Below are 57042 nucleotides of genomic sequence, written 5' to 3'. Positions count from 1 at the left end.
GGGTGATGACCGGGGCGCGCAGATAGACCCGGCACGATGTCAGCCAGTCGCGTGGCTCGCGTTGCATGCAACCTCCAGACAGGGTCCGCCGTGTCGTCGGCGGACGTGGTGACGCGAAAAATGCTACTCTAGCCGATCGTGTCGCGTCTGGCGCGGGGGATCTGGCTGCCACGCTTTTCCCTGCCCGGGCGCGCTACGGGATTGTGATCGCGATCAGGAAGACGAGCATGACCACGGAGTCGATGAAGGATGGCGATGCGCTGCCGCGCTGGTACGTGATCCAGTGCAAGGGCGGTGAATCGTTTCGCGCCAGCGAACATCTGGACAACCAGGGCTACGAGGTGTTCCACCCGGTGCTGGAAGTGCAACGGCGCCGCCGCGGCAAGCTGGTCTGGGTGGCCGAGCCGCTGTTTCCCCACTATCTGTTCATTCGCCTCGACCGTCTCGCCAGCAACTGGCGCCCGATTCGTTCCACCCGCGGCGTACTGCGGCTGGTCGGCTTCGGCCACGAACCGGTTGCGGTGCAGGATGCGCTGGTCGCGACCCTGCGTGATCGGGTCGCCGCCGATACCAGTCGCGAGGGTGCCAACGTCTATTACCGGCGTGGCGACCTGGTGGAGATCACCGACGGGCCGTTTCGCGCCCTGCAGGCGGTGTTCGACGCGCAGAAGGGCGAGGAGCGAGCCATCGTGCTGCTCAACCTGTTGCAGCAGACCCAGCGCCTGGAGCTGCCGGTGGAGGCGCTGCGCAAGCACGTCCCTTAGGCGCTGCGCAGGCGCGTACCTCAGGCGTTGTTCGAGCACGCACCCTGGGTACTGCCACGGCACTTTCCGCGCTCGCGGACCTCTTGTGCCGACTCAGAGCGGTCACCCCCGTCGGGTGCGTGAGGTTGCCACGCGTTGCAGCCGAGATTTACCCATTTCAGGAACGACCCATGACGTCAATCACCATTATCCCCGGGCGTGTCGCCACGCTGCACTACCGCTTGTGCGATGCCGACGGCCGCACCCTCGACGACTCCCGCGCGCGCCAGCAGCCGCTGAGCTATCTGCATGGCCATGGCAACCTGTTCTCGGCGCTCGAGGCACAGCTGGCAGGCGCTGCGCCCGGCGCGCAGATGCGCGTGACGCTGAGCCCCGTCGAGAGCTATGGCGAGCGTGACGAAGCGCTGGTCAGCGAGACGGCGCGCAGCGCCTTTCCCGCCGACCAGCCGCTGCATGCGGGCGCGCGCTTCCAGGCCCAGGGGCCGGAAGGGCCGCATACGGTGACGGTGATCGCCGCCGACGCGGGCAGTGTCACCGTGGATGCCAACCATCCGCTGGCCGGGCACACCCTCAGCTATGAGATCGAGATCCTCGAGGTGCGCGAGGCCACCCGTGCCGAGCGGGTCAAGGGCCATCCGCTACCGCCGGGGACTTCGCATACCGAGGTCGAGGATCGCAAGCAAGTCTGAGCGGCCGCCGGTCGCACGGGGCTCAACGCTTCACCCACCAGTAGTGATACCAGGCTGCCATCACCTGTTCCGGATAGGTGGTGCGGCCCAGGCTGCCGTTGTACCTGGCCAGGGCGCGGGTCCAGTCGCCATTCTCCCGAGACAGATAGTGGGCGAGGATGGTGCAGCCGTAGCGCAGATTGGTGGCGACATCCTCCAGGTCGTCCTGGGGACGGCCGATCTCGGCTTTCCAGAACGGCATCACCTGCATCAGTCCACGCGCGCCGACGGGCGAGCGGGCCGCGGGGCGAAAGCGGCTTTCCACGTCGATCAGCGCCAGCACCAGCTCCGGCGGCAGGGCGGCGCGGCGCGCCTCGGCGTGAATCCGCTGCAGCAGGCTCAAGCGCGCCTGACGATCGGGGTAGGCTTGGGGTTGGCGCCGGGCGAGGCGCGACTGCATGTCGAGCAGCCAGACCTGGGCATCGAAGCGATCGCCGCCGTCGGGCTCCGCGGCCATCGCCTGCGCCAGCGCCTCGATCAGTGCGGGCGAGGGTGCGGTGTCGGCGGCCAGAGCGCTGATCGAGTCGGACTGCGGTTGAGGCGTGGCCGCGGGATTTGCCGTGACCGGGAGAAAGGCCCCGGCCGCCAGCAGCAGGGCTGCCAGCGCGCCGGCGAGCGCTCGCCCGGTCAGGTGATGATCAGCCCAGGCGCTCGGCGAGGAACGCATCGAGATCCTCGACAGCGACCATGGTGACCTCGCTGTCGCGGCGCCCCTTGTACTCCAGTTCGCCGTTGTCCAGACCGCGATCGCCGATCACCAGGCGATGGGGGATCCCCATCAGCTCCTGATCGGCGAACTTGACCCCGGGGCGCAGATCGCGGTCGTCGAGCAGCACATCGATGCCGGCGGCGGTGAGACGTGTGTAGAGCGTCTCGGCGGTATCGCGCACGCGCTCGGACTTGTGCGCGTTCATCGGCACGATCGCCAGTTGGAAGGGAGCGATGGCGTCGGGCCAGATGATCCCGCCGGCGTCGTGATTCTGCTCGATGGCAGCGGCGACCACGCGGGTGATGCCGATACCGTAGCAGCCCATGTAGAGGGTGGCGGGCTGGCCGTTGTCGCCGAGCACGGTGGCATTCATCGCCTGCGAGTACTTCTGGCCCAGCTGGAAGACGTGGCCGACCTCGATGCCGCGGGTGATGGCGAGGGTGCCCTGGCCGTCCGGCGAGGGGTCGCCCTCGACCACGTTGCGCAGATCGGCGACCTCGGGCAGCGGCAGATCGCGCTCCCAGTTGATCCCGAACAGGTGCTGATCGTCGATGTTGGCGCCGGCGCCGAAATCGCTCATCAGCGCCACGCTGCGGTCGACGATCAGCGGCATCGGCAGCCCCACCGGGCCCAGCGAACCGGGGCCGGCGCCCACCGCAGCGCGAATCTCGCTCTCTTCGGCCATGGTCAGCGGCGCCTTGACCTGGGGCAGGTGCTCCGCCTTGATCTCGTTGAGCTGATGATCGCCGCGTACCATCAGGGCGACCAACCCGCCCTCGGCCCCGTGCACGATCAGCGTCTTGACCGTCTTCTCGATCGGCAGGTCGAACCCTTCGACCAGCGCCGCAATGGTGCGCACGCCGGGGGTGGGCACCTGGCGCAGCGTCTCCTGTGGCGCTGCGCGCTCGGCGCCGGCCGGGGGCAGCGCTTCGGCTTTCTCGATGTTGGCAGCGTAGTCGGAACCGGTGGAGAAGATCACCGCGTCTTCGCCGGAGTCAGCGAGCACATGGAACTCGTGGGAGCCGGTGCCGCCGATCGAACCGTTGTCGGCGAGCACGGCGCGGAAATCGAGTCCCAGGCGGGTGAAGATGCGCACGTAGGCGTCGTACATCTTCTCGTAGGAGCGCGCCAGACCGGCCTCGTCGACGTCGAAGGAGTAGGCATCCTTCATGATGAATTCGCGCGAGCGCATGACGCCGAAGCGCGGGCGGATCTCGTCGCGGAACTTGGTCTGGATCTGATAGAAGTTGGTCGGCAACTGCTTGTAGCTCGACAGCTCGCGCCGGACCAGATCGGTGATCACCTCTTCATGGGTCGGACCGACGCAGTAGTCGCGCTGATGACGATCCTTGAGGCGCAAAAGTTCCGGGCCGTACTGCTCCCAGCGCCCCGACTCCTGCCACAGCTCGGCCGGCTGCACCGCCGGCATCAGCACTTCCTGGGCGCCGGCCCGGTCCATCTCTTCGCGCACGATGCGTTCGACCTTGCGCAGGGTACGCAGGCCCACCGGCAGCCAGGTATAGAGCCCCGAGGTCAGACGGCGGATCATGCCGGCACGCAGCATCAGCTGATGGCTGACGATTTCCGCATCCGCCGGCGTTTCCTTGAGGGTCGAGATCTGTAGTTGGCTGGCGCGCATGGCGTGTTCGTTCCTGTATTCAGCAGCGATGTCCGGGATCGGCGGCGAGCCGACTGCGGCCCGGAGATGAGTCGATCGTGAGCCGGCCAGTATAGAGATGGCAGCCGCCCACGGGGAGGGGGCCAGTCAAAATCCCCGCGATCATGGATGATAAAGTCGGCGCGGGGGAGCGGTTCTCGGCGCCGGCCTGGTGACAGCTCGACCTGTCCTGGCGTGAGTTTTTTTCTATAGTGAATTCAGGGCCGCGACCGATATCGTCCGTCCGGGCGAGCGGTGGCATTCACGGAAGCCGTCGTCGGCGGCCCGCGGCGGTGGAGAGGCGCGTCATGATCAATCATGTCTGGGGACTTCTCACGCATCCCAACCGCGAGTGGCAGGAGATCAGCAGCGAGAACGAGACCGTTTCCCACCTCTACGGACACCACGTGCTGATACTGGCGGCGGTGCCGGTGGTGTGCTCGTTCATCGGCACCACGCTGGTGGGGTGGCACTTCGGCACCTCGGAGACCGGCCTGGCGGAGCGCGTGCAGGTGGCGCCCTCCACCGCCATTCTGCTCGCGATCATCTTCTATGGACTGATTCTGGCCGCGGTCTGGCTGATGGGTAACGTGGTGCACTGGCTGGCGCGGCGCTATCCGTCGCGGCCGAGTCTCAATCGCTGCGTGGTGTTCGCCGGCTACATGGCGACACCCATGTTCCTGAGCGGCATCGTCTCCCTCTATCCCATCGTCTGGCTCTGCCTGCTCGCGGGGATCATCGGGCTCTGCTACACCGCCTATCTACTGTTCGCCGGGCTGCCCTCGTTCCTCGGCATCGACCGCGGCGAGGGTATTCGCGCCTCCAGCGCGGCCCTGGCGATCGGCATCCTGGTGCTCGAAGCGCTGCTGGCGCTGACCGTGCTGCTGTGGAGCTACGGCGCCTCGCTGGTGTGATCGGAGCGCGGCCGGATGGCCGTCGTGGCCGCGCCTGGCACCCGAGGCTTCCCGACGCCCGCCATCCCTGGCGGGTGTTTTCGTGGTGCCGGGCGGTGGACGTCGGGCACGCGTTACATTAGGTTAACGCTCGACCTCTATCGCGGGACCCAACGATGTCACTGATCACCCCCAGGCGCGCCGTCGCCATCGCGCTCGTTACCAGCCTGACGCTCTCCCTCGCCGGCTGCGGCACGCTGTTCTATCCCGAACGCAAGGGCCAACTGCCCGGGCGCATCGATCCCGGCGTGGCGATCGCCGACGGCATCGGGCTGTTGTTCTTCATCGTGCCCGGGGTGATCGCCTATGCCGTCGACTTCTCCAACAACACCATCTACCTGCCCAGCGAGGCGGGCGCGGGTGTCGATGCCACCCACCTCGACGGTCCCGTCGATTCGGCCCGGGTCGATGCGCTACTGGCCTCGCGCGGGCTGCCCCGCGGCTGGCAGGAGGAGGTGGTGCGGGTCGAACGGCCGCGTGACCTGGGTCAGGCGCTGGCCTGGATCGAGTCGTCACGGGTCGATCTCGCCGCGCGCTGAGCCTCGGCGGCGGGACCCGCTCGCCGCGCTGGCGGTGTCGAGCTCAAGCTCTGCTAAGCTCTCAGGCAGGGGCGCGGCGGCGCCCTGACGCCGCCACCGCCACGATGTGGGGTGGCGGGTAGTCGCCAACCGGGCTGGCCGCCGCGCTCGACGCCGTTTTGAGAGAGAGCGCATGCGCACCTTCGAGTGTCACTGCTGTCAGCCGCCGAGTCGGCTCTTCTTCGACAATACCCGCTGTACCGTGTGCCATGCCGAGGTCGGCTGGTGTCCGGTGTGCCGTAGCGTGACTGCGCTGATCCCGCAGGGGGCGGATTATCGCTGCGCCAACCCCGTGTGCGGTGTGACCCTGGTCAAGTGCTTCAACAATGCCCACCACGGCGTCTGCAACCGCCTTCTGACACCGTGGGAAGCGGCCCGCTACCAAGGCCTGTGCGACTGCTGTCGCCACAACACGGTCATTCCCGACCTCTCCATCGATGGTCACCGCGAGCGCTGGGCGGCGCTGGAAGCGGCCAAGCGGCGGCTGTTCTACACCCTGGATCTGATGGGTCTGCCGCATCCGGCACCGCAGGACGCGTCAGCGCTGCCGCTGCGCTTCGCCTTCATGGCCGATGCCCTGCCGGACCAGGGGCAATGGCGCGCCACCGACAGTGGCGAGACGGTGTATACCGGGCACGCAGAAGGGTTGATCACGATCAACCTCAAGGAGGCCGACGACGTCGAGCGCGAGCGCCTGCGGATCGATCTCGATGAACCCCAGCGCACCCTGATCGGTCACTTCCGCCATGAGATCGGCCACTACTACTGGGATCTGCTGATCAAGGGACGCGAGGAGGCGGCGAGTCGGGCGGTGTTCGGCGATCACGACACGCCCACCTATGCCGAGGCGCTGGCGCGCTACTATGCCGAGGGCCCTGCCGCCAACTGGTCCGAGCGCTATGTATCGGCCTACGCCACCATGCACCCGTGGGAGGATTTCGCCGAGACTTTCTCGCTCTACGAGGACATCGTCTCGGTGCTGGATACCGCCGGCGATCTGGGGCTGCCCCGGGTGGCACCGGACAGTGGTATCGATGCCATGATTCTGGTCTTCCAGCGGGTCGGCGTCGGGCTCAACGAGCTCAACCGGGAAATGGGGTTGCTCGACGTGGTACCGGTGATCATCACGCCGGCGATCCGCGACAAGCTGGCCTATGTCCATGACCTGGTGACCCGCGCAGCGGCCACGCCGCCGCGCGGGTGAGGGTGGCGCTCAATCGTCGTCGTCGCCGAGGGTACGTTCCTGGGCGCTGGCAGTCTTGACCGGACGCACCACGAAGTAGGCGCCAGCGATCGCTTCATGCAGGTTGTTGAAACCGATCTGGAACTCGTCGATGAGCTGGTGCAGCTGCTCCGGGGCGCGAGCCAGGGTCTGGACGTCGGCCTCGGCGACCTCGGCGCGCACCAGCGTCGCCACCGCCAGCGGCCGGTCGTGGTTGGGCAGGGTCTGCAACTCCCAACTGACCTCCTCGAGGCTGCGCAGCACCGAGCGCGGCAGATCGTGATCCTGGAGCAGGAAGCGCAGCACATCGGGCCCGCGCACCCGCAGTCTCACCGCCTGGCGGTACATCTGGTAGGCGGTGAGCGACTTGAGCACGCTCATCCACTGCAGGTGCTCGAACGGGATCAGCTCTTCCGGGCTGCGTGGCAGCAGGTTGTCCGAGCGGACGTCAAGGATGCGCGTGGTCATGTCGGCGCGCTCCAGGTGCCGTCCCAGCGAGAGGAAGGTGCGCGCCTCGGTGTGGCTCAGGGTGCCTTCGATCAGCCCTGTCAGGGTCTGGCAGGCGCGTACCACGCTCTTGAGGAAGGGGTCGCGATGGCGCGGTTTCAGCCCGGTCTGAGTCTGCTCCTGAATCTCCAGATAGCACTGGTTGAGCTCCTCCCAGATCTCCCTCGGTACCACGTCACGGGTGGTGCGCAGATTTTCACGGGCATTGGCCAGCGAGGAGAGGATCGAGCCGGAGTGCTCCCGCGACAGGCACAGGAAGTCGATCACGTTGCGCTCGCTGCGCTCGGTGTAGAGCGCATCGAAGGTCTCTTCGCTGCCGGTGATGTCGATCAGGGTCGACCAGCTCAGCGCGGCGCGTGCCGGCATGTCCAGCAGCAGGTTGCTGTTGACGCTGATCAGTCGCGCGGTGTCCTCCGCGCGTTCGACGTAACGGGCCATCCAGTACAGGTTTTCGGCGACGCGTGACAGCATGGCTCAATCCTCCTCGGTGTCGACGATCCAGGTGTCCTTGCTGCCCCCGCCCTGGGAGGAGTTGACCACCAGCGAATCCTTGACCAGCGCCACCCGGGTCAGTCCGCCCATGGTGACATGGGTCTCCGGTCCCGAGAGGATGAACGGACGTAGATCGACGTGGCGCGGCTCGGGAGCGCCGTCGAACAGGGTCGGTGTGGTAGACAGCGCCAGCGTCGGCTGCGCCATGTAGTTGCGTGGGTCGGCCTCGATGCGCTCGGCGAAGGCGGCGCGTTCTGCCGCGGTCGCGCGTGGGCCGATCAGCATGCCGTAGCCGCCGGACTCGTTGGCCGGCTTGACCACCAGCTCGTCGAGGTGGTCGAGCACGTAGCGGCGGTCGTCGTCGAACATGCACAGGTAGCTGGGCACGTTGGGTAGCGTCGCCTCCTGGTCGAGGTAGTAGCGAATCAGCTTGGGCACGAACGCGTAGACCACCTTGTCGTCGGCGACGCCGGCACCGGGGGCATTGGCCAGTGCCACCTTGCCGGCACGCCAGGCCCGCATCAGTCCCGGCGTGCCGAGCATCGAGTCGGGGTGAAAGGCTTCCGGGTCGAGGAACAGATCGTCGATACGACGATAGATCACGTCGACCCGCTTGAGCCCATCGACGGTGTGCATGTAGACCACGTCATCGTCGTCGACGATCAGGTCGGAGCCCTGGACCAGCTCCACCCCCATCTGCTGCGCCAGGTAGGCGTGCTCGTAGTAGGCGGAGTTGTAGATGCCAGGCGTCAGCACCACGATCTGGGGCTCGTCGCCGGGACGCGGCGAGAGGCTGGCTAGGGTGTCGTAGAGCTGCGCCGGGTAGTCATCCACCGGCAGGATGCGCCCGGTCTGGAACAGCTCCGGCAGCACGCGCTTGGTCACGTTGCGGTTCTCGAGCATGTAGGAGACGCCGGAGGGGACACGCAGGTTGTCCTCGAGGACGTAGACCGTGCCGTCGCCGTCACGCACCAGATCGGAACCGCAGATGTGGGCCCAGATGCCATGGGGCGGATCGATGCCGCGGCACTGGGGGCGGAAATTGACTGACTGGGCCAGGATCTCACCGGGCAGGATGCCGTCCTTGATCACCTTCTGATCGTGGTAGAGGTCATCGATGAACAGGTTGAGAGCGTCGACGCGCTGTTTCAGGCCCGCCTCGATGCCGCGCCATTCGCTGGCGGGGATGATTCGCGGGACGATGTCGAACGGCCAGGCGCGGTCGATGGTGCTGCCTTCGGAGTAGACGGTGAAGGTGATCCCCATGGTGCGGATCGCCACCTCGGCGGCCAGCTTGCGCTCGTTGAGTTCGCTCGGGGTGAAGCTCTGCAGCATGTCGCACAGCGGCGCCGCGGCTGGCCGTGGTGCACCCCCGGCGGCGATCAGTTCGTCGTAGAAGTCTCTGCCGGGGTACTGCTGCCAATCCACATTGCCCATCGCTCAAGCTCCTGCCGGCGAATCGGTCTGGCCGGTCGTCGTGTTGTTGTGTCGTCGTCTCAGCATAGTGAGCGCTGGACCAAACTGTCACCTGTGATGTGCGGCGGCGGCCGCTGAGCTGTCGTGCCACCGTGGGCCGGGGGCGGCGTGCAGCGCCTTGGTGACAGTAGGGCGGTTGACCGGGCTGCAGGGAATGCGCCGGCGGCCGATAAGGCGATCAGAGGTGACGCCGGCAGGTGGTGGGATTAAGCTGGCGCCAGTGCATGCGGCGGTAGTTGACGCGCATCACCGTCGGCCTGGTGTAGCGGGCCGACGTCCCACGTGAGACTGGTCGGGCCGCCCCCGGGTGGTTCGCATGGTCCGGCAGGAGGCCGGACTCGACGCTGGCCGGATGTGCCCGAGCAAAGGTAGCAAGGCAGCGATGGCTGAGATCGATACCCTCACCAGGCCCTGGCTGGGCGACTATGAGACAGAGTCGGGCTTTGATCTGTTGGTGACCTCACGCGGTTCGCTGCGGCGCCGCTGGCAGCCGCTGCTGACGGCGCTGGAACGTCTCGATCCTGACACCCTGGCCCAGCGGGTCGAGGAGATTCAGCGCCTGCTGCACGAGAACGGCGTCACCTACGGGCGCTCGGCCGATGACCCCGAGAGCTTGCGCCAGTGGCGGCTCGACCCGCTACCGCTGGTGATCACGCCGACCGAGTGGCAGGGCCTGGAAGGCGCGCTACTCCAGCGTATGCGCCTGCTCGACGCGCTGTTGGCAGATATCTATGGCCCCCGGCGCATGCTCGAGGAGGGCGTGTTGCCCGCCGATGCGCTGTTCGCCAATCCGGGGTTTCTGCTCGCCTGCGACCGTCTCTACGGCAAGCGCGGGCCGGCGCTGTCACTGCTGGCGGTGGATCTGAGCCGCGACAGCGAGGGTCGCTGGTGCGTGCTCGCCGATCATCTGCAGACACCGACCGGCATGGGCTTCGCGCTGGAGAATCGGATTGCCATGGCGCGCGCCTTCCCCGGTGTCTATCGCAACGCCCCGCTGCGTCGCCTGGCGGGCTTCCTCGAGCGTCAGCACCACGCCCTCGGCGCACTCTCGCCGCTGACGCTGGACCAGCCGCGGATCGCGCTGCTGGCGCCGGGCTCGGCACACGCCAGCCATTTCGAACACGCCTACCTGGCCAACTATCTCAACCTGGCGCTGGTCGAGGGGAGCGACCTGGTGGTGCGCGATGCGCGGGTATGGATGCGCACCCTGGGCGGGCTGGAGCCGGTGGACGTGCTGCTCAAGCAGATCGGCGACGCCTGGAGCGATCCGCTGGAGCTGGAGGCCGACTCGCTGATCGGCGTGCCCGGGCTGCTGGCGGCGATCCGTGGCGGCGGTGTCGGAGTGGCCAACCCACCGGGTGTCGGCGTGCTCGAGAACCCGCTGATCGCGGCCTATCTGCCGCGTCTGTGCGAGCGCCTGCTGGGCGAGCCGTTGGCGATGGCGGGGCCCGAGTCGCACTGGTGTGGCGAGACGGCGGGGCTGGCCTGGGCGCTCGCCGACTTCGAGCGTCTGCGCTTTCAGCGCGTCGACGCCGGCCACGCGATCAGCGAACCCAAAACATTATCGCCGGCAGCGCGAGCGGCACTGCGCGAGGCGCTGGTGGCGAACCCCGAGCACTATGTGGCGTCGCGTCCGCTGGAGGGCGCCACGGCGCCGTTCATGACTCATGTCGGCGGTTCGCTGACGCCGGCGACCTTCAATCTGCGCTGCTTCGTGCAGGCGCGCTATGACGACCACCGCCATCCGGCGGGTTTCGAAGCGATGCCGGGCGGGGTGGCGTGGCAGGGGCTGCCCGGGGCGGAGATGGCGACGAGCCAGTGCGTCAAGGACGTGTGGGTCAGCGCGACCTCGCCGCAGCCCCACGTCAGCCGCCTGCGGCGTGCATCGCAGCCGTTCGTGGTCACCCGGGACGGCGCCGATCTGCCCAGCCGGGTGGCCGAGAGCCTGTTCTGGCTGGGGCGCTACGGCGAGCGCCTGGATGGCCACGCGCGGCTGCTGCGCGAAGCGATCTATCGCCTGATGGAACAGGATCAGGAGAGCCTCGCCGACCCGGCTCTGGACGATCTGCTCCGGCTGCTGGGTCTCGAGCGGGGACTGGTCGATCCTGTCCAGAGCCGCTTCCAGCACGACCGCGAGCAGCTCCTGTCGCTATTCAAGGAGAGCCATCCAGAGGCGCTGCCCAACCTGCTGGCGCGGCTGGTGGCCAATGGCCGGGCGGTGCGCGACCATCTCGGCGACGACGCCTGGCGGGTATTCAACCAGTTGCATCAGGAGGGGGTGCGCCTGCCGCAGGCGGGCATCCATGAAGGACGGCGCGCGGTGGAAGCGCTGATCACCCAGTCGGCGGCGTTCTTCGGCTTCTGTAACGAGACCATGCCGCACCATTACGGCTGGCGTTTTCTCGACATCGGGCGCTTCATCGAGCGCGCCATGCTGACCTTGCGACTGCTGCGGGTGGCGCTGATCGAGGCCCCCCAGGCCGCGCCGGAGGCCGACGGTGCCCCACTGGCCGGCGATGGCCTATGGGAAGTGGTGCTGGCGACCACCGACAACGCGAGCGCCTACCGTCGGCGCTATCGTAGCGAGCTCTATCCGGCGGCGATTCTCGATCTGCTGCTGTTCGATGAGGGCAATCCGCGCTCGATCGGCTATATGTTCAAACGCCTGGAGCGTCAGATCGCGCATCTGCCCCAGCCGCAGGATACGCCCTATCGCAGCGACGAGGCGCGGCTATTGATTCGCGCGCGCGCCGCGCTGCATCTGGCGGATCTCGACGCATTGGCCGAGAGTGCTCTGCTGCCGCAGGCGAGGCAGGCCCTGTCGATCCTGCTGGATGCACTGGCCGAGCCGCTGGCGGCGCTGTCCCAGGCGATCGAGCACAGCCACTTCAGCCATGCCGAGGCACCACGTCAGCTGATTCCGATGCAGGCGCCCTGAGGGCACGACGCCGCGCACACTGCCTGGAGAAGCGTCTCATGGCGTCTGGATCTTGGGTTGTCTAGCTCTTGGGTTGTCTAGAGAGGAGCCGCGGGTGTCGCTAGAGAGAGAAACGGACTTCATGCGCTATCGCGTCAGCCACAGTACCCGCTACGACTATGCCGCGCCGGTCTCGCTGTGCCACAACGAGGCGCGCCTGACGCCGCGGCGCTTGACCTGGCAGCTCCCCGAGCCGACCCGCTTGACGGTGACGCCGGTGCCGGCCGTGCTGCAGACGCGGCGCGATGTGTTCGGCAACGAGGTCAACTACTTCAGTGTTCAAGAGATACATCAGAGCCTGAAGGTGACCGCCGAGACCTGCCTTTCCACTGGCCCGCGGCCACAGCCACCTGCGGTCGGTGCCTGGGAAGCGGTACGTGCGACCAGCCGCGAGCGGGTGGCGTGTCGGCCCTACCAGCTCGATTCGCCATTCGTTGCCCGCCACGCGGCGCTGCGCGATTTCGCTGCCATCAGCTTCACACCGGGGCGGCCACTGCTCGAGGCGGCCGCCGAACTCAATCAGCGTATCTTCGAAGGCTTCCTCTACGATCCCGGCTACACCACGCTGGCGACACCGGTGCTCGATGTGCTCGAGGCGCGCCGCGGCGTGTGCCAGGACTTCGCTCATCTGATGGTCGGCTGTCTGCGCTCGCTGGGGCTCGCCGCGCGCTATGTCAGCGGCTATCTCGAAACGCGACCGCCGCCGGGTCAGCCGCGGCTGGTGGGTGCGGACGCCTCCCACGCCTGGAGCGCGCTCTATCTGCCGAGCTGGGGCTGGCTGGAGTTCGATCCGACCAACGGCACACTGCCCGGCGAGCGGCATCTGATCACCGGCTGGGGCCGCGACTACGGCGACGTGCCGCCGCTGAAAGGGGTGATGAGCGGCGGTGGCTCGCATGCGCTGGAGGTGGCGGTGGACGTGGAGCCGCTGGCCGTCGACCCCGCCTAGGATCGTGAGTGGCGGCCAAAGCCGGCGACTCCCAGTGCCAGCATCCCTGCGACCAGCCCCCAGAAGGCGGCGCCGATGCCGAACAGGCTCACGCCGGAACCGGTGACCAGAAAGGTGATCAGGGCCGGCTCACGCTGGGCCTCCTCGCGCAGTGCCCGGTGCAGGCTGGTGGCGATGGTCGGCAGCAGCGCCAGGCCTGCCAGGGCCACGACCAGTTCCCGCGGCAGGGCGTCGAACAGACTGCCGATCGAGCCGCCGCACACCGCCGCGAGCAGATAGAACAGCCCCGCCCAGACCGCGGCCGGGTAGCGTCGCGCCGGATCGGCGTGGACATCGCTGCCCATGCAGATCGCCGCGGTGATGGCGGCGAGGCATACACTGAAGGCCCCGAAGGGCGCCAGCAGCAGCGTGGCCAGGCCGGTCCAGATCATCAGCGGCGAGATCGGGGTGTCATAGCCTGCGGCGCGCAGCGTGGCGACGCCGGGAGCGTTCTGCGAGGCCATGCTGACCACGAACAGGGGCAGGCCGATGCCGAGCAGGCTGGCAAGGCTGAAATGGGGCATGATCGGCAGCGGCAGCGCGAACGACCAGCGCGCCGCCTCGGTATCGATCTTGCCCAGTGCGGCGGCACATCCGAGACCCAGCACCAGCACCAGCAGGATGGCGTAGCGGGGCAGCCAGCGCTTGGCGATCAGGTAGGTCGCCAGCATCACCAGTACCAGGGTGAACTCGTGGCCCAGCGAGACGAACGCATCGAGGCCGAAGCGCAGTAGCACGCCTGCCAGCATCGCCGCCGCGATCGACTGCGGAATCACCCGCATCAGCCGCGCGAACCAGCCGGTGATGCCGCAGATCAGCACCAGCAGGGCGCAGAACATGAAGACCCCGATCGCTTCGTTGAGCGAGCTGCCGGGCAGACTCACCGCGAGTAGCGCGGCCCCGGGTGTCGACCAGGCGGTGAGAATCGGCTGCCGATAGCGCAGCGAAAGTCCGATCGAGGTCATGCCCATCGCCAGACCCAGGGCGCTCAGCCAGGCCCCGATCTGACCCGGCGAGGCACCCGCGGCGGCGGCGGCCTGGAAGATGATGATCGCGGAGCTGCTATAGCCGACAAGCACGGCGACGAAACCGGCGGTGACGTGGGCGGGGCTGCTGTCGCGCCAGAAGGTTGAGTTGGGCATGGCGAAGATCTCGAAAATGATCCGTGCGTTATAACGCACGGATCTCGCGGAGGCAATGTGCGCTATAACGCACATTGCCTCTGGCGCGCGTATTGCGGAAGATAGTCGTGCAAACCGCCATGTGACGGAAGAGGAGTTGCCATGGAAGCCGATCTCGCGGCGCTGGGTCAGCGACTCAAGGCGCGTCGCCAGGCTTGCCGGATGAGCCTGGATGGCGTCTCCCGGGAGACCGGTGTGAGCAAGGCGATGCTGGGGCAGATCGAACGCGGAGAGTCGGTCCCCACGGTCGCCACGCTATGGAAGATCGCCAGTGGCTTGCGCGTGCCCATGAGCTACTTTCTGGCGCCGGGGCTGACCCCGGCCAGCCGATCATCGACCCCCTGGCATCACGATGCTTCAGGCATGACCGTGCTGCCGCTGTTTGCCTTTGATCCCGGTCTGGGGTTCGAGATGTTCGTCATCGATCTTCCTCAGGGCACGTTCAGCGAGTCGCCGGCCCATGCGCCGGGGATCGTCGAGCACGTGGTGGTGATCGAGGGCGCGATGGAGCTGGCGATCGAGGGGCAGTGGCACCGTCTGGAAACCGGCGATGCCATGCGCTTCGCCGCCGACCGACCCCATGCCTATCGCAATCTCGATGCGGCTAGGGCGCGAATCCACGATCTGATCCACTATCCGGCGGGCATGTGAGCGTTGCCAGGTGCGTCTCCTTCAATGCCTCGGGGCGGTACTTGGCGAGCAGTGCCCAGACGATCGCTGCGCTCTCTGCGTCGGGTTCGCCACGGTAGTCAGAGGGCCGAAAGTGCATCTGGAAGGCGCGCAAGACCGCCTGGGTCCGCGTATCTTGCGCGCCGCTGGCGGGCAGCGCATAACCGTAGGCGCCGAGCGCGCGCTGCAACTGCGTGAGCGTCGGCGGGCAACGGGCGAAACGTTGTCGATAGCGGGTGACGCTGGCGGCATCCGGCCAGGCACCGATGCCGGCGGCATGGAGACGCTGCCAAGGAAAGGCCGGACCCGGGTCGATCTTGCGCTCGGGGGCGATATCGGCGTGGCCGACGATCGCCGTGGGCGGCAGCCGATAGCGTCGGACGATATCACCGACGAGTGCGATGACCGCCGCAATCTGCGCTTCGGAGTAGGGCTCCCAGTCACCTGACGAGGCGTCATGGCTCGGGCCTCGGTTGACGATCTCGATACCGATCGATGAGTCGTTGAGCTGAGTGCGGTCCTCCCAGGCACTGACGCCGGCGTGCCAGGCGCGTTTCTCCTCATCGACCAACTGCCACACCAGCGGTTCGCCACCACGCTGGTCGGGTGTGCGCGCCACCACATAGTGGGCGCTTACCTTGGGGCCCATCAGCGTGCGCAGTGCGCGTGGCGCCTCGGAGTCGGTGTAGTGCAGCACCACATAGCGCACGCGCTCGTTGAACGCGCTCGACTGCTGGCGGCGATCGGCGACATAGCCGTCGCGCTGCGCCAGGCCGGATCCGGCACAGCCGGCGATGACAGTGAGTAACGTGACGAGAATCAACAGTCGCCAGGCGCGTGCGGTCGGAGTCTTACATCCCAGATATATCACGGTGTGTCATTTCCAAGCCTAGAAGTTACCAGGGACAGCTCCCGGATTGCCGACGTCTGGCAGTATCGGCCATGAGCCGCTTCAGCGCGTGGCAGGCGTTAGCATAGCGGCCTCGGCAACGCTCTGCGCCACGCACGGCGCCTATTTTGCCAGCGGCAAAAGAATACGTACCAAACGGTCCGTTTGATCGATTCAGCCGGTATCAGAAAGTTCATTATACGACGTGCCCGGAGTTGGGTTATCCCGCGGCGCGGCGGGTATCCAAGAAACGCCTTATTAACCACTGGTAAGCAAAAAAAATATCATTGCAAAAGGGTTGCATATTACGATTTTAGCGCAATAATGTGAGGGCCAATCAATCTGCAACGGAACTCAGAATGTCTCTTCTCAGTGACTACGTCAAAAAGGAACAGCTCCTTAAGCAGTTAGAAGAAGAGCTGAAACGTATGGAAGGCGACCAGCGCCTCAAGGCCGAGCTCGAATTCAAGGAGAAGCTCGAGGCCCTGATGGCGGAGTATGGTAAGTCCGCCTCCGACGTTATCGAACTGCTTAGCCCGCGTCCCAGCAGCGCTGCTGCTGCCAATTCGCAACCTGCCAGCGCCGGTGGCCGTCGCAAACGCAAGCTCAAGATCTACAAGAACCCCAATACGGGGGAAGTGGTCGAGACGCGTGGCGGTAACCATAAAACGCTGAAAGCGTGGAAGGAAGAGCACGGCGGCGACACCGTGGAATCCTGGGTCGTGCGTACCGAAGAGTGATCCGATTCGGGTCTCGGCGAGAGGTGTAGGGGCCAGACGGCATCCTGACACAGCTCTGGTCGAGCCCGAGCAGATCGCTTCAGAAAGAGCGTCTACCCTCAAGGGTGGGCGCTCTTTGTTGTTCAGTCCATGAATATCATCGTGACTTTCCGGGACCTTGTCGCATACTTGTCGGCCAGCACGCGCGGTGAGTAGCCCGCATTTAGGGCGTCTACGCGGTAGATGATTTCGTGCCGGAATTCCGCTATGCTCTTCGACGACCAGCTGAAAGCCTGTTGGGGTCCGCTTGCGACCCTGTCGAGAATGGTTCGCCCGATCGTCACAGGCGTACTCCTGCTCAGGTCATTCACCCTAACTGCCTACACCTGACGGTGTCCGGCCATTGCAGCCAACGATCGTTACTCTATGCCACGCCAACACATGAACGAACGCGATAAACTCCGTAAGTTCCGAGAATTGGATGATGCTTTTGCGCAGGCGCTACGTGAGCTCGACGGTGGTTCACGTCAGGCCTCCGCGTCCCCCGTCGACGAACGCCCGCAGTTCGAAGAGCGTCTCCGCGCGCTGATGTCGGAATATGCGCTGAGTCAGCAGTGCGTGCTCGATATGCTGACGACGCTGACCCGGTTGAAACACCTTTCTTGAATCCCGGTTGGGCTGTTTTTAAGCTTCATGCGCGTTGTCCCTTGCTGTTTCCGCCCGGCAACGTAGCGTTGCGTTATGTGAAAACGCAGCGTTGCGTTATGTAAAACCTGGATCATGAAATAGTTTATCGAAGACCGCGTTTGCGATTATCACGAGTTAAAGTGTTTCGCGACGCCAAGTGGCGTTTTATCACCTTAAACCGCACTTTTAAGCATGCCTGCGCCTGTGGCGCCAGCATGCGCAACGCCTTGCTCAGTGGTCTGTCGCCAGACATCGTCAAGTCACCGCGGGCAGGCGGAAGCTTGCGCTTTTGCGCTTCTCGGAGCGCGCCACGCAGGCCAAAACCCTTTACCATTGGCACCAGCTATCCTGCGCTCGGTCATCGTCGCGGTAGGGGTATCGCGGCGCGCGGGCGCTCTCATTCGAAGTCGAAGGAACCGCAATGCGAATCACGATTTTCGGCACGGGCTACGTTGGCCTGGTCACGGGGGCCTGTCTGGCAGATGCAGGTCACGAAGTCATGTGCATGGATATCGATGAACACAAGGTCGCGCGGCTCAAGCGTGGCGAGATTCCGATCTACGAACCCGGGCTGGAGGCGCTGGTCACCGAGAACGTGACCCATGGGCGGCTGACCTTCACCACCGATGCGCGGGAAGCGGTGGCGTTCGGGACCCTGCAGTTCATTGCCGTGGGCACGCCGCCCGACGAGGACGGCAGTGCCGATCTGCAGTACGTGCTCGCCGTGGCGCGCTCGATTGGCGAGCATATGGATGCCTACAAGGTGGTGGTCGATAAATCCACCGTGCCCGTGGGCACCGCTGACCGTGTGCACGAGGCGATCGCCGAGACCCTCGCCGGGCGTGGCGTCGAGCTGCCATTCGATGTCTGTTCCAACCCTGAGTTCCTCAAGGAGGGGGCGGCGATCGAGGACTTCACCCACGGTGCGCGTATCGTGGTGGGGACGGACGCCGAACGCGTCAAGACGCTCATGCGCGAGTGCTACGCGCCCTATAACCGGCGCGCCGAGAAGCTGATGTTCATGGACGTGCGTAGCGCCGAGCTGACCAAGTATGCGGCCAACGCCATGCTGGCGACGAAGATCAGCTTCATGAACGAGATCGCCAATCTCGCCGAGCGCCTCGGTGCGGATGTCGAGAACGTACGCCGGGGGATCGGCAGCGACCCGCGTATCGGCTATCACTTTATTTATCCAGGTTGTGGCTACGGCGGCTCCTGCTTCCCCAAGGACGTTCAGGCGCTGTCGCGTACGGCGGCACAGATCGGCTATCCGGCCCAACTGCTGGATGCGGTGGAAGCGGTCAACGAGCGTCAGAAGGCCACGCTCTTCGCCAAGCTGGAACAGGCGTTCGATGGTGACCTGGTGGGCAAGGTGGTGGCGATCTGGGGGCTGGCGTTCAAGCCCAACACCGACGACATGCGCGAAGCGCCGAGCCGGGCGCTGATGGAGGCGCTGTGGGCCGCCGGCGCCAGGGTGCGCGCCTTCGACCCCGAAGCGATGGAGGAGTGTGCCCGGCTCTACGGTGAGCGTGACGACCTGACCCTGGTCGACGCCCGAGACGAGGCCGTGGTGGGGGCCGATGCGCTGGTCATCTGCACCGAGTGGAAGTCGTTCCGCACGGTCGATTTCGCTCAGCTCAAGCAGGAACTCGCCACGCCGGTGATCGTCGACGGCCGCAATCTGTTCGATCCGGCGGCGGTACGCGACGCTGGCTTGCTCTACTTTGCCGTGGGGCGCGGCGACTCGCTCGACCGGGACGCGCCGCGCGCGCGCTGAAACCAGTCCGCCGCGGCTGGCGGGCCGCGGCGCCCTCGGTATCAGGCCCGGGTTGGCCTGACAGATCACCGACCGTTCGTGTATCGACCCAGTGAGGACGCCAGCGCATGTTGATTCCCGTGGTGCTCGCCGGCGGTGCCGGCACCCGGCTTTGGCCGATGTCGCGAGCGAGCTTTCCCAAACAGTTCCTGCCGGTGGTCGGGCCGCGCAGCATGCTGCTCGAGACCCTGGATCGCTTTGCTGGCATCGAGCCCGCCGATCCCATCGTGGTGTGCCAGGAGGCGCATCGCTTCGTGGTCGCCGAGCAGCTGCGCGGGGCCGGCTGGCGTGCGGAGATCCTGCTCGAGCCGGCGCCGCGCAATACCGCGCCGGCAATTGCCCTGGCCGCGCTGCAGGCGATGGTGCGCGATCCCGACGCCATGCTGCTGGTACTGCCGGCGGATCATGCCATCCGTGACCCCGAAGCGTTGCGTGCGGCGCTGGGGCCGGCTCAGGCGGCGGCCCGCCAGGGACGGCTGGTGACCTTCGGGGTGACGCCGACCCGCGCCGAGACCGGCTACGGCTATATCGAAGCGAGTGAGCCGCCGAGTGAACAATTCGCGGTGCCGATCCAGCGCTTCGTCGAGAAGCCCGATGCCGCGACCGCGGAAACCTACCTCGCCAGCGGGCGCTATCTGTGGAACAGCGGCATGTTCCTGATGCGCGCCGACCGCTACCTGGAAGAGCTGGGCGCACATCGCCCGGACATGCTCGACGCGGTGACCGCCGCCTGGGAGGCGCGTCAGTCGGACCTCGATTTCCTGCGCGTGGCACCGGCCCCCTTCGCCGCTTGCGAAGCCGAGTCGGTGGACTTCGCGGTGATGGAGAATACCGCCGAGGGCTGCGTGGTGGCGCTCGACGCTGGCTGGTCCGATGTCGGTTCGTGGCAGGCGCTGTGGGAGATCGCCGACAAGGATGCCGCGGGCAATGCGCTCAGTGGCGACGTCATCACCGAGGATGTTCACGGCAGTCTGATCCATGCCGAAAGCCGCCTGGTCACGGCGGTGGGGGTCGATGACCTGCTGATCGTGGAGACCTCGGATGCGGTGCTGGTGACCCATCGCGAGCAGGCCCAGGAGGTCAAGCGGATCGCCGCGGCGCTCAAGCGCGACAACCGCAGCGAGTGGGATCTCCACCGTCGTGTACATCGCCCCTGGGGTAGCTACGATGGCGTGCATCGCGCCGCGCGCTATCAGGTCAAGCATATCTGCGTGGCGCCGGGTGGGCGCCTTTCGCTGCAGCAGCACTTCCACCGTGCCGAGCACTGGGTGGTGGTGTGCGGTACCGCACGGGTGACCAGCGGGGACGACACCTTCCTGCTGACCGAGAACCAGTCCACCTATATCCCGCTGGGGATGGTGCACCGGCTCGAGAACCCGGGCAAGATCCCGCTCGAACTGATCGAGATCCAGAGTGGCAGCTATCTGGGCGAGGACGATATCGAGCGCTTCGACGACGTCTATCGACGCGACTGAGCGCCCACCTCGGGAGTCTCTGCTTCGGGGTTCTTCGCCACGGGAGTACTTGCCTCAGCGGCACGCGACTGACGCTGTCCCAAGGTATCGGCGCGCTCGCCCGCCGTGGTCAGGTGGTCGACCATCTCACGCGCGATCAGTGGCAGCGAGTCGTAGTCACGCATCCCGATCACCAGCTCGCGCTCGGCCCAGGTATCGCTCAGCGGGACCGTTGCCAGCGACAGGCTGCCGCGGTAGGCCGAGACCGCGCGCGCCGGCAGAATGCCCACCCCCATGCCGCGATCGATCATGCGGCAGATGCCCTCGAAACTGCGCACCTGAATGCGCATGCGCAGCGCGCGCTTCAAGCGCTGGGCATCCTGCTGCAACAGACTGTGCAGCGAGGAGTCCTGCTCCAGTCCGATGAAGTCGTAATCCAGCGTCTCGGCAAAGGCGATACTGTCGCGTCCTGCCAGCGGGTGGTCGCTGGCGGTCACCAGCGCCAGCCGGTCGCGGCGATAGGCGCGGGTCTGCAGCTCGGCGGCGGGGATATGCGCCGAGAAGATGCCGATATCGGTGAGCCCTTCACGCACGGCAGCGATGATTTCGTGGCTCAGGCGCTCCTGCATGTCGATGCGGATCTGCGGGTAGCGCCAGGTGAAGTCGCTCAGATCCTCGGGCAGGAACTCGATCACCGCCGAGGTGTTGGCGTGCATGCGCACGTGCCCGCGGACCCCCACGCTGTATTCGCTCAGATCCGCGGTCAGATGGTCGAGGCTATCCAGCATATGCCGCGCGTGGTGCAACAGCGCATGGCCCGCCGGGGTCAACTCGACGCCGCGCGGTCGGCGGTAGAGCAGGGTGGTCGAGAGCTGGGTCTCGAGGTCGCTGATGCGCTTGCTCACCGCTGCCAGCGCCAGGTGCTCGCGCGCCGCCGCCCGGGTCAGGCTATGCGAGTCGGCAATGGCGATGAACAGGCGCAGGGTGGTGAAATCGAGTCGCTTCATGATTGAGCTGCAGGCTGACGAAGGGGCCCCAGAGCCTAACCCAGCATTCGTCTTTGGCGAAGCCTTGCTTGACGATTGCCCAATTGTCGGCGCCGTCGGGCTACGCCATGCTGCCTGGCATCGGCGGCCGGCGCGCGCCACGCGGTATGGCGCCCGCGCCTGCCGCTGCCAACCATGGGAGAAGGCGATGTCGGCAAACGACGGTGCCCAGGCGCTGGCCGGGCTCAAGGTGATCGAACTGGGACAGCTGATCGCGGGGCCCTTCGCCAGCAAGCTGCTGGGTGAATTCGGCGCCGACGTGATCAAGATCGAGCCGCCCGGTACGGGGGACCCGTTGCGCAAATGGCGCGTGCTCAAGGATGGCACTTCGCTGTGGTGGCACGTGCAGACCCGTAACAAGCGCTCGCTGGCGCTGGATCTACGCACGGCGGAGGGGCAGTCGGTGGTGCGCCGGCTGGTGGCAGAAGCGGACATCGTGGTCGAGAACTTCCGCCCCGGTACCCTGGAGCAGTGGGATCTGGGCTGGGAAGCGCTGAGCGAGCTCAATCCGCGGCTGATCATGGTGCGCATCTCCGGCTACGGCCAGACCGGCCCCTACCGTGATCGCCCGGGCTTCGGCGTGATCGGCGAAGCCATGGGCGGCCTGCGCTATCTCTCTGGCCATCCTGACCAGCCTTCGGTGCGGGTCGGCATCAGCATCGGCGACTCGCTGTCGGCGCTCTACGGCGTGATCGGCGCGCTGCTGGCACTGCAGGAGCGCCAGCGCAGCGGCCGCGGACAGTATATCGATGTCGCCCTCTACGAGTCGGTCTTCGCCATGATGGAGAGCCTGCTGCCCGAGTACGACGCCGCCGGTGTGGTGCGTGAGCCTGCCGGCAGTGCGCTGCCCGGCATCACCCCCTCCAACGCCTACCGCTGCGCCGGCGGCGAGTACGTGCTGATCGCCGGCAACGGTGACAGTATTTTCAAGCGGCTGATGCAGGCGATCGGTCGTGCCGATCTGGCCGAGGATCCGCGTTTCGCCCATAACGATGGCCGCAGCCAGCATGCCGACCTGATCGATGGTGCGATCGAGGCGTGGACCCGTCTGCGTGCCCGCGATCAGGTCCTGGACACCCTCGAGAGCGCCCATGTGCCGGTGGGCTATCCCTATACCGCTGAAGATATCGTCGCCGATCCCCACTATCTGGCCCGCGAGATGATCGAGAGCGTGCGCCTGGCCGATGGCGACGAGCTCAAGGTACCCGGGGTGCTGCCCAAGCTGAGCCGTACCCCGGGGCGTATCCACGGCGGCGGCCCGGCGCTGGGCCAGCACACCCAGGACGTGCTCGATGAACTCGGTATCGACCGCGAGACCCAGGCCAAGATGCGCGAGCGGGGGGTGATCTGATGTCTCGAAACACCTTGACGGGGGCGGCCTCTGGCGGCATGCCGCGGGGCAGTGAGCGGGTGACGCTCAACGAGGTGGCGCCGCGCGATGGCCTGCAGATCGAGCCCCGGTTCGTGCCCACGGCGGAGAAGATCCGCTGGATCGATGCGCTCTCGCGCACTGGTGTGGCCAAGATCGAGGCGACCTCCTTCACTTCGCCCAAAGCGATCCCCACGCTGCGCGACGCCGAGGCGGTGATGCAGGGGATCGAGCGCGTCCCCGGGGTCGATTACGTGGTGCTGGTGCCCAACGAGAAGGGCGCCGAGCGTGCCCTGGCGGTGGGTGTCGACGAGATCAATCTGGTGCTCTCCGCCAGCGATAGCCACGGCCGCGCCAATCTGCGCATGAGCGCCGAGCAGTCGCTTTCGCGCTTTGCCGGCATTCTCGAGATCACCCGCGGCAGCGGGGTCCATGTCAACGCCTCGATCTCTACCGCCTTTGGCTGTCCGTTCGAGGGCGCGGTACCGCAGCGGCGGGTGATGGAGATCATCGAGCGCCTGCTGGCGCTGGGCGTTCAGGGGATCAGTCTGTGCGACACCACCGGCATGGCCAATCCGCAGCAGGTCGCGACCCTGTGCGGCGAGGTTCTGGCGCGCTGGCCCTGGCTGCCGCTGACGCTACACGTGCACGATACCCGCGGGATGGGACTGGTCAATGCCTTCAGTGCCTGGCAGCAGGGAGTGACGCGCTTCGATGCCGCCCTAGGCGGGCTGGGCGGCTGCCCCTTCGCCCCGGGCGCCAGCGGCAATGTCTGCACCGAGGATCTGGCCCACATGTTCGCCCAGATGGGCGTGGAGACCGGGGTCGACCTCGCGCGCTTGCTGGCGGTGGCCGAGCAGCTGCCGGCGCTGGTCGGTCATGCGGTGCCGGGCCAGGTGGTCAAGGCCGGTAGCGCCGAGCGGCGCTATCCGCTGCCCACGGGCAGCGGATAGCGAGTAGCGCCGACGGCGCGGCTCAGGCGCGGCTCAGGCGCTGCCCGCGGCGACTGAGTCGCGCACATGCACGGGCCGCCCATTGGCCCAGGTGGCGGCCACGGTGCGGTCGTCACCCAGCATCATCAGCGCGAACAGGCGCTCGGCCAGCGTCGTGGCACAGCTCAGGCGGCGTGACAGCAGCGGTGTGGCGTCCGGATCGAGGACCACGATATCGGCCTCGTAGCCCGGCTGCAGGCTACCGATCCTGTCCGCCAGGTGCAGTGCGCGGGCATTGCCCAGCGTCAGCCGGTAGAACCCCTGCCAGCCGGTCAGCGGCTGGCCCAGCAGTGCTCCCACCTGATACGCCCCCTGCAGGGTGCCGAAGCCCGACAGCGAGGTGCCGGCGCCGACGTCGCTGGCCAGCGAGGTGGCCAGCCCGGCATCGCGGCAGGCCAGGCGATCCATCAGCCCGCTGCCGAGGAACAGATTCGAGGTCGGGCAGAAGGCGATGTTGGCGCCGGGCTCGGCCAGGCGGCGGCGCTGGTCGTGATCCAGATGGATGCCGTGGGCGAAGGTGCTGCGCGGGCCGACCAGCCCATAGTGCTCGTAGACGTCGAGATAGTCGCGCCGTTCCGGGAAGAGTTCGGCGACCCAGGCGATCTCGCCGCGATTCTCCGACAGGTGGGTCTGCAGGTAGAGATCCGGCGCGCTGCGCAGTACCCCGCCCACGGCGTCGAGCTGCTCGCGGGTGGAGGTCGGGGCGAAACGCGGCGTCAGGGTGTAGGCGAGGCGATCGCGGCCGTGCCAGTTGGCGATCAGCCGCTCGCTGTCGCGCACCCCACCGAGGGTATCGTCGGTGAGCGCCGCAGGGGCGTGGCGATCCATCAGGACCTTGCCGGCGAGCATGCGCAACTGACGCCGCTGGGCGGCGCTGAAGAAGCTGTCGACCGAGTTCGGATGCGACGAGCAGAACACCTGGGCGGTGGTGGTGCCGGCCCGCAGCAGCTCGTCGAGGAAGCGCTCGGCGGCGTGCCGGGCGTGCTCGGCGTCGGCGAAGCGGCACTCGGCGGGGAAGGTGTAGTCGTTGAGCCAGTCGAGCAGCTGGTGGCCGTAGGAGGCCATGATATCGAGCTGCACGTAGTGGACGTGACTATCGATGAAGCCCGGCATCATCAGCTTGCCGCGATAGTCGACCACCTCGATCTCCGGCGGCAGCTGGGCGGCCAGCGTGGCGTAGTCGTCGACGGCGTGGATATGGCCGTCGACGATCCAGATCGCGCCATCCTCGAGATAACGGGTGGTGTCGGGCAGCGGCGTGTCGTCCTCGCCGGGATCGTCGAGGCAGGTGAACAGGGCGCCGCGGAGCAGTCTGTGCGAGTGGGTCATGGTGGCAAGGTCATCGTCAGCGAGCGGAGGGGAAGGCATCCCGCAGCGTGGCCGCGGGGATGCCGCGATGGTGATCGTCATCCGCTAGAGCGGGCGGTGTGGAGAGTGCCAGCAGTTCGGCGGCGACGCTGATAGCGATCTCCTGGGGGCGCTTGGCGGCAGTGGCGGCGAGCCCGATGGGGCAGCGTACCCGCTCGAGTGCCGACTCGCCGAGACCGGCCCGGCCCAGCGCCGCGCGAAAGCTCGACCACTTGCTGGCCGAGCCGATCAGCCCCAGCGAGGCGAGATCGTCACGCGGCGCCAGCGCGGCCAGCAGCCGCCGGTCGAGGGCATGGTCGTGGGTCATGATCAGCACGTGGCCGTGTCCGACCAGTGCCTTCAGCGTGGCCTCCGGCGCCTCGGCGTCGAAACCGTGGCAGTGCACCCGGGGGCCGCCGGCGCTACCGTCGAACGCCGCCGTACGGCTGTCGAACCAGTCGATCCGCCATGGCAGCGGCGCCAACAGGGCGACCAGCGCCTGGCCCACGTGGCCGGCGCCGAACAGACTCAGACGCTGCTCGGTGCCGGGGAAACTCTCGATCAGCACCTGCACGCAGCCGCCGCAGCACTGGCCCGAGCGGGCGCCGAGGACAAAGGTCTCCAGGCGGGTCTGCGGCGTGGCAGGCGCCGCCGCCAGGGTCTCCCGCGCCAGGGCGATCACCTGCTGCTCGAAATGGCCGCCGCCCAGGGTGTCGAACGCCTGGGCCGCTGTGATCACCAGTTTGGCCCCGGGCTCCCGCGGGGTCGAGCCGCTGGCCGCGACGATACTCGCCAGCACGTGGGGCTCGCCCGCCTGCTGCAGCTGGTGGAGCGCCGCGTGCCAGGGCTCCGGTGGCCATGTGGCTGCGGGGTTCTCCGGGGCTGGGCTCATGAGCGGCTCCGCTGGCGCAGGGCCTCTGCCGCCAGCAGCACGCGCTCGGGCGTTGCCGGCGTATCCAGATCCGGGCTCTCGCAGTAGTCGACCAGGCTGGCGAGGGCGTCGCGCAGCGCCGACCAGACCGAGATTGCCAGCATGAACGGCGGCTCGCCCACCGCCTTGGAGCGGTAGAGGCTGGCCTGGGAGTTGGGGTGCCCCTCCAGCAGCTCGACGTTGAAGACCGGCGGCAGGTCGCCGAAGGTGGGAATCTTGTAGGTGGCCGGGCCGTCACTGAGCAGTCGGCCCTCGGCGTTCCACTTCAGCTCCTCGCTGGTCAGCCAGCCCATCCCCTGGATGAAGCCACCCTCCACCTGGCCGCGGTCGATGGCCGGGTTGAGCGAGTCGCCCACGTCGTGGAGCACGTCGACGCGCTCCACCCGGTACTCGCCGCTCAGGGTGTCCACGCGCACCTCGCTCACCGCGGCGCCGTAGGCAAAGTAGTAGAACGGGCGCCCCTGGCCGCTGGCACGATCGTAGTGAATCAGCGGGGTGGCGTAGAAGCCGGTCGCCGAGAGCGAGACCCGGGCCAGATAGGCGGCCTGGATCAGCTCACCCCAGGCGACCCGATGGCGAGTATCGCCGTTGCCGGCGATCAGCGCCCCCTCCTGCAACTCGAGTCCCTCACGGTCCCACTGATAGTGCTCGGCGGCGAAGTCGAGCAGCCGCCGGCGCAACTGGATGGCAGCGTCGCGCGCCGCCATGCCGTTGAGATCGGCGCCGCTGGAAGCTGCGGTGGGCGAGGTGTTGGGTACCTTGTCGGTGCGCGTGGCGCTGATGCGCACCGCCCCCAGCTCGATCCCCAGCTCCCGCGCCACCACCTGGCAGATCTTGGTGTGCAGGCCCTGTCCCATCTCGGTACCGCCGTGATTGATCATCACGCTGCCATCGGTATAGACGTGGAGCAGGGCGCCGGCCTGGTTGAGATGCTTGGCGGTGAAGGAGATGCCGAACTTGACCGGCGTCAGCGCCAGGCCGCGCTTGATCACCGGACTGTGACGGTTGAACGCGGTGATTTCGTCGCGGCGCTGCCAGTAGTCGCTGCTGTGGGTCAGGCGTTCGACCACGTGATGCAGCAGCGGGTGCTGGTCGACGTGCTGGCCGTAGTGGGTGGTCTCGCGGCCAGGGCGATAGAGGTTGCGCTGGCGGATGGTCAGTGGGTCCTCGCCGCGATGCCGGGCGATATCGTCCATGGCGCGTTCGATGATCATCATCCCCTGGGGGCCGCCGAAGCCGCGAAAGGCGGTGTTGGAGGCCGTGTGGGTGCGCGCGCGGTGGCCGGTGACCCGTGCCGCGCCCAGGGAATAGGCGTTGTCGGCGTGGAACATGGCGCGGTCGACCACTGCCTCGGAGAGATCCGGCGAGTGGCCGCAGTCGCCGATCAGCTCGATGTCGCCGCCCACGATCACGCCGTCGTCATCGATTCCCAGGCGGTAGCGATTGTGGAACGGATGGCGTTTACCAGTGGCGCGGGTATCCTCTGCCCGTGGCAGGCGCAGACGCACCGCGCGGCCGTTGCGCCGGGCGAGCAGCGCCGCCATGCATGCCCAGGGCGCGGCCTGGGTCTCCTTGCCGCCGAAGCCGCCACCCATGCGCCGGTTCTCCACCGTCACCGCATGGAACGGGATATCGAGCACCTCGGCGACCAGCTTCTGGGTTTCGCTGGGGTGCTGGTTCGAGGTGTAGACGGTCACCCCTTCGTCTTCGCTGGGGATGACCAGGCATGCCTGCCCCTCGAGGTAGAAGTGCTCCTGGCCACCGACGAACTGCTGTGCTTCCAGTACATGGGGCGCTTGCGCCAGGGCCTGGGCCCAGTCACCACCGACCTGGCGGTGGGAGGGGCGCACGAACTCTCTGGCCGCGGCGGCGGCGACCGGATCGAAACGCGGCGCCCGCGGTTCGATCTCGATGACCGCGGCGCGCACGGCGCGACGTGCCGCGGCATAGCTGGTGGCGGCCACGGCGAACAGCGGCTGGCCGACGTAGCTCACGGCCGTCTCGGCGAACAGCGGATCCCCCGGGAAGACCGGGCCGATATCACGGTGGCCGGGAATGTCGCCGGCGCTGATGACGTCGACCACTCCGGGGCTGCGGGCCACGGCGTCGAGATCGAGCCGGAGCAAGCGGCCGTGGGCGACCTCGCTCAGGCCGACCATGGCGTGCAGGGCGCCCGCGGGTGCCGGTAGGTCATCGATATAGTGGGCGCGTCCGGTGACATGCTTGACCGCGCTCTCGTGGCGCGCGGCGTGGGGATGGCGCGCCTTTGGCGGGGTCGGGTCGATGGCCTCCCGCGCCAGCGGCTCGTCACCCTGCACCGGGGCCTCGGTGGCGGGCACCGGCGGGCGCGCCTCAACGCGGGTGTGATTGGCCTGCAGACGTTTAGTGAGCGTACGCATCGAGCGCCACCTCCTGGGTATCGTCGCGGCTCGGGTCGAGGGTCAGCGCCCAGCGCTCGAGCAGGTTGGCGGCGGCGGTCAGCCGATACTCGGCGGAACCGCGGACGTCGTCCAGCGGCGTCAGCGCCGCGCGCAGGGCGTGCTTGGCGTCGGCGAAGGTCTCCGAAGTGGCTGGCTTGCCCTCGAGTGCGGCCTCTACCGTGGGCACCCGCAGCGGGGTCGCCGCCATGCCGCCGAAGGCCACGCGCACGTCGTGCAGCCGCTCCCCCGTCTGACGCCAGTGGAAGGCGCCGAGCAGGGTCGAGATATCATCCTCACGGCGCTTGGAGAGTTTCCATACCCGTAGCTGTGCGTCGGGTTCGGGGCGCGGTAGCCAGATGGCGACGATGCACTCGCCCGCGCGCAGGGCGGTCTTGCGGTAGTCGAGAAAGAATGCCGAGAGCGGCAGTTCGCGTTCGCCCTCGGGGCCGGCCAGCCTGAGGCGTGCTTCGAGCGCCAGCAGCACCGGCGGGGTGTCGCCGATGGGCGAGGCGTTGGCGATATTGCCGCCGACCGTGGCGCGGTGGCGAATCTGGGCCGAGCCGAGACGTTCGAGCAGGTGGGCGAAGGCGGGGTAGTGGGCCTGCAGCAGTGGCTCCCACTCCCGGTAGGTGACCGCCGCACCGATCCACCATCCCGTTTCCTCTGCCTCGATGCGGCGCAGTTCGGCGACCTGGCGCAGATCGATCACCACGGGCCACTGTTCGAGCCGCTGGGTGGCGCCAAGCCACAGGTCGGTGGCACCCGCCACCAGCGGGGCCTGGGGGTGCTCACGGCGCAGTTGCTTAAGCTCGGTGAGGTGCTGTGGCGTATGGTAGTGGGTGGCGCAACTGGCGCGACCGAGGGCGCGCCAGGTGCTCTCCAGGCTGGCATCCTCGGCCCAGGCGGGGCGGCTGTCGGGCTGTATCGACATGGCATGGGCGGCGTCACGAATCGGGCGGTAGCCGGTGCAGCGGCACAGGTTGCCGCCCAGTGCGGCTTCCAGCGTCTGCGACGCGAGCGGGGTGGCGGGCACCTGGCGGCGCGACTCGTGCAGGGCGAACAGCGACATCACGATGCCGGGGGTACAGAAGCCGCACTGACTGGCGTGGCACTCGACCATGGCGGCCTGGGCCGGATGCAGCGCCTCACCCTGCGCCAGCCCCTCTACCGTGACCAGATGGCAGCCCTGGAGCTGATGCGCCGGCGTGATGCAGGCGTTGGCGGTGCGCCAGGGCGCGGGCTGGGCCGACTCGGCTTCGGCGATCGCCACGGTGCAGGCGCCGCAGTCGCCCGAGGCACAGCCCTCCTTGGTGCCGCAATGACCCAGCGTCTCGCGCAGCAGCTCCAGCACGCTGGTCCCGGGCGCGGCCTCGACGCACTGGCGTCGGCCATTGAGGAAGAATTCGATCATCGCTCACCCATGGTGGTGGTGTTGTCGTTATCTGGGGCATCATGCGGCGGCGCGACGGATGCCGACGCCGCATGACGAGAGCCGGTAAAAGCTGACCGATCGGTCAAGTCGTTACAGGTTCTCCGATCGCGTGCCCGGAGGCAAGAGGGTTCGGGTAAGATTGCGCGTGGACCATCGACGATTCAAGGAGAGCGCGTGAACGACTCGAGTGCAGCGGGACCGACGGTTCGTGAGCGTAACGAACGGCGGATCTTCGACGCCGCGGAGCTGGTCTTCGCGCGCCACGGCTACCGTGGCGCCAGTATCCAGGCGATCGCCGCCGCCGCCGAGCTGCCCAAGTCCAACGTGCTCTACTACGTGGGCAGCAAGCGACGGCTCTACGTGGCACTGCTGGAACGCACCATGACGCGCTGGAACACCGCGCTCAGCGACATCAGCGAAGAGGACGACCCGGCCACGGTGATCGAGGCGTTCATCCGCAGCAAGATGGCGCTTAGCCAGACGCATCCGCTCAGCTCGCGGCTGTTCGCCAACGAGATACTGCAGGGGGCGCCGTTTCTGCAGGAGACTCTCGCCGGCAGCATGCGCGAGTGGGTCGAGTCGCGGGCGGCGATCTTCCGGCGCTGGGCCGAGCAGGGGCGCATGGATCCGGTGGACCCGGTGTGGCTGATCTTCCTGATCTGGTCGGCGACCCAGCACTACGCCGATTTCGAGGCACAGGTGATCGGCATCACCGGACAGGCCCAGCTGGGGGATGCCGACTTCGCCGCGGCCAGCGACTGTCTGTGCCAGGTGATTCTGAAAGGGTGCGGGCTGACGCAGGCGTGAAGCGTGATCGCCATGGCACGATCTCCCTGCACCGTCAGGCAGTCGCAGGCGTGTGGCTGGCCAGAGAGGTCAGGGATCAGAGCGTAAGGCGTGTCTGCAAGCGCATGGATAGCGCAGCGCATTCGGATAGAAGGGGCTGTCGATAGAAGGGCGGTCTATAGCGGTACGGGCAATGGAAAGGCGTTCGGTAACGGGGGGGCGATAGAAGAAGATCGGGTAGCCGTGGCGTAGCGACACGTACGATCAAGGCGGGGAGCAGACGATGAGGGTAAAACGGCGACAATAGCACGTCGAGAACACCACGACGGAAGCGAGTCCCTTCGCACTCGACCTCCTGTCGAGTCTCGACCTTGAGCACCGGCAAGCTCCATTTGCTCTCGATCTATCCCTGGGCTCTCCCTGGCGCGATCCTTGCCATCACGCTCGATCCTTGAGCGGGGTCCCTGAGCCAGGCTTCCTGCCATGGCCATTCTAGCCGAGCGACGACGCCGACAGCTAATGACTTTTTCGTTTAAAATCCAATAATTACAAAAAGAAACAGTGCTCGGTGAGCGGGCCTGTACCCGCCAAGAGAAGCCGTTGTTTCGGTTGAAGAAAAACCCTGATGCAGCCATTCGAGACGGAAAGGAATTGTCTTCGCGCTGCCGTCCTCACGTGATTGGCGGATCGACTCAGCCTGGCGCCTCGAAAGCGACGCTGCGGATCAGGGCGATCACCTCCCGCCCCGGTGTCAGGCCCATCTCGTCGCATGCCTGTCGAGTCAGGCGGGCGCGCAGCGACTGCTCGCCGACCGCCAGGCGCAGTTCCTGGGCGCTGGGGTCGTGCGTCGAGGGGGCGGTATCGACGATGCGCGCCACGAGACCGTTGCGATAGCTGGTATCTGCCGGCATGGCCAGAGCGATCGCGACATCTCGTACCCCGACACGCAGACGTACCCCGCTGCCGAGCGGTTGATCGATACGCGGCACACGTAGCCTCTGGCCATCGGCCAGGGTGATCTGGGTGAGTGCGTAGTGGGCATCCTGGGCGCTCACTCTGCCGTACAGCCGTGATGCTGCGTCGAAGCCTCCCAGGCGACCGCCGAGATCGAGTCGCAGCAGTAGCGCATCGAGCGGGCCGTGGGCCACCAGGCGCCCGCTGTCGATGAGCGCCAGGTGGTCGGCGATGGCGGTGATCTCCTGGGTGTCGTGGCTGACGTAGAGCACGGGAATGTCGATCTCCCGGGTCAGCCGCACCAGGTAGCGCAGCAGCTCCTGCTTGCGCTCGCCATCGAGACCGGTCAGCGGTTCGTCCAGCAGCAGCAGGCGGGGCTGGGCGAGCAGCGCACGGCCGACGGCGACGCGCCGGGCTTCGCCGCCGGAGAGCGTGCCCGGCAGGCGCTCGAGCAGCGGCTCGATACCCAGCAGTGCGATCAGGTCGTCGAAGCGCCCACGGGCGGCCCGCGGCATGCCATAGGTGAGGTTGCCGCGCACACGGTAGTGGGGAAACAGGCGCGGCTCCTGGAACACGACCCCGAGTCGGCGCCGATGCACGGGTACCGCAATACCGCGCTGGCAGTGGGTCAGCCACTGCTGGCCCAGGCGCACATGCCCTGCATCCGGGCGGTCGAGACCGGCGATCAGGCGCAGCAGGCTAGTCTTGCCGCTGCCGGACTCGCCGAACAGCGCAGTGACGCCGCTTGCTGCCACCTCCAGGGCCACCTCCAGGGTGAAGTCGCCGAGCCGCTTGCGCAGATCGAGTGAAAGGGCGCTGGTGGTCGTCAGTGTGCTCATCGGTCGCGCTCCTGCAGGCGCCGCCGGGCGCGGCGGGCGAGCCACTCGGAAGCGATCAGCGAGAGCATCGCGATGGCGATGGAGAGCGAGCACATCCGTGCGGCGGCGGCCTCCTTGCCGGGTGTCTGGATCAGCGTGTAGAGCGCCAGCGGCAGGGTTCGGGTCTCGCCGGGAATGTTCGACGCGAAGGTGATGGTGGCGCCGAACTCCGACAACGCGCGGGCGAAGGCCAGCACGCTGCCGGTGAGCAGGCCGGGCAGGGCCAGCGGCAGGGTGATGGTGAAGAGGACTCGCCAGCGCCCGGCGCCGAGGGTTGCCGCGGCCGCCTCGAGCTTGGGATCGACCGCTTCCAGCGACAGCCGCACCGCGCGTACCAGCAGCGGAAAGGCCATGACCCCGCCGGCCACGGCGGCGCCCTGCCAGGTGAACGGCAGGGTGACGCCGAGCGTCGTCTGCAGCCAGTGCCCTATCCAGCCCTGGCGCCCCAGCGCCAGCAGCAGCAGATAGCCCACCACCACCGGCGGCAGCACCAGCGGCAGGTGGATGACACCATCCAGCAGTGCCTTGCCGCGAAACTCGTGGCGCGCCAGCAGCCAGGCCAGTGCGACTCCGGGGATCAGGGTCCAGCCCACCGCGCTGCCGGCGATCTTGAGGCTCAGCGCCAGCGCCTGCCATTCGGCGTCCGAGAGCACCCGGCTCAGTCGCCGGTGAGCGGCGTGAAGCCGTAGCGGGTGAAGATCCGGCGCGCCGCGTCACCGGCCAGCCACTGGCGCAGCGCCTCGGTGGCGGCGCTGGGCGCTGGGGTGACCACCGCCATGGGGTAGGTGATCGGTGTATGGCTGGCGTCGGGGAAGATGCCGACCTGGCGCACGTCGTCGCTGGCTTCGGCATCCGTCTGATAGACGATCCCCAGTGGCGTTTCACCACGCTCGACCAGGGCCATGGCCGCGCGCACGTTGTCGCCACTGGCCAGACGCGACTGCAGCGCCTGCCACTCGCCGAGGGATTCGAGCGCCTGCTTGGCGTAGATCCCCGCCGGTACGTGGTCGGTATTGCCCACCGAGAGCCGCTCGCCGGCGCCCAGTCGCGCGGCGATAGATGTGCCATCGCCGGGGGTGAAGGGCGCGATATCGCTGCCGCGCGGAGCGATCAGCACCAGCCGGTTGGCGAGCAGGTCGATACGCTGATCGACCGTGGTGCCCTGATCGGCGAGCCAGTCCATCCACTGCTCGTTGGCCGAGAGGTAGAGATCCGCCGGGGCGCCGTTGGCGATCTGGCGCGCCAGGGTGGAGGAGGAGGCGTAGACCGGTACCACCTCGACATCGTGCTGTGATTCGTAGCTGGCGATGGCACTGTTCATGGCATCGGTGAGCGAGGCCGCGGCGAACACCTGAATGCGCTCGGCAGCGCTGGCGCTGAGCGGCAGCAGCGTGAACAGCAGGGCGCCGAGGGTGGCGACGGTGCGCAGCGGTGGCATGGCATTCTCGCTATGTCTGTTTGGAAATAACGGGAAAGACTATAGACCAGGTGGGGAAGAGCGTCGACTCTCTCGCCAGCGGCACGGCCAGCGGCGGCGTATCGATGCGTCGATCAGCGGTCAGGGGGCGTCGGCGTGTTCAGTGGTCGCAGCATCGCGCGCAGGGCCTCGCTTTCCGGGGCTGCGTCGAGACGCTGTAGCAGTGCGCGGTAGTGGACGATGAGCTCGCGGGCCAAGGGGGTCAGCGTGGCGCCGCCGCGCTGGCTGCCGCCGGAGCAGGTGTCGACCAGCGGGGTGTCGAAGTGACGGCCCATGGTCTCCAGCAACTGCCACGCCTTCTTGTAGCTCAGATGCATCTCGCGGCAGGCGGCGGCGATCGAGCCGTGGTGCTCGATCGCCTCGAGCAGCGCGATCTTGCCCGGGCCGAGCACGATATCGCGCTCGGCGACCAGGCGCAGCTGGAGCTGGGGGCGGGGGTGGTGGGTGCGGGTCATCGACAGCGGGCCGTGGCAGTGGAGCGAGGCCCTACCATAGCATTCGGCCCCCGGCACACCAGACCTGAAGGCTGCGAGCGCACCATTGGGCGGTGCGCTCGCGATCGCTATCAGGCGGTGCGCGCGACGCTCGCGGGGCTCGACAGACGCCAGCGCAGCCAGTCGATCGCCACGAACAGCAGAAGGCTTGCGCCCATCACCGGCAGGGCCAGGCCCAGGGCCAGTGCCACCAGCAACACGCCCAGGCGTGGCCCCCAGCCCAGCTGCACGAACAGCGCGCTCAGGGTCTGCGGTGCGGCGCGCGTGCCGCTGGTCGGACGCCGCTGCCACCACATCCGATAGCCCCAGCAGATCAGGGTTGCCAGGCTGCCGGCCACCGCTACCAGTACCAGCTGATTGGGCAGCCCGAAGAGCACGCCCATGTGCAGGTCGATGCCCCAGCGGGTGAGCTTGGCCGCCAGCGGAAAGGTAGTGAAGTCGGTGCGATCGAGTACCGCAAAACTGTGCGGATCCAGCGCCACCTGGTCGACCTCGGTGGGCCACTCGCGGCCGATCTCGCGCACCTTCCAGGCGCGGTCCGGTGCCGAGGGCGGCTGCAGCTCGATCTTGCCCGCCAGCAGGCCGGCGTGGCGGGCCGCCGCCAGTGCGCGATCGAAGTCGGCGTCGGTGACCTGTGCGCCCATGTCCATGCCTCCCGCGCCGTGATGATGCTCGGCGTGGGGATCGGCGGCCGCTGCCTCGTGTCCCTTGAGCGAGGTGGAAACACTCGGCGTGCCCCAGCCCCAGGCATGACGCAGTTCGGCGATATTGCCGCCGGCCCATTTCGACCAGGTCAGGCCGGTGGCGGAGAAGAACACCAGCCCCAGCGCGGCCACGATGCCCAAGCTGGCGTGACGTTGGCGCCGACGCTGCGGGCTGGCCGCCGGGGCGCGCCGGGCACCGCGGCGCTGCCACCACAGCACCACGCCGCCCAGCGCCAGCAGCCACAGCCAGGAGGCAGCGAGCTCGCTGTAGAGGCGCCCGGGCTCGCCCAGCAGCAGGCTGCGGTGGAGCTGGTCGATGGTGGTGCGTAGCGGCAGCACGCCGCTGGTGCCGTAGACCGGCAGATCGCCGCGTACCGCCAGCGTCACCGGGTCGATGAACAGCGCGCGGTGCTGAAATTCGCCCACCCCGGGATCAGTGAACATCACGCGCGTGGTTTGGCCAGCCGCCGGTGCCGGGCGCACGGCGGCGGGGGCTGTGCTGATCCCCGCGGCGGCCTGGGCGGCGGCGATCTGGCGGGCCAGCGGCTGTGCCTTGCCCTCGCTCTGGGTGGTCAGGGCGTCATGGTAGACCCACTGCTCGAGCTGTGAGGTCAGCGCGTAGGCGATCCCCGAGAGCGCTGCGATCAGCAGGAAGGGTCCCACGAAGAGACCGACGTAGAAGTGCAGTCGCGTGATCATCGCGAGCAGCAGTTGGCGAGTGCGGCGGCGCTCGGCCGCCGCCATGGGGGTCGACATGGCGATCTCCGAATTGGCGACGTCGGCAGCGCCGCATGGGCGTGCCGACAGGGCCCGACGCGTTGAGGCGGCGGGCGCTGGGAAGTCAGCTCAAGACGAAGGCGCCAGGTGGTGCGCGGGGCGAAAAGCGTGCGTGCGGGTCGGGCGGCGTTTCCAGCGGCGTGGGCGCTGCCACGCTGGGGGCCGCGGGTTGCACGATGGGCGGCGGTATCACCGCGGGCGTGGCGATCCCCGGGGCGTGCAGGAACAGCTCGCAATAGCCGCAGGCCGCCAGGTGCCAGTGATCGCTGGCACTGAAGCGTGGTGTGCCGCGCTCACTCTTGGCGCCGGCCTGGGTCTGGGCGGCATCGACCACGCCCGGGGCGCCGGGCATCGAATCGGCGTGATGGCTTGGCGCTTGCAGCGCGGCACTCGGCATGCCGCCGTGCGCGGGCATCTCCATCAGACGCTGGGACTGGCTCACCAAAGGACCGACGAACGACATCAGCATGGCGAACAGCGCCAGCCAGGTCAGAGGTCGGTAGCAGTGGTGCCACAGGCGGGTCATGGCCGGAGTCCGTCGCATCGTCGGTCGACCCGCGACTCTAGCGGTTACGGGCGGTGGCGCCAATCGTCGGTGCCGGGGGTGTGTAACTATGTCGCAGGCGATGGCTCGTCAGGACGCCGCCACCTGACACTCGAGGCGGTAGCCATGCTGATAGATACTCTGCAGGCGAACGCCATGGCGGCCATCCAGCTCGAGTTTGCGTCGCAGGCGGCTGACGTGGGTGTCCAGAGTGCGTGTGGAGAGACTGCCATTCTGCCCCCATACGACCTCGAGTAGATGCGCCCTCGACAGCAGTTCTCCACTATGGGCGAAAAAGAGGCTGATCAAACGGTATTCCCGTTCGGTCAATGTCACCGGACTATCGGATAGCAGCACCTGGCGCTGATCCGCATCCAGGGCGTAGGGTCCCAGGCGGCAACGCTCGCGCTCCTGATGCTGATCCAGGCGACGGGCCAGGGCATTGACCCGGGCCACCAGCTCCAGCGGCCGCAGCGGCTTGCCCAGAAAGTCGTCGGCACCCAGCTCCAGCGCCTTGACCACCGATGCCTCCGCCTGGTTGGCCGTGATGAACAGGATCGGCCCCCGCCAGCCATCGTGGGTGCGCAGGTGGCTCAGGATATCCATGCCGCTGGCGTCGGGGAGATACCAGTCGAGGATGATGAGGTCGAAGCGCTGTGTCTTCAGCGCACGCTGGAACTCGCTGGCGCGCGCATAGGTGTGCACATGATGACCGGCGCCTTCCAGGCAGATGGTGATGAATGCCTGCTGATCGGGATCGTCTTCCAGCACGCCGATATGTATCGATGAGGTCATGCGACAACCTGTCGTTGAATGATCATTACCGTTCTCGATCCAGTCTGCCTCAGCGACATACAAGTTCCCAGCCGGAATTGGAGATCGCTCCGTCACGACGGTTTAAATTTTTATCGGCAATATGCCGATAAAAGTGTCGTGTAGCCAAGATTCTTGCGACAAGCGTGTCGGCACGCAGCCTGAGAGGACCATACGCTGCCCGATAGGTAAGAGGCTGTGACGCATCGGCGCCGGTTCGATCCTCGTCGTCCCGGAAAGGTGTCGTCTATATCGCCATGGCCCTGGGCTTCGTTCACCGGGTGCCGAAGTTGGCTGGTTCTACTGCAGGACTCGTTGATGCCAAGCTTAAAAGACGTTTTACCTCTGTTCCGGCGATTCCCCGGTGTGACTGTGGTCACGCTCCTCTTTCTCATCAGTACGCTCACCACTGGCGGCATCACCTTGGTGCGACAGCATGTCGTCGGAGAACAGTCGCCCGATGAGCTGATATGGGCTAGCCATCAGTTGAATAAAGAGAGTCACCGGATTGCGCTGCAGATCGAAACCCTTGCTTCACAGACCGATTGGCGTGCCTTGCGGCGAGACGTCGAGGGCCTATCGCGCCAGGTCGTGAGCCTGTCTCGACAGGTGGCAGGTGAGCAGAGCGACGCCCTGGGAAGCGCTGGCCGCCCAGACGAATCGCTCGGCCAGGCAGTGGATCGGCTGAGTGCGGCGCTGACTTCGCTCTCGTCGCTACCGCTGGATCGCCGTCTGGCGTCGGTCTCCGAACTTCGCCGCGAGATTACCCCCCTCCTTGCAGCGTCGGAGCGCCTGATGACGCGCGCCCACATTCAGGCCGAAGCGCTGCATCATCGCGAGCACCGTCAACTGTCACAGCTCTACGCCTTGGTGATGTTCCAGTTGGCCATGACGGTCCTCGCCGCTGCCGTACTGATCCGCGCACTCCTGCGTGAGGCGAGCGCGTGCAAGCGTCAGCTGCGGGAGCTCGAGAGTCAGCGCGAGGCGTTGAACGGTGCGCTCGAGCGTGCGGAGTCCGCCAGTCTCGTCAAGTCGGAGTTCATGGCCATGATGAGTCATGAGATACGCACGCCGCTCAACGGGATCGTCGGCATGGCGGATCTGCTGGAGCGCGAAGTCGGGTCATGCCAGGGGGAGCGCTATCTATCCGCCTTGAAGCAGAGTGCCGCCGGCTTGCAGGTGATCATCAACGATATCCTCGACTATTCGAAACTGGAGGCGGGCACGCTGGTCCTGGACCGCAGTGCCTTCGAGCTCGAAGCGTTCGTGTCTCAGATCTGTGACATCTATCGTCTCGGCAATAGTGACGTGGCGTTCGAGGCGACACTCTCTTCCGAGTTGCCCAGGCAGGTGCTGGGAGATATGACACGTATTCGTCAAGTGGTGATGAACCTGCTCGACAACGCCTTCAAGTTCACGCTGTCAGGCCGGGTCACGCTTTACGTGAGTAGGGATGAGGAAGCCTGGCTGCGGTTCGACGTGAGTGACACTGGCTGCGGTATTCCGGCCAAGAAGTGTGATCGACTTTTCGCGCCATTTTCTCAGGTGGACAGCTCGATCACCCGGCGGCACGAAGGCACCGGTCTGGGGCTTGCGATCTGCAAGCGCTTGATCAAGGCGATGCAGGGGGAGATCGCTTTCGAGAGCCGAGAGGGCGAGGGAAGTCGTTTCTGGTTCCGCCTGCCGCTGGTGGAGGCGCCTGCCGACAGCGCCGAGACCTCCGATCTCATGCCGGCGGATCTGATGCCGATGGCACTGCAGTTCTGCCATGTTCTGGTGGTCGAGGATAATCCGATCAATCAGCAGGTGGCCAAGGGGTTGATGGAGTCCCTGGGCCTGCGGGTGACGCTGGCCGAAAACGGCAGCAAGGCTCTGTCGTTGTTGAATACACAGCATGAGTCATTCGATCTGGTGCTGATGGACATGCAGATGCCCGTGCTCGACGGTGTGGAGACTACGCGGCGCTGGCGCGCCTGTGAGCAGGGGGGGCGTCTGCCGATCGTGGCGATGACTGCCAACGTCATGCCCGAAGACCATCAGCGCTGTTTCGACAGCGGGATGCAGGGGGTGATCACCAAGCCCTTCACCCGCGCCAGTCTGCAGCGAGAGCTCGCCAAGTATCTGTCGCGTCACCATAACGGCAGAGCCGGTGAGATGCCGACGAACTCACCTTGTGCCAATGGGCAGCGGACGTCGTCGGTGGACGCAACGCCGACCTATATCTGTCAGTCGAACCTGAAAGAGCTGTCGGCATCGTTGCCGAAGGCGGCGGTGGAGTCGCTCTACCGACAGTTCTTCCAGCGCCTGCCGACCCGGTTCGATGGCCTTCGCCGTGCGGCCGAGGCGCAGAATTTCGCGACCGTGCAGCAAGAAGCGCACGCCTTGAAAGGGGCCGCGGCGGCGCTGGGTTTCCGGCAACTTTCTACCCTGGCGGCACACTGCGAAAGTCTGGCAGAGCAGCAGAACAGCGAGAGGCTGCCCGCCGTCCTGCTCACCTTGATTGACAGCGGGGCACCTTCGCGGGAAGCCTTGCTCGCCTGCATGGATATCTCGCTCCCCGAGCTCGAGGTCGCTACACGCCAGGCGTGACTGGCGGGACGAGATGCCGGTACCAGTGGTCGAAATGCGCCTCGGGGAGTGGGCGGGCCAGCCAGAATCCCTGTCCCAGATCGTAGCCGGCGGCCTTGAGCAGCGCGTGCTGTTCGGGGGTTTCGATACCTTCCGCGACCACAACCATCTCGAGCCGATGGCCCAGGTCGAGGATGGAGAGCGCGATCGCCTCGGCGCGCTGGTCCTGTTCGATGCGGGAGATAAAGCTGCGGTCGACTTTCAGCTCGTCGAACGTGAGTCGGTGCAGTTGCATCATGGACGAGTAGCCGATGCCGAAGTCGTCCAGTGACAAGCGACAGCCGCGCTGGCGCAGCCCGGTGAGGATATGCTTGGCATACCCCAGGCACCCCAGCGTGGTGGACTCCGTGACTTCCAGAATGAGGTCGTGGGAGGAGATGTCGTAGCGACCGATCAAACTATCGAAAGCCTCGAACAGGCCGGCTGACCTTATCCACGCCGCGGGCACATTGACCGAAAGGCTGAGGTTCCATTCCAGTTGTCGCCATCGCTGCAGCTGGCGGCAGGCGAGGGTGAGCACCTGCCAGGTCAGCTCGACCATCATCTCGTGCCGTTCGGCCAGGGGAATGATGACATCGGGTGAGATGACACCACGACTCGGCTCCTGCCAGCGTAGTAGCGCTTCGGCGCCGACCACACGATTGAGGTTGAGGTCGAACTTCGGTTGGAAGACCAGGAACAGCTCATTCTGGGTCAGCCCGCGGGTCAGATCCTCCGCGGTGGGGGCATTGGGTTTGCTGTTGGCCGGTATCAGCCAACGCGCCAGATCCTCGATGAGCTTCGACTTGTGCAGAAAGCCGAGCATGCCGAGACCACGCTGGTTGCCGTAGCGAATGATGCGATCCGCGACGTCATGGCTGCACTCGCTGAGAACGAGAATACTGGCATCGATCTTCAGGTCGAAGAGATACTCCAGAATATCGAACCCGGTAAATTCCCCCAGCGAAAAATCCAGTAATATCAAATCCACCTGTAATCTGTGGGGCGATCTCGCCAGTTCTTCGAGGCCCTCGGCGGTGTCCACGCCGTAGCCTCGTTGAAGCAGCAGGTGCTCGCAGAGGTCGCGAATGTCTGGGTCGTCATCGACGATCAGAGCGAGTCGACTCATGGCAGGATCCTCCTGGAAGCACTTTGGTAAGCATTGCCAGCCAGGCCATGTCTGACAGGTACGCTGCTTGCCCATACGGCATTGAAAATCGGCTCGCTGGACCTCGTTCAGATTGTCAGAAAGATGGCCCGGAGGACGAGCGGAGCAAGTCACCTGCTCATTGATATCGCCTGAGCGGATGCGCCAGCCCGGTCCGCGCTTTCGCCGATTTCTGCCTTGGCGATGCGTCCCGGTCTGGCCTTCGTTTGTCGGCTTTCAGATAAAGCCTAAGGGATGTCTGCCCGTTGCGATATCATATATTAGAAGGAGGCCCACTCCTCTTCGGCTTTGGCAGGGTTTCCTGACTTCTGCTGCGAGACCCGCCCCGAGGTGTTTTCCGGCGCTGTGGGGAGTCGCGGAGCGGGTGTGGCGGTATCAGCGGCCGTGGCACTCAGCTTGAAGCTCCCGAGCAGATCGTTCAGCAGCGCGACCTGATCGCGCATTTCCGACGCGGCCGCACGCGACTGTTCCACCATCGAGGCATTGTGCTGGGTCATGCTATCGAGATCGGAGACTGCCGTATTGACCTGACTGATACCCACGCTCTGCTCTTTGGTCCCGGCACTGATTTCAGCGATGACGTCGTTGACCCGCTGGACGCTGATCATGATCTTCTTCATCGCTTCACCTGCCTCGTCCACCAGGCCTGCACCACTCTGAGTGTGGGATACCGAGGTGTCGATCAGCTCTCGGATCTCGGTAGAGGCGGCACTGGAGCGGCTGGCGAGGGTTCTCACTTCCTGGGCGACCACCGCGAAACCGCGCCCATGTTCGCCGGCGCGGGCCGCCTCTACCGAGGCATTCAGCGCCAGGATATTGGTCTGGAATGCGATACTGTCGATCAGGCTGACGATATCGCTGATCTGAACCGAAGATTGGCGAATGTCATTCATCGTGGCGATGACCGCCTGCATGGTTTGCTGGCCGGCCTCGGCATCCTCCAGGGTTTCCTGTGTCAGAACGATGGCCTGTTGCGAGGAGTCCGCCGTATTCTTGACCGTGGCTGAGATCTGCTCCATCGAGGCCGACGTCTGTTGCAGGTTGGAGGCTGCCTGCTCGGTCTTGGCAGACAGATTGGTGCTGCCATTGGCAATCTCATTGGCGGCGACATTGACCGATTCCGTGCTGCTCCGGACCTCCTGAAGGACACCGTCGATACGGGCAATGAAGTCGTCGACACGGTTGGCGAGATCGCCTATTTCATCCTTTCTTTCACTGGCAATACGCGCGGTGAGGTCTCCATCGCCTTCGGAAATCTCGCGAACCCGCGCCGTTATCTTGCGCAGAGCCTTGGACATCAGTACCGGCCCCGCGAAGGCCAGTGAGACGGCGCCCACCAGAACGAGCAGACTGAATATCAGTACGAAGATACCCTGGGTGTTGGCCCATCCCAGAACCTCATCCTCGACGATGTGAACTCTCTCGAGTGTGGAATTTCCTGCGATGTCCAGAATGTCTCGCATATCATTCAGGGCAACGATGGAGGCGTTGTCCGCCTGATGACTAGCCGCTTCCGAGTCACCAAGTTTGTGTAGTCTCAGTGTCTCCGAGGACGCTGATGCCCAGGCCGCGTATCGCTGGGCGAAGTCCTGGGTACCTTGGACGATATCGGGATAGTCGTGCATCAGCTTCTGGAAGGCGAGCATCCTATCCTGAACCTGTTGCACGTTCTCCTGATACGATGCCTCCAGCTCTGCTGCGCGAGGCGACTCGGGCGTGGTCAAGAGATAGTCCAACTCCGCAGCCCTGGCCTGATAGATGTCTCTATCGGCATTGAGTACTGTGTTCGTCGCTTCGTTGAAGGTATCGCTGAACTCCATGAGACGCGATTTCAGCGCATCGATGAGACGATAGTCCGCTGCGCTCAAGATGAGTAGTGCTATGGGCACCATCAAGAAGGCCAGCGTATATTTCACGCGAATCTGGTGTAGTTTTTCTAACATGGCATGGGCCCCCTGCGTGGCTGGTAAGGAGGAATGTAAGGCCCGTTTCCATCGTTAGTCGACTAGCGTTCCCGATTGTTTACACTTGTTGACAAATTGGCTCTTCGGGCCCCATTTGAGGCATGCCATCAGGCGCTTTCTGCCGGAAATTTTGCCGGTTGCCATTTTCGCGTTCGGGGCGCGCCGTGCGTGGATATCTCGTCTCTAGTTCGCGATGGCATGCCCCTCATGGGCCAGCAACCAGCGTTTGCGCTCGAGCCCGCCGGCGTAGCCGGTGAGGCGGCCATTGGCGCCGATCACCCGGTGACACGGCACCACGATCGCCAGTGGGTTGCGGCCGTTGGCGGCGCCCACTGCACGGGTCGCGCTGGGGCGGCCGATGGCCTGGGCCTGTTCGGCATAGGAACGGGTCTCGCCGAAGCCGATCCTGGTCAGCGCTTGCCATACCTGACGCTGGAAATCGGTGCCTGCGGGGGCGAGTGGGAGATCGAAATGGGTAAGCTCCCCCGCGAAGTAAGCATCGAGCTGCTGCGCACAGTGGCGGGTCAGGGCACTCGGTCGGGCGTTATCGCTGGCATTGGTGACGAAGCCGACCCAGGTCAGGCCGGCCTCGCTGGCACGGATCTCGATCTCGCCCAACGGCACGCCGGTGGGTGGGGTGTAGTGCTGACACGCTCCGAGTTGATGGTCGAGCGGGCGAGGGGCGACGAACGAAAGCGGTGTGTTCATATCACGGTGTCCCACAGTTGCAGAGTGAGGTAGCTGCGCCAGGGCGCGGCGCAGGCGGGGTCGAGCGGCTGTGGCTGTGGCTGATGCGCCAGCGCTCGGCGCAGGCCGACATCGCCGTCGAGCCAGATGTCGGGATCGCTGAGGCCACGGAAGGCTGCGACCTTGGCGGTCCAGGGGCCGATGCCCTTGAGTCGCTGCCAGCTCGCGGGGTCATCACCGAGCTCGCCATCCCGATAGGCGGTGGCGAAGCGCCTCAGCGTCTCTCGCCGCGCCCCCGGCAGCTTGAGGAAGGCCAGATCGCTGGCGGCGATCGCCGCCGGCGTGGGAAAACGGCGGCGCCCGGCGGGATCCTGCTCGCCCAGCTGATCGACCAGCTGCTGCTGCAGCCGGACGGCGGCGGCGATCGAGATCTGCTGACCGAGTACCGCACGCACCCCCGCTTCGAACAGGTCCCAGACCCCGGGCAACCGCAGGCCGGGGGTCAGTGCGAGCCCCGGCAGCGCCGCGGCGAGATGGCCTTCGATCGTCTGGGTGTCGGCATCCAGATCGAGCAGCCGACGCAGGCAGCGGACCACGGTGTCGAGGACGGAGAGATCGCTCAGCGCCAGACTGACGCTGAAGGCGTGGCGTTCTGGCAGATGGCGCGCGGTGAAATGGCCGGTGACCTCGCCCAGGCGGAAGGTGCGTCCGAAACTGTCGTCATCGATCCACTCGAGCCCGGCAAGCCGATGCAGCGCATGGAAGTGGCGCAGGCGCGCCCAGTGGTAGGGCGGACGATAGGTGAGCGTCAATGTCAGCGGCGCCTGCGGGTCCGCGCGCCGGCGGCGCAGCGTGCTGGGAGTGAGGTGTAGCTGGCGCTGGAAGGCGTCGTTGAAGCGGCGCAGGCTGGTAAAGCCGCTGGCATAGGCGATATCGGTGATCGGCAGCGCGGTGTCGTGAAGCAGCTGCTTGGCAAACAGGCACTGGCGATAGAGCGCGTAGGTCTTGGGCGATACCCCCAGGTGACGCTGGAACAGCTGGCGTAGATAGCGCTCACCGATACCCAGGCGCTGGCACAGTGCGGCCACACTGCCGTGCTGCAAGCTGCCGGCATCGATCAGTGCCAGCGCCCGGCTCAAGGTGGTGTGGGTGCCGCGCCAGGGGGGCGAGTGGGGGGCGCTATCCGGGCGGCAGCGCAGACAGGGTCGGAAACCCGCGGCCGCGGCGGCGATTGCCGAGCCGAAGTAGCGCACGTTCTCCTCGTGGGGAGGTGTCACCGGACAGATCGGGCGGCAGTAGATACCGGTGGTGACGACCCCGATGAAGAAACGACCGTCGAAGCGTGCATCCCGGGCCAGGCGCGCCCGACGGCACTGCTCGGGGGTGAGCGAGAACGGGGCGTCGAGCCCAGGTGCGTTGGGCCTGGGGGCGTCGAGTTCAGGCGCGCTGGATTTAGGCATGCTGAGTTGAGAAGCGTCGTGCATCGAGACGAGTCCGGCAGTCCGGTAGTGACCCCAGTGTAGCGCCTGAGGTCGGGCGAACTCGCCGGATTCGGCACGCTAGTGGCTCCCCGTTGGCACCAGCATGGGCATTTGGGGCCAATGTTTACCGCCGTATTCTCGAGCGCTGGTCGTTTGCGCACCAAGCCTAGGGGGCATCCCACACCTGATCGTAGTCCTCCCAGTAGTGCCCCATCTCGCGATCCTGGGTCAGTCCGTAGAGAGTGTATCTCCGCGCCAGGCGCGCGCCGCCGTCACGGGTCAGCGGCTGCCAGGCAAGGGTAGTGGCGCTGCGGCTCGAGGTATCGAAGAAGGCATCGAAGGGAATCGAGACGTAGAAGCCCTTGTCGAAGCTGCCCTCGCCATAGGCGTCGCCGGCATCGGTGAAGGTGGACCAGGCGCCCACGCGCACGCCGGAGTCGAACTGGCGCGAGAGATCGAAGGTGACCCCCAGGTCGCCGGCCAGATAGCGCCCCACGCTCACCTGGGCAAGAACGTCCTCGACCCCGGTCTCGATATAGGCGGTGGCGTGCCCGGTCCAGGTGGAGTAGTCGCGCAGTCCGAAGCGCTGATCGAAGTCGCGCTGCTTGACCCAGTTGAGATCGACGCCGAAGGCGATCGGGCTGTCGAAGGGGCGATAGAGCACCTCGCCGCCGCCGCCGGCATACATCATCTCCAGCAGTCCGGCGTAGGCCATGCCGTACCAGTTATCGCCAAGGCGCGCGGTACGGGTGTACTGCAGGTTGTAGATGCCGAGACTGGTCTGGTCGAGATAGTCGCCGATATGGGTGCGCACCCGCGGCAGCTTGGAGTCGGCGATGTAGTCGTAGCGCTCCAGGTTGTCGAACAGGTTGAGCGCCAGCTGGCCGCTGAACCAGCCGTTGGCGTCGGTGCGATAGTTGGCATCGAGCTTGGCATAGAGCTGGTAGAGAAAGCCGTCCGGACCGCCGATGTTCTGATTGAGGCCCGGTGACAGCCGCCAGTCGAAGCGCTCGAGATCATCGGCATAGAGCAGCTCGCCCTTGGGCGCGCTGTCGCGGGGTTGGGTCAGGGTGGTGGCGTAGAGTCCGTAGTGATACTGCTGGTCATAGGCCGCCGAGGCGGCGGCGCGGCGGAAGGCGTGGCGATCGTGGACGTCGTCGCGCAGGCCCATGCCGGCGCTCTGCCAGCGGTAGCGGTAGGTGTCGATGTCGTCGGCGGTGCGGTTGTTGAGAATGCGGTTGGCGCGCCCCTCGCTGGCCATCAGCGAGCGGTAGCGCGTGGCTTCCGCCTCGACCACCAGCTCGTCGTTGCGCCGGGTGATGCGGCGGACCCGCATCCCGGCGTTGGCCTGGAGATCGTGGCTGACCGCCTGCCAGTCGTCGGTGGTGCGCGCGGGTGGTGGGTTCACCGCCAGCGGCCGCGGATCGCCGGTCTTGGCCTGGCTCGCGCCGGCCAGATTGGCGCTCAGGGTAAGGCTGAGCATGGCGGTATCGCCGCGCTCCCATCCCGCCGCCAGCGAGAGGTGCTCGCCGAGGCGCCAGCGCGCGCCCAGGTTGAGCGGCGAGCGCTGGCGCTGCGGGTTGTCGAGGGGCTCCGAACGATAGTCGTTGCCGTCGTATTCGAGCTGCAGTGTCAGCGGTTCCCACGGGGTCTGGTACTCGATCCCGCCGAAAACGCCGATATCGCCGCTGAACAGATCGCCGAACTCGAAGTCGCCGGCCTCTTCCGGGTTCTCGCTGCGGCGCGAGTCGAAGCGCCCCGAGAGTGCCGAGAGCGGATTGCCTAGCCCGCCGCCGGCGCCCAGATAGCCCCAGCCGAGCCCCAGCGTGAAGTCGAGATCGTTCCAGCGCTTGCTCGCCACCAGATATTCGCTGCCGAACAGCCCGGTACCGCCGAAGTCGCGAAAGCCCAGTGCCAGCGCCGGGGTGTAGCGATCTTCTCGATGGAGCCTGAGCTTGAAGTCGATGCCCTTGTCGAGATAGTCCCGTTCGGCGTCGCCGGAAGCGCGGTAGTCACGGTTGCCGATCGACGTGTAGCGGAAGCCCGCCTCGAGCCAATCCATCGGCTGCACGCTGACCTGATAGCGCGAATAGGGCGAGACATGGTTGTAGTGCAGCGAGATCTCGCCCAGGGGCGCCATGCGCGCGCTGGGTGTCTGCATCAGGCCGACACCCCCGAAATCGCTCTGGGACGCGCCGAGCTCGGCAGCGGCATGGGGCGCGGCACCCAGCAGCAAGGGCAGCGAGAGCCCCATGGCGGGGGTTGCGCGGCGCAACGCGCGGGAACGGCGGGAGGTCGGAAGCATCATGCTTGGGGCGTCGTCAGTCGGTGGCGGTGGTAGAGCCTGAAGCAGCGTCGGGCGTGAAGGTGTGGCAGGTATCGCCGGGCAGGCGCGTGGCCAGGAAGTCGGGCAGGCTGGCATCGACCCAGCGCGCGCTCACCTCATTCATAGGAAGTTGCAACACCACCCGGCTACCCGGCACCAGCGTGGTCGATTCACGGTTCCACGCTGCCATGCCGAGACGGCGTATCCCGCCACGCGGATCGATCAAAGCCAGGCGTTCGCTCTGTGCACGGGCGGCCTCGGGCAGTGCCTCCAGCAGCGTCTCGGTGGTCATCCCGGGGTGCCAGTCGAGTCTCGTCACCCCCTGTGGAGTCCACACCTCGACCCAATTCGGCGTCTCGCACCAGCCGAGGCGATCGAGATCGGCCAGTGCCGGCATCTGGCGCGGATGCGCCATCAGCCAGCTGGGGTCGACCCGTCCCGGAATACGTGCAAGCGTCCGTCCGTCGAGTGCCCGCGACCACGCGTCGAGCCCGCTGGCCAGGGCAGGCTGTCGCTGTAGCCGGGCCTGCATGGCGAGCCCGTCGAGTTCGGCGAGCAGGCGCCTCTGCACTTGGTGCGCCGAGGCGTCGGCGCGCTCGGCACCGACATAGGCGAAGGGCCAGTTCACCCGGGCCTGGCGCGACAGCGCCGACCACGCCTCCAGCAGCGTCGTGGCCGGGGCCGTGCGGCCCTGGATCTCGATGGTGAAGGAGGCCTCGTCCGCCAGCGGCGCGGCCGCGGCATCGAACGCGAGTGCGCCCAGCGCCAGCAGGCCCAGCGCGAAGGTAAGGGGAGATCGCATGTTCTGGTCGTTTCCCTGACGGTGTAACGGCGCTGCGTGCCGATCCTTCGGCATGACAGTCACCAGGGACGGGCGATCTGCCACGTCAGTGTCGGTGCGCCCGGCCACGGCTGGCCGGCGTAGGCCCATAGCCGGCGATCCTCGGGATCGCGCCATAGCGTCGCCTCGGTGGTGGCGCCGCCGGCCCAGTGCAGCGTTTCCTGACAGCGCGCCAGCCGGCGCCGGGTCAGCGGCAGGTCGACCGACGTCGGTGCTGCGCAGCTGAGTTGTGCCCGGGCGCTGTCCTGGTGCAGAGCGCCCTCGGCATCCTGCCACTGGCGCTCGATCCGGTAGTGCGTCTCGCTGCCCGGCTGACGCCACGGATAGGGCGGCGGCGTCCCCTCGGCGCTGAGGATACGGGTGCCCAACAGCTCGTTGCGCAGCCCGGCACTGTTCACCGGATAGCCATCCTCGAGGGCCAGTGTGGCGCCGTCGCGAAACTGCCAGTAGGTCGTCGCGCCGCGCTGGCTGGCCAGTACCAGCAGTCCGCCGTGGCCGTCCACTTCCAGTGCCAGCGAGGCGTAGGGCAGGGCTGCGGCCTGGGTCGCCACATTGGGCCCCCGCAGGCTGGCGACGACGTCACTGGGAGAGCGCTGGCTGCCGATGGTGCAACCCGACAGCGCCAGTGCGAGACCCATGAAGAAGACCGCCCGAGGGCGGCCTTCCCGGCAATGCTGAGCCAATACGCGCATCAACGTGTGCCGGTCGTACCGGTGGTGCCGGTGGTACCGGTACCACCACTTCCATCGCTTCCGCCAGCGGCAGCCAGTGCGCCCACCGACGAGGCGGTGGTGCTGGCGCCCACGGCCGAGGCCGTCGACGCGCTGGCGGCGGTACCTACGCCGGCTGCGCTGCCCGTAGCGACTTCCTGGGCTGCAGCGAACGAAGAGACCGCCATGAAGGCGACTGCCAAGATGGCTCGCTTCTTCATAGGTAGCTCCTATCTGAGTGGAAAGATAAACGAGTGCGATTAACGCCCCGCCCGTGGCCCGAAGACCGATGACATTCTTGCCAATATTATGCGGCGGAGCAATCGGAAGTTGTCAAATCATGGCTATCAATAAGAGTGCAAGTCGTGATGGCACGAGAGTGAAGGTCATTTTAGCCAGGTGCTTGTCTCAGTATTGAGAAGAGAATCGAGAGTTATTGTTACGAAACGGTGACCGTGGGCGGTGGTACGGCGATGTCGAGGGGGAGTGTTGCGTGTCGTTTGGCAACGTTTTAACGGGTTTTGTAAAAACCTAAATGGAGTTGTCAGTGATTGGCGACAGGGGGGCTGTCGCTGGCAGGTGTGCACCAGAAAGGGCCTATTGGCGGGCAGTGTTGCGACATTATCACGCCTCGCTCTGTGGGGGAGTAAGACCAAAGACCAAGCCGCCTGGTGTGGTTTCGAGAGATCTGCAAGCCATTGAAAATTGGCTTTAATAGAGTTTTTGCAAAGGTATCTAGCGGCGCTTGAGGTCACGCTCAGGCCCGCTCGGGGAGTCGGATACCGCACCTGTTGGGTGCTTGCCACAGATAACCTGTCGCCATTTCGTTACAGCCGGCTAACGCGAATGTGGACATCAAATACGCAAGAAAATGATTTTTCACCGAGGTCATGCGGTCTCGCCCATGGTTGCGTAATTCTCATGTTTCCAGAAGGTGTCTTTTTATGAAGTTGGCACGACTTTGGCATTGCTTGAATGAAGGCGAGTTACCGCGAAGGATGGCTCGGCTTAAATTGCTCTCAATCAGGGCGATTCACTAAATCAAGAGCTTCATGAAGGGCTTCGGGGAATGCCATGACAACCTCGGGGCGGTAGCGTGTTTAAATTTAATTTTGTCGGGTCTGTCTCTCTTTTGACGTATTGAGTCAATGCACTGATGCCATGCAAGCGGCGTCAGCAAGATAGGGATTCAGGGGCAAGGAAAATGCTGCCGCAGGCAAGCGGCGTTGAGCGACAGGGATGGCGCGAATGGCAGAGGCGAGCGGGATGAGACGCAAGAGTCAAAGGGTGGGGCCGGAAACGGTCGGGCCGGCGCGAGGCAGGTCTCTGATGAGAACGGCCGGCGTTGGACGAGGCCTTGCCGGTCTCGCCGCACTGCTGCTGGTTACCGGTCTCAGTGGCTGCGCCTTCGCCCCCGGTGGCCATATCGGCTATGAGACTGACTCGGCGCCCATCGACGATCTGGTCGATGTCGAGCCGATCACGCTGGGGCTGGTTCGTACTCAGCAAGCCAGCGCGGGGAGTGCCGGGAAGCCCGATCCGACGGCGCTGAGTCGCGCGGTCGAAGGCGCCGGGGAGGGGGCGTCTGCTTCGCCCTATCAGTATCGCGTCGGGGTGGGTGACGTGCTCTCGGTGACGGTCTATGACCATCCCGAACTGACCATTCCCGCGGGCGGCGAGCGCCCCAGCACTGAATCCGGCAGTACCGTCGGCAGCGACGGCACCATCTTCTACCCCTATGTGGGTCGAATGAAGGTGGCCGGACGCACCGTGGATGCAGTACGTGACGAGCTGCAGCGGCGGCTGACGGCGTATATCGCTGCGCCCCAGGTCGACGTCAAGGTGGCCGGCTTCAACTCCCAGAAGGTCTATGTCACCGGCGAAGTCGACAAGCCCGGGGTCATGCCGGTCACCAACGTGCCGTTGACGCTGCTCGACGCCATCAACCTGGCTGGCGGCATGCGCGAGAGTGCCAACTGGCATGACGTGGTGCTCACCCGCGGCGATGAGATCGAGCATATCGATGTTCATGCCATGCTCCAGGACGGCGACCTCAGCGCCAACCGCCGCCTGCGCGATGGCGACGTGGTGCACGTCCCCGATCTGGGCAACCAGAAGGTGTTCGTGATGGGAGAAGTGGTCGATCCGGTCTCGCTGCCGATGGGCAACTCGCGGCTGTCACTAACCGATGCACTCTCCCAGGCCGGCGGCATGAACGAGGCGGAGGCCGATGCCAAGGGGATCTTCGTGATTCGTCAGGCACCCGCCGCCAGCGGCAAGCTGGCGACCGTCTATCAGCTCGATGCGCGCAACGCCACCGCGCTGGTGCTGGGCACCCAGTTCATGCTCCAGCCCACCGATATCGTCTATGTCACCGCCGCGCCGCTGAGCCGCTGGAACCGGGTGATCAACCAGCTCACCCCGACCATCACTTCGGTCTATCAGGTGACCCGTGCCACGCGTGATTTCGACGAACTCAGGGACGGTAACTGAACCATGTTCCAGCGCATTCTGGTGGTCTGCATCGGCAACGTCTGCCGCAGCCCGGTGGCGGCGGCGCTGCTGCGCCAGCGCTTCCCCGGTCGCCGGATCGAGTCCGCGGGGCTGGGCGCGCTGGTCGGCCAGGACGTCGACCCACGTGCTCGGCGGTTTGCCGAGCGCGACGGTCTGACCCTCGATGTCCACGCTGCACGCCAGCTCGATGGCGACATGCTCAAGGACGCCGAGCTGGTTCTGGTGATGAGCGAGGGGCAGCGCCGGGCGATTGCCGAGCGCGATCCGGCGGTCACGGGCAAGACCCTGCTGTTCGGGCGCTGGCTCGCCGAGCCCGAGATCCCGGATCCCTATCACAAGAGCGAGAGCGCCTTCGCGCACGTCCATGGCCTGATGGTGAGCGCTGCCGATGGCTGGATCGGCAAGATGCCGGAACGATGAAAGGATGCAAGGACCCACGATGACTCACGCCTCGAACCCGCAGTCGGGAAATCAAGCCTCGACGCCATCGGCGAGCGCGCCGCGCAGCCACGAAGAGATCGATATCCGGCGCCTCTTCGGGATTCTGGTCGATCACAAGAGGTGGGTCTTGGCGAGTGTCGTCGCCTTCGCCCTGCTGGGTCTGATCTATGTCAGCGTGGCGACCCCGATCTATCGCGCCGATGCCCTGGTACAGATCGAGAGCGCGTCACCCGGCAACAATCCGCTCAAGGAGGTCTCGACGCTGCTGGGCCAGGAGCCGCCGACACTGTCGGAGATCGAGATCATCCAGTCGCGCATGGTGCTGGGGCGCGCGGTCGACCTGCTCAATCTCGACATCTCCGTAGCCCCGGTGACGCTGCCGGTGATCGGCAGTCTGCTCGAGCGCCAGGGTGTCTCGCGGCCCGGTTTTGCTGCCGGCTGGCGCTATGCCTTCAGTGGCGAGTCGATCGCCGTCAGCGAGATGCCGGTGTCCCAGGCCTACGAGGGGCAGCCGTTCCGACTGCGGGTGCTCAACAGCTATCGCTATCGCCTGTTCGATGCCGACGGCAACGACCTGGGCGAAGGCAAGCTGGGTGAACTGAGCAACTTCGCCCACGGCGGGGTGGCACTGCGGGTGACCTCGATCGACGCTGCCGCCGGTGCCACCTTCGAGCTGCGCCACGGCTCGCGCCTCGCGGCCATCAATGCGCTGCGCGGGCGCCTGGCAGTAGCCGAGGCGGGCAGCGAGACCGGCATTCTGAGCTGGAGCCTCACCGGCACCGATCCGCAGGAGACCGAAAAGACCCTCAACACCATCGCCGATATCTACTATTCGCAGAACGTTCAGCGCCAGTCCGAGGAGGCGCGCAAGAGCCTCGAATTCCTCGACGGCCAGGTGCCCAAGATCCGCGCCCAGGTCGACCGCGCGGAGGAGAAGCTCAATCGCTATCGCGAATCCCAGGACAGCGTCGACCTGTCGCTGGAGACCAAGTCGGTGCTCGATCGTCTGGTCAATCTGGAGGCCCAGCTCAACGAGCTGGAGATGAACGAGGCCGAGATCGCCCAGCGCTTCACCAAGAGCCATCCCACCTACCAGGCGTTGTTGGAGAAGAAGGCTCAGCTCCAGCGTGAGCGGGCGAATCTCGATCAGCAGATCAAGGGGATGCCCAAGACCCAGCAGGAGATCCTGCGTCTCAAGCGCGATGCCGAGGTCAACAACGAGATCTACGTGCAGCTGCTCAACAAGGTGCAGGAGACGCGCATCGCCGAGGCCAGCACCGTGGGTAATGTCCGCGTGCTCGATTCGGCCCAGGTCCAGGCGACCCCGGTGGCACCCAACAAGCCGCTGCTGCTGGCGGTGGCGGTGATCGTCGGTCTGATCGTCGGCGTCGCGGGAGTGTTCCTGCGCGCGCTCTTCCATCGCGGTATCGAGACCCAGGAGCAGATCGAGGAGACCGGGCTGGCGGTCTATGCGACGGTGCCGTTGTCGGACGAGCAGCGCAAGCTCAACCGCCGCGAGCGACGTGATCGCCGTGGCTCCCGGCGCGACCCGCGCCATCCGCAGGGGCTGCTGTCGCTGCGCAATCCCGCCGACGTGTCGGTCGAGGCGCTGCGCGGCTTGCGCACCAGCCTGCACTTCGCGATGCTCGAAGCGAACGACAATCGCTTGATGATCACCGGCCCCAGCCCCGGCGTGGGCAAGAGCTTCGTCAGCGTCAACCTGGCGGCGGTCTGCGCCCAGGCCGGTCAGCGCGTGCTGGTGGTCGATGCCGATATGCGCAAGGGGCAGGTGCACAACGTCTTCGGCGCGACCTCTGAGTCGGGACTGAGTGACGTGCTGGGTGGCCGACTGACGCTGGACGAGGTGATCCGCGGGGTCGGCGAGTGCGAAGGGCTGGCTTACGTGGCCCGGGGCACGGCGCCGCCCAACCCCTCGGAGCTGCTGATGGGGCCGCGCTTCAGCGCCTTCCTCGCCACCGTCAGTGAGCGTTTCGACCTGGTGATCGTCGATTCGCCGCCGATTCTGGCGGTCACTGACGCTGCGATCATCGGCAAGCAGGTCGGCACCTCGCTGATGCTGGTGCGCTTCGAGCGTAATCCGGTCAAGGAGCTGGAGCTGGCGATCGGTCGCCTGCGCACGGCCGGGGTCGAACCGCGCGGCGCCATCCTCAACGCGGTCGAGCGCAAGGCGGCAACCGCCTATGGCTACGGCTACTACCACTACAACTACCAGTGATCCCGCGAGCCGCCATGAAACCCATCACCATCGACGCAGCCAGCGCCCGACACAGGAGCTGCGCCACGCCGCCAAGGGCCGCGAGGATGCACCCATGACGCCAGCGTTCGCGGCGATCCGCAGCCGGCTGCGCGGTGAACTCGTGGTCAACCTCTGCCGCACTTTCGCTGCACGCGGCGTGGCTGCCCTGGGCACGGTCATGCTCGGGGTGGTGCTGGGCCGGCTCTATGGCGCCCAGGGGGTGGGGCTGTTCGCACTGGCGCAGAGCCTGATCTTCGGCGCCGGCATCATCGCCTGTTACGGCCTCAACGGCTCGCTGATGCGCTATGTCAGCCAGGACAGCGACAGCCCCAACGTGCGCTGCTATCTAGGCTGGGCGCTGATGCGGGCACTCGCGCTGAGTGTGCTCTTCGCGCTGGCGATCTGGCTGCTGCGTGCGCCGATCGCCGGTGTCTTCGCCGCGCCCACGCTGGGCGAGATGCTGCCGGCGATCGCCGTGGCCACGCCGGCCTTCACGCTCTCGTTCGTGCTCGCCGGGTTCCTTAAGGGGGCCAGCATGCCGGCGCGTGCCAGCCTGCAGGAGAATGGCGCCATCTCGCTGTGGGCGGCCATCGCCATTCTCGCGCTGGCGCTGCTCGGCGACAGCCGTTCGCTGGTACTGGCCAGCTGGGCCTTCTGCGCTGCCGCCTGGCTGGTCTTCGCCCAGGGCGCGCTGCATACCCTGCGCTGGTTGCGCCGACACGCGGCGGTGATCCGTGGGGCACCGGACATGGCCACGCTGGCCAACAAGGGCACCTTCTTCGCCACCGCCCAGAGCTTCATCATGCTCAACCTGTCGATGTTCCTGCAGCAGGTACTGGGAATGTTCATCGCCGGTGCGCTGCTGAGTCACGTCGACCTGGGGCTGTTCAAGTCGGCGGAGCGGGTGGGCATGATCATCAGCTTCATCCTGCTGGTGATCAACGCGGTCTTCCCGCCGCGCTTCTCGCGGCTCTACCACCAGGGTGACCACCCTGCGCTGGCGCGGCTGGCGCGTCAGAGTACCCGGGTGGCCACGGGCATGGCGCTGCCGCTGGCGCTGCTCTGTCTGCTCTTCCCGGCCTGGGTGCTGGGCTGGTTCGGGCCCGAGTTCGGCGCCGCGGCGCCGCTGCTGCGGATCATCGCCATCGGTCATCTGGTCAATGTCGCGACCGGTTCGGTGGCTTTCCTGCTGACCATGACCGGCCGCGAGCGGCTGATGCGCAACATCTCGCTGATCTGCGCCACCCTGGGGCTGATCGCCTTTTTGGTCCTGATTCCGCTGTTCGGCGCGCTGGGGGCGGCGCTGTCGCTGGCCCTGGTGCTCTCGCTGCAGAACGTGGTCGCGGCACTCTTCGTCTGGCGCGACATGGGCATCGTCATGTTGCCGCTGACGCTCCCCGGGTGTGCGGTGACCGCTGGTGCGCCGCGCCGCCGGCACCACACCCCGCCGTGAGCAAGACCAGGAGTCGCACGAACATGAGCCATCACTCCCACGGGACGGGCAGGACGACGGAAACCTCTGCGACGTCGTCTGCCGGGGCTGACACCGCGCACTGGGCAGATGCGGCAATGCGTCTGCCGGTGGCGGCGCTGCTGCAGGCGGTGCACGAGGCCGGCGACCGGGTCATGGCGATCTATCGAGGTGATGCCCAGGTGATCTGGAAGGCCGACGACTCGCCGCTGACGGCGGCCGATCTGGCCGCCCACGATGCCCTGGTGCAGGCGCTCGCGCAGCATACCCCGGGTTACCCTGTGGTCTCGGAAGAGGCCGCCACAGCCACGCTCGAGACCCGCCGCAGCTGGTCGCGCTATTGGCTGATCGACCCGCTCGATGGCACCAAGGAGTTTCTCAAGCACAACGGTGAGTTCACCCTCAACGTGGCCCTGATCGAGGCGGGGGTGCCGGTGTTCGGCATCGTTCACGCCCCGGCGCTGCCGGCCGGCCCGACCACCTGGTGGGGCAGCGCGCACGGCGCTTTCAAACAGGTTGGAGCGGGGGTGGTCGAGCGGATCGGCGTGCGCGTTCTGCCCGACCCCGCGGCTGAGGCCTGGATCGTGGTGGGCAGCCGTTCCCACGCCACGGAGGCGGTCGAGGCCTTCTGCGCGGGGCTGCCGGCGCATCGCCGCGCCAGCCTAGGCAGCTCGCTCAAGCTGTGCCTGGTGGCGGAGGGGCGTGCCGATCTTTACCCGCGTCTGGCACCGACCTGCGAGTGGGACACCGCGGCGGCCCAGGCGGTGGTGCTGGCGGCGGGGGGCGAGGTGCTAGAAGCCGAGACGCTGGCGCCGCTGCGCTGTACCCAAGGTGACAGCTACGTGAACCCTGCTTTCATTGTCTGCGCGCAGCGTGATGCGCGCTGGGAAAGCGCGCTGCGCCGTGCCCTGTAAGGCACGCTGCCATGCCTGGCGGCACCATCCATCGCAAAGAAGACGTTATTGCCGTGCGCCAGGAAAGCGCGCACTGACCGTGGCGCGTGCCACCACTTGCCGCAGCGCGAGTGCCGGCACGCGCGGATAGGGACATCAAACCGTACGGAACCCCTCATGCTGGAAATCTCTCCGGAACGTCAAACCCACCTCAAGCAGCTCGAGGCGGAGTCGATGCACATCATCCGCGAG

The 57042-nt window shown here is 66.4% G+C and carries 48 protein-coding genes (1 of these 48 only partly in view); 21 read left to right on the top strand and 27 right to left on the bottom strand.

Features of this window, described 5'->3' with window-relative positions; translation table 11 throughout:
- Positions 1–67: the 5' end (the start) of an AmpG family muropeptide MFS transporter gene (locus tag DOM66_RS18440; protein WP_110676457.1), read on the bottom strand. It extends 1298 nt beyond the left edge of the window; only the first 67 of its 1365 coding nucleotides appear in the window; it begins with the start codon at positions 65–67; its stop codon lies beyond the left edge, outside the window.
- A gap of 160 nt (positions 68–227) precedes the next feature.
- Here DOM66_RS18440 and rfaH point away from each other — a divergent pair, with 160 nt between their 5' ends.
- A complete protein-coding gene (gene rfaH / locus DOM66_RS18435) occupies positions 228–764 on the top strand; it encodes a transcription/translation regulatory transformer protein RfaH (protein WP_110676455.1) in 537 nt (178 codons plus the stop codon).
- A 179-nt stretch (positions 765–943) separates the two neighbouring features.
- Positions 944–1453 (top strand): FKBP-type peptidyl-prolyl cis-trans isomerase, encoded by a 510-nt coding sequence (locus DOM66_RS18430; RefSeq protein ID WP_110691185.1) that lies wholly within the window; start codon positions 944–946, stop codon positions 1451–1453.
- A 22-nt stretch (positions 1454–1475) separates the two neighbouring features.
- Here the strand turns inward: DOM66_RS18430 and DOM66_RS18425 are convergent, their stop codons facing one another.
- Complete coding sequence (locus DOM66_RS18425; RefSeq protein WP_110691144.1) at positions 1476–2159, bottom strand: lytic transglycosylase domain-containing protein; 684 nt, start codon at positions 2157–2159, stop codon at positions 1476–1478.
- A complete protein-coding gene (locus tag DOM66_RS18420) occupies positions 2131–3840 on the bottom strand; it encodes a proline--tRNA ligase (RefSeq protein ID WP_110676451.1) in 1710 nt (569 codons plus the stop codon). Before DOM66_RS18420 ends, DOM66_RS18425 begins: the two co-directional genes overlap by 29 nt.
- Before the next feature lie 326 nt (positions 3841–4166).
- Here DOM66_RS18420 and DOM66_RS18415 point away from each other — a divergent pair, with 326 nt between their 5' ends.
- The 3 genes from DOM66_RS18415 (at position 4167) to DOM66_RS18405 (ending at position 6593) form a co-directional block, all read left to right on the top strand.
- Positions 4167–4772 (top strand): Yip1 family protein, encoded by a 606-nt coding sequence (locus DOM66_RS18415; protein WP_110676449.1) that lies wholly within the window; start codon positions 4167–4169, stop codon positions 4770–4772.
- A gap of 155 nt (positions 4773–4927) precedes the next feature.
- Positions 4928–5350 carry a hypothetical protein gene (locus DOM66_RS18410; RefSeq protein ID WP_110676447.1) on the top strand — a complete coding sequence of 141 codons (423 nt, stop codon included), beginning with the start codon at positions 4928–4930 and terminating at the stop codon, positions 5348–5350.
- Between the two features lie 172 nt (positions 5351–5522).
- Positions 5523–6593: a zinc-binding metallopeptidase family protein gene (locus tag DOM66_RS18405; protein ID WP_110691143.1), complete on the top strand. Its 1071-nt coding sequence runs from the start codon at positions 5523–5525 to the stop codon at positions 6591–6593.
- Positions 6594–6602: 9 nt separating this feature from the next.
- Here DOM66_RS18405 and DOM66_RS18400 read toward each other — a convergent pair whose 3' ends face one another.
- Together DOM66_RS18400 and DOM66_RS18395 are read right to left on the bottom strand one after the other, a co-directional pair.
- Positions 6603–7589, bottom strand: coding sequence for an alpha-E domain-containing protein (locus DOM66_RS18400; RefSeq protein WP_110676443.1), 987 nt, complete (start codon positions 7587–7589; stop codon positions 6603–6605).
- 3 nt (positions 7590–7592) lie between these two features.
- Positions 7593–9047: a circularly permuted type 2 ATP-grasp protein gene (locus DOM66_RS18395; RefSeq protein WP_110676441.1), complete on the bottom strand. Its 1455-nt coding sequence runs from the start codon at positions 9045–9047 to the stop codon at positions 7593–7595.
- A 421-nt stretch (positions 9048–9468) separates the two neighbouring features.
- Between DOM66_RS18395 and DOM66_RS18390 the strand changes: the two genes are divergently transcribed.
- Positions 9469–12024, top strand: coding sequence for a circularly permuted type 2 ATP-grasp protein (locus tag DOM66_RS18390; RefSeq protein WP_157959102.1), 2556 nt, complete (start codon positions 9469–9471; stop codon positions 12022–12024).
- 94 nt (positions 12025–12118) lie between these two features.
- Entirely contained in the window at positions 12119–13012 is an 894-nt protein-coding gene (locus tag DOM66_RS18385) for a transglutaminase family protein (RefSeq protein WP_342588217.1), read from the top strand.
- Here DOM66_RS18385 and DOM66_RS18380 read toward each other — a convergent pair.
- Positions 13009–14193, bottom strand: a complete 1185-nt coding sequence (locus tag DOM66_RS18380; protein WP_110691184.1) for a benzoate/H(+) symporter BenE family transporter — start codon at positions 14191–14193, stop codon at positions 13009–13011. The two genes, DOM66_RS18385 and DOM66_RS18380, sit on opposite strands and share 4 nt — an antisense overlap.
- 141 nt (positions 14194–14334) lie before the next feature.
- On the opposite strand from DOM66_RS18380, the gene DOM66_RS18375 reads away from it, so the two are divergent.
- Entirely contained in the window at positions 14335–14883 is a 549-nt protein-coding gene (locus DOM66_RS18375) for a helix-turn-helix domain-containing protein (protein WP_110691140.1), read from the top strand.
- Here the strand turns inward: DOM66_RS18375 and DOM66_RS18370 are convergent.
- Positions 14837–15724, bottom strand: coding sequence for an N-acetylmuramoyl-L-alanine amidase (locus DOM66_RS18370; RefSeq protein WP_245392488.1), 888 nt, complete (start codon positions 15722–15724; stop codon positions 14837–14839). The two genes, DOM66_RS18375 and DOM66_RS18370, sit on opposite strands and share 47 nt — an antisense overlap.
- Positions 15725–16149: 425 nt before the next feature.
- Here DOM66_RS18370 and DOM66_RS18365 point away from each other — a divergent pair, with 425 nt between their 5' ends.
- The 4 genes from DOM66_RS18365 (at position 16150) to DOM66_RS18345 (ending at position 20487) form a co-directional block, all read left to right on the top strand.
- Positions 16150–16530, top strand: coding sequence for a histone-like nucleoid-structuring protein, MvaT/MvaU family (locus DOM66_RS18365; protein WP_110691139.1), 381 nt, complete (start codon positions 16150–16152; stop codon positions 16528–16530).
- Positions 16531–16950: 420 nt separating this feature from the next.
- Entirely contained in the window at positions 16951–17175 is a 225-nt protein-coding gene (locus tag DOM66_RS18355) for a hypothetical protein (protein ID WP_110676429.1), read from the top strand.
- A 442-nt stretch (positions 17176–17617) separates the two neighbouring features.
- On the top strand, positions 17618–18973 hold the full coding sequence (locus DOM66_RS18350) for a UDP-glucose dehydrogenase family protein (RefSeq protein ID WP_110691138.1): 1356 nt from the start codon (positions 17618–17620) through the stop codon (positions 18971–18973).
- 107 nt (positions 18974–19080) lie between these two features.
- The gene (locus tag DOM66_RS18345; protein ID WP_110691137.1) at positions 19081–20487 is read left to right on the top strand and encodes a mannose-1-phosphate guanylyltransferase/mannose-6-phosphate isomerase; all 1407 of its coding nucleotides are present in this window, start codon (positions 19081–19083) and stop codon (positions 20485–20487) included.
- Here the strand turns inward: DOM66_RS18345 and DOM66_RS18340 are convergent.
- On the bottom strand, positions 20472–21473 hold the full coding sequence (locus DOM66_RS18340; RefSeq protein ID WP_110676423.1) for a LysR family transcriptional regulator: 1002 nt from the start codon (positions 21471–21473) through the stop codon (positions 20472–20474). The two genes, DOM66_RS18345 and DOM66_RS18340, sit on opposite strands and share 16 nt — an antisense overlap.
- Positions 21474–21660: 187 nt before the next feature.
- On the opposite strand from DOM66_RS18340, the gene DOM66_RS18335 reads away from it, so the two are divergent.
- Both DOM66_RS18335 and DOM66_RS18330 read left to right on the top strand, forming a co-directional pair.
- Positions 21661–22863, top strand: a complete 1203-nt coding sequence (locus DOM66_RS18335; RefSeq protein ID WP_110691136.1) for a CaiB/BaiF CoA transferase family protein — start codon at positions 21661–21663, stop codon at positions 22861–22863.
- Positions 22863–23834 carry a hydroxymethylglutaryl-CoA lyase gene (locus tag DOM66_RS18330; RefSeq protein ID WP_245392487.1) on the top strand — a complete coding sequence of 324 codons (972 nt, stop codon included), beginning with the start codon at positions 22863–22865 and terminating at the stop codon, positions 23832–23834. The genes DOM66_RS18335 and DOM66_RS18330 overlap by 1 nt, the downstream gene beginning before the upstream one ends.
- A gap of 33 nt (positions 23835–23867) precedes the next feature.
- On the opposite strand, the gene guaD is transcribed toward DOM66_RS18330, so the two are convergent.
- From guaD to xdhA, 4 genes are read right to left on the bottom strand one after another with little or no spacing between them, the layout of a single operon-like run.
- The gene (guaD, locus tag DOM66_RS18325) at positions 23868–25202 is read right to left on the bottom strand and encodes a guanine deaminase (RefSeq protein ID WP_110691134.1); all 1335 of its coding nucleotides are present in this window, start codon (positions 25200–25202) and stop codon (positions 23868–23870) included.
- Between the two features lie 16 nt (positions 25203–25218).
- Positions 25219–26112: a xanthine dehydrogenase accessory protein XdhC gene (gene xdhC / locus DOM66_RS18320; RefSeq protein WP_110691133.1), complete on the bottom strand. Its 894-nt coding sequence runs from the start codon at positions 26110–26112 to the stop codon at positions 25219–25221.
- Complete coding sequence (gene xdhB / locus DOM66_RS18315) at positions 26109–28550, bottom strand: xanthine dehydrogenase molybdopterin binding subunit (RefSeq protein WP_110691132.1); 2442 nt, start codon at positions 28548–28550, stop codon at positions 26109–26111. Before xdhB ends, xdhC begins: the two co-directional genes overlap by 4 nt.
- Positions 28534–29982 (bottom strand): xanthine dehydrogenase small subunit, encoded by a 1449-nt coding sequence (xdhA, locus tag DOM66_RS18310; RefSeq protein ID WP_110691131.1) that lies wholly within the window; start codon positions 29980–29982, stop codon positions 28534–28536. Before xdhA ends, xdhB begins: the two co-directional genes overlap by 17 nt.
- A 195-nt stretch (positions 29983–30177) precedes the next feature.
- Between xdhA and DOM66_RS18305 the strand changes: the two genes are divergently transcribed.
- The gene (locus DOM66_RS18305) at positions 30178–30810 is read left to right on the top strand and encodes a TetR family transcriptional regulator C-terminal domain-containing protein (RefSeq protein ID WP_110691130.1); all 633 of its coding nucleotides are present in this window, start codon (positions 30178–30180) and stop codon (positions 30808–30810) included.
- Between the two features lie 671 nt (positions 30811–31481).
- Here DOM66_RS18305 and modC read toward each other — a convergent pair.
- From modC to DOM66_RS18270, 7 genes are all read right to left on the bottom strand, one after another.
- A complete protein-coding gene (gene modC, locus DOM66_RS18300) occupies positions 31482–32582 on the bottom strand; it encodes a molybdenum ABC transporter ATP-binding protein (protein WP_110691129.1) in 1101 nt (366 codons plus the stop codon).
- On the bottom strand, positions 32579–33274 hold the full coding sequence (gene modB / locus DOM66_RS18295; RefSeq protein ID WP_110691128.1) for a molybdate ABC transporter permease subunit: 696 nt from the start codon (positions 33272–33274) through the stop codon (positions 32579–32581). The genes modC and modB overlap by 4 nt, the downstream gene beginning before the upstream one ends.
- 5 nt (positions 33275–33279) lie before the next feature.
- Positions 33280–34059 (bottom strand): molybdate ABC transporter substrate-binding protein, encoded by a 780-nt coding sequence (gene modA / locus DOM66_RS18290; protein WP_110676403.1) that lies wholly within the window; start codon positions 34057–34059, stop codon positions 33280–33282.
- Between the two features lie 113 nt (positions 34060–34172).
- Positions 34173–34553: a winged helix-turn-helix domain-containing protein gene (locus DOM66_RS18285; RefSeq protein WP_110676401.1), complete on the bottom strand. Its 381-nt coding sequence runs from the start codon at positions 34551–34553 to the stop codon at positions 34173–34175.
- A 110-nt stretch (positions 34554–34663) separates the two neighbouring features.
- Positions 34664–36052: a PepSY-associated TM helix domain-containing protein gene (locus DOM66_RS18280; RefSeq protein WP_245392486.1), complete on the bottom strand. Its 1389-nt coding sequence runs from the start codon at positions 36050–36052 to the stop codon at positions 34664–34666.
- An 85-nt stretch (positions 36053–36137) separates the two neighbouring features.
- The gene (locus DOM66_RS18275; protein WP_157958859.1) at positions 36138–36599 is read right to left on the bottom strand and encodes a DUF2946 domain-containing protein; all 462 of its coding nucleotides are present in this window, start codon (positions 36597–36599) and stop codon (positions 36138–36140) included.
- 108 nt (positions 36600–36707) lie between these two features.
- The gene (locus DOM66_RS18270; protein ID WP_232825246.1) at positions 36708–37412 is read right to left on the bottom strand and encodes a response regulator transcription factor; all 705 of its coding nucleotides are present in this window, start codon (positions 37410–37412) and stop codon (positions 36708–36710) included.
- Between the two features lie 336 nt (positions 37413–37748).
- Between DOM66_RS18270 and DOM66_RS18265 the strand changes: the two genes are divergently transcribed.
- Positions 37749–40019, top strand: a complete 2271-nt coding sequence (locus DOM66_RS18265) for an ATP-binding protein (RefSeq protein ID WP_110691127.1) — start codon at positions 37749–37751, stop codon at positions 40017–40019.
- On the opposite strand, the gene DOM66_RS18260 is transcribed toward DOM66_RS18265, so the two are convergent.
- The 8 genes from DOM66_RS18260 to DOM66_RS18225 form a co-directional block, all read right to left on the bottom strand.
- Entirely contained in the window at positions 40003–41166 is a 1164-nt protein-coding gene (locus tag DOM66_RS18260) for an EAL domain-containing response regulator (RefSeq protein ID WP_188115218.1), read from the bottom strand. The genes DOM66_RS18265 and DOM66_RS18260 overlap by 17 nt on opposite strands.
- A gap of 299 nt (positions 41167–41465) precedes the next feature.
- Positions 41466–43148, bottom strand: coding sequence for a methyl-accepting chemotaxis protein (locus DOM66_RS18255; protein WP_110691125.1), 1683 nt, complete (start codon positions 43146–43148; stop codon positions 41466–41468).
- Between the two features lie 204 nt (positions 43149–43352).
- Positions 43353–43877, bottom strand: coding sequence for a methylated-DNA--[protein]-cysteine S-methyltransferase (locus DOM66_RS18250; RefSeq protein WP_110691124.1), 525 nt, complete (start codon positions 43875–43877; stop codon positions 43353–43355).
- Positions 43874–45340: an AlkA N-terminal domain-containing protein gene (locus tag DOM66_RS18245; protein ID WP_245392485.1), complete on the bottom strand. Its 1467-nt coding sequence runs from the start codon at positions 45338–45340 to the stop codon at positions 43874–43876. The genes DOM66_RS18250 and DOM66_RS18245 overlap by 4 nt, the downstream gene beginning before the upstream one ends.
- Before the next feature lie 163 nt (positions 45341–45503).
- Positions 45504–47645, bottom strand: a complete 2142-nt coding sequence (locus tag DOM66_RS18240) for a YjbH domain-containing protein (RefSeq protein ID WP_245392484.1) — start codon at positions 47643–47645, stop codon at positions 45504–45506.
- Positions 47646–47658: 13 nt separating this feature from the next.
- A complete protein-coding gene (locus DOM66_RS18235; RefSeq protein ID WP_157959101.1) occupies positions 47659–48465 on the bottom strand; it encodes a capsule biosynthesis GfcC family protein in 807 nt (268 codons plus the stop codon).
- Positions 48466–48524: 59 nt separating this feature from the next.
- Entirely contained in the window at positions 48525–49142 is a 618-nt protein-coding gene (locus DOM66_RS18230; protein WP_157959100.1) for a YjbF family lipoprotein, read from the bottom strand.
- 53 nt (positions 49143–49195) lie between these two features.
- Entirely contained in the window at positions 49196–49435 is a 240-nt protein-coding gene (locus tag DOM66_RS18225; protein ID WP_110676381.1) for a hypothetical protein, read from the bottom strand.
- 1108 nt (positions 49436–50543) lie between these two features.
- On the opposite strand from DOM66_RS18225, the gene DOM66_RS18220 reads away from it, so the two are divergent.
- From DOM66_RS18220 to cysQ, 5 genes are all read left to right on the top strand, one after another.
- Entirely contained in the window at positions 50544–51707 is a 1164-nt protein-coding gene (locus tag DOM66_RS18220) for a polysaccharide export protein (protein WP_110691119.1), read from the top strand.
- 3 nt (positions 51708–51710) lie between these two features.
- A complete protein-coding gene (locus tag DOM66_RS18215; protein WP_110691118.1) occupies positions 51711–52148 on the top strand; it encodes a low molecular weight protein-tyrosine-phosphatase in 438 nt (145 codons plus the stop codon).
- 19 nt (positions 52149–52167) lie between these two features.
- Positions 52168–54405, top strand: a complete 2238-nt coding sequence (locus tag DOM66_RS18210; protein ID WP_110691117.1) for a polysaccharide biosynthesis tyrosine autokinase — start codon at positions 52168–52170, stop codon at positions 54403–54405.
- A gap of 94 nt (positions 54406–54499) precedes the next feature.
- Positions 54500–55879, top strand: a complete 1380-nt coding sequence (locus tag DOM66_RS18205; protein WP_157959099.1) for a lipopolysaccharide biosynthesis protein — start codon at positions 54500–54502, stop codon at positions 55877–55879.
- Between the two features lie 23 nt (positions 55880–55902).
- Positions 55903–56811: a 3'(2'),5'-bisphosphate nucleotidase CysQ gene (gene cysQ, locus DOM66_RS18200; protein ID WP_342588216.1), complete on the top strand. Its 909-nt coding sequence runs from the start codon at positions 55903–55905 to the stop codon at positions 56809–56811.
- Positions 56812–57042: the final 231 nt, after the last annotated feature.

The organism is Salinicola endophyticus (assembly GCF_003206575.1).
GTDB classification, from domain to species: domain Bacteria; phylum Pseudomonadota; class Gammaproteobacteria; order Pseudomonadales; family Halomonadaceae; genus Salinicola; species Salinicola endophyticus.
The sequence above is the reverse complement of the archived record's forward strand: the minus strand, read 5'-3'. Positions and strand labels throughout refer to the sequence as shown.

Coding starts and splice junctions, on each gene's coding strand:
- DOM66_RS18205 (WP_157959099.1), top strand. CDS start 54,500: ATGACGCCAGCGTTCGCGGCGATCCGCAGCCGGCTGCGCGGTGAACTC.
- cysQ (WP_342588216.1), top strand. CDS start 55,903: ATGAGCCATCACTCCCACGGGACGGGCAGGACGACGGAAACCTCTGCG.
- DOM66_RS18375 (WP_110691140.1), top strand. CDS start 14,335: ATGGAAGCCGATCTCGCGGCGCTGGGTCAGCGACTCAAGGCGCGTCGC.
- DOM66_RS18420 (WP_110676451.1), bottom strand. CDS start 3,840: ATGCGCGCCAGCCAACTACAGATCTCGACCCTCAAGGAAACGCCGGCG.
- DOM66_RS18240 (WP_245392484.1), bottom strand. CDS start 47,645: ATGATGCTTCCGACCTCCCGCCGTTCCCGCGCGTTGCGCCGCGCAACC.
- DOM66_RS18330 (WP_245392487.1), top strand. CDS start 22,863: ATGTCTCGAAACACCTTGACGGGGGCGGCCTCTGGCGGCATGCCGCGG.
- DOM66_RS18270 (WP_232825246.1), bottom strand. CDS start 37,412: ATGACCTCATCGATACATATCGGCGTGCTGGAAGACGATCCCGATCAG.
- DOM66_RS18365 (WP_110691139.1), top strand. CDS start 16,150: ATGTCTCTTCTCAGTGACTACGTCAAAAAGGAACAGCTCCTTAAGCAG.
- DOM66_RS18275 (WP_157958859.1), bottom strand. CDS start 36,599: ATGACCCGCCTGTGGCACCACTGCTACCGACCTCTGACCTGGCTGGCG.
- DOM66_RS18215 (WP_110691118.1), top strand. CDS start 51,711: ATGTTCCAGCGCATTCTGGTGGTCTGCATCGGCAACGTCTGCCGCAGC.
- DOM66_RS18210 (WP_110691117.1), top strand. CDS start 52,168: ATGACTCACGCCTCGAACCCGCAGTCGGGAAATCAAGCCTCGACGCCA.
- DOM66_RS18355 (WP_110676429.1), top strand. CDS start 16,951: ATGAACGAACGCGATAAACTCCGTAAGTTCCGAGAATTGGATGATGCT.
- DOM66_RS18380 (WP_110691184.1), bottom strand. CDS start 14,193: ATGCCCAACTCAACCTTCTGGCGCGACAGCAGCCCCGCCCACGTCACC.
- DOM66_RS18390 (WP_157959102.1), top strand. CDS start 9,469: ATGGCTGAGATCGATACCCTCACCAGGCCCTGGCTGGGCGACTATGAG.
- DOM66_RS18340 (WP_110676423.1), bottom strand. CDS start 21,473: ATGAAGCGACTCGATTTCACCACCCTGCGCCTGTTCATCGCCATTGCC.
- DOM66_RS18265 (WP_110691127.1), top strand. CDS start 37,749: ATGCCAAGCTTAAAAGACGTTTTACCTCTGTTCCGGCGATTCCCCGGT.
- xdhB (WP_110691132.1), bottom strand. CDS start 28,550: ATGCGTACGCTCACTAAACGTCTGCAGGCCAATCACACCCGCGTTGAG.
- DOM66_RS18345 (WP_110691137.1), top strand. CDS start 19,081: ATGTTGATTCCCGTGGTGCTCGCCGGCGGTGCCGGCACCCGGCTTTGG.
- DOM66_RS18350 (WP_110691138.1), top strand. CDS start 17,618: ATGCGAATCACGATTTTCGGCACGGGCTACGTTGGCCTGGTCACGGGG.
- rfaH (WP_110676455.1), top strand. CDS start 228: ATGACCACGGAGTCGATGAAGGATGGCGATGCGCTGCCGCGCTGGTAC.
- DOM66_RS18260 (WP_188115218.1), bottom strand. CDS start 41,166: ATGAGTCGACTCGCTCTGATCGTCGATGACGACCCAGACATTCGCGAC.
- DOM66_RS18280 (WP_245392486.1), bottom strand. CDS start 36,052: ATGTCGACCCCCATGGCGGCGGCCGAGCGCCGCCGCACTCGCCAACTG.
- DOM66_RS18250 (WP_110691124.1), bottom strand. CDS start 43,877: ATGAACACACCGCTTTCGTTCGTCGCCCCTCGCCCGCTCGACCATCAA.
- DOM66_RS18410 (WP_110676447.1), top strand. CDS start 4,928: ATGTCACTGATCACCCCCAGGCGCGCCGTCGCCATCGCGCTCGTTACC.
- xdhA (WP_110691131.1), bottom strand. CDS start 29,982: ATGATCGAATTCTTCCTCAATGGCCGACGCCAGTGCGTCGAGGCCGCG.
- DOM66_RS18395 (WP_110676441.1), bottom strand. CDS start 9,047: ATGGGCAATGTGGATTGGCAGCAGTACCCCGGCAGAGACTTCTACGAC.
- DOM66_RS18245 (WP_245392485.1), bottom strand. CDS start 45,340: ATGCACGACGCTTCTCAACTCAGCATGCCTAAATCCAGCGCGCCTGAA.
- DOM66_RS18400 (WP_110676443.1), bottom strand. CDS start 7,589: ATGCTGTCACGCGTCGCCGAAAACCTGTACTGGATGGCCCGTTACGTC.
- DOM66_RS18405 (WP_110691143.1), top strand. CDS start 5,523: ATGCGCACCTTCGAGTGTCACTGCTGTCAGCCGCCGAGTCGGCTCTTC.
- DOM66_RS18225 (WP_110676381.1), bottom strand. CDS start 49,435: ATGAAGAAGCGAGCCATCTTGGCAGTCGCCTTCATGGCGGTCTCTTCG.
- DOM66_RS18220 (WP_110691119.1), top strand. CDS start 50,544: ATGAGAACGGCCGGCGTTGGACGAGGCCTTGCCGGTCTCGCCGCACTG.
- DOM66_RS18425 (WP_110691144.1), bottom strand. CDS start 2,159: ATGCGTTCCTCGCCGAGCGCCTGGGCTGATCATCACCTGACCGGGCGA.
- DOM66_RS18255 (WP_110691125.1), bottom strand. CDS start 43,148: ATGTTAGAAAAACTACACCAGATTCGCGTGAAATATACGCTGGCCTTC.
- xdhC (WP_110691133.1), bottom strand. CDS start 26,112: ATGAGCCCAGCCCCGGAGAACCCCGCAGCCACATGGCCACCGGAGCCC.
- DOM66_RS18415 (WP_110676449.1), top strand. CDS start 4,167: ATGATCAATCATGTCTGGGGACTTCTCACGCATCCCAACCGCGAGTGG.
- DOM66_RS18335 (WP_110691136.1), top strand. CDS start 21,661: ATGTCGGCAAACGACGGTGCCCAGGCGCTGGCCGGGCTCAAGGTGATC.
- DOM66_RS18285 (WP_110676401.1), bottom strand. CDS start 34,553: ATGACCCGCACCCACCACCCCCGCCCCCAGCTCCAGCTGCGCCTGGTC.
- DOM66_RS18230 (WP_157959100.1), bottom strand. CDS start 49,142: ATGGGTCTCGCACTGGCGCTGTCGGGTTGCACCATCGGCAGCCAGCGC.
- guaD (WP_110691134.1), bottom strand. CDS start 25,202: ATGACCCACTCGCACAGACTGCTCCGCGGCGCCCTGTTCACCTGCCTC.
- DOM66_RS18235 (WP_157959101.1), bottom strand. CDS start 48,465: ATGCGATCTCCCCTTACCTTCGCGCTGGGCCTGCTGGCGCTGGGCGCA.
- modA (WP_110676403.1), bottom strand. CDS start 34,059: ATGCCACCGCTGCGCACCGTCGCCACCCTCGGCGCCCTGCTGTTCACG.
- modC (WP_110691129.1), bottom strand. CDS start 32,582: ATGAGCACACTGACGACCACCAGCGCCCTTTCACTCGATCTGCGCAAG.